At 47.3% G+C, this 57,671-nt stretch carries 49 protein-coding genes, 2 tRNA genes and 3 pseudogenes (1 of these 54 cut by a window edge); 31 read left to right on the top strand and 23 right to left on the bottom strand.

Annotated elements, in window-relative coordinates; genetic code table 11:
* Positions 1–52: 52 nt before the first annotated feature.
* The 3 genes from galU (at position 53) to LGS26_RS07165 (ending at position 4,650) form a co-directional block, all read left to right on the top strand.
* Complete coding sequence (gene galU / locus LGS26_RS07175; protein WP_237888206.1) at positions 53–925, top strand: UTP--glucose-1-phosphate uridylyltransferase GalU; 873 nt, start codon at positions 53–55, stop codon at positions 923–925.
* Positions 925–3,078, top strand: coding sequence for a replication restart helicase PriA (gene priA / locus LGS26_RS07170; protein WP_237888205.1), 2,154 nt, complete (start codon positions 925–927; stop codon positions 3,076–3,078). Before galU ends, priA begins: the two co-directional genes overlap by 1 nt.
* A 516-nt stretch (positions 3,079–3,594) precedes the next feature.
* A complete protein-coding gene (locus LGS26_RS07165) occupies positions 3,595–4,650 on the top strand; it encodes a (4Fe-4S)-binding protein (protein WP_237888204.1) in 1,056 nt (351 codons plus the stop codon).
* Positions 4,651–4,679: 29 nt separating this feature from the next.
* On the opposite strand, the gene LGS26_RS07160 is transcribed toward LGS26_RS07165, so the two are convergent.
* Both LGS26_RS07160 and LGS26_RS07155 read right to left on the bottom strand, forming a co-directional pair.
* Positions 4,680–5,645 carry an RluA family pseudouridine synthase gene (locus LGS26_RS07160; RefSeq protein ID WP_237888203.1) on the bottom strand — a complete coding sequence of 322 codons (966 nt, stop codon included), beginning with the start codon at positions 5,643–5,645 and terminating at the stop codon, positions 4,680–4,682.
* The gene (locus LGS26_RS07155) at positions 5,635–6,147 is read right to left on the bottom strand and encodes a CarD family transcriptional regulator (RefSeq protein WP_237888202.1); all 513 of its coding nucleotides are present in this window, start codon (positions 6,145–6,147) and stop codon (positions 5,635–5,637) included. The genes LGS26_RS07160 and LGS26_RS07155 overlap by 11 nt, the downstream gene beginning before the upstream one ends.
* 228 nt (positions 6,148–6,375) lie before the next feature.
* On the opposite strand from LGS26_RS07155, the gene LGS26_RS07150 reads away from it, so the two are divergent.
* The 3 genes from LGS26_RS07150 (at position 6,376) to LGS26_RS07140 (ending at position 13,976) form a co-directional block, all read left to right on the top strand.
* Positions 6,376–10,956 carry a glutamate synthase-related protein gene (locus LGS26_RS07150; protein WP_237888201.1) on the top strand — a complete coding sequence of 1,527 codons (4,581 nt, stop codon included), beginning with the start codon at positions 6,376–6,378 and terminating at the stop codon, positions 10,954–10,956.
* Between the two features lie 264 nt (positions 10,957–11,220).
* A complete protein-coding gene (locus tag LGS26_RS07145) occupies positions 11,221–12,297 on the top strand; it encodes a D-alanyl-D-alanine carboxypeptidase family protein (RefSeq protein WP_237888200.1) in 1,077 nt (358 codons plus the stop codon).
* A gap of 35 nt (positions 12,298–12,332) precedes the next feature.
* Positions 12,333–13,976 carry a hypothetical protein gene (locus LGS26_RS07140; protein WP_237888199.1) on the top strand — a complete coding sequence of 548 codons (1,644 nt, stop codon included), beginning with the start codon at positions 12,333–12,335 and terminating at the stop codon, positions 13,974–13,976.
* A 7-nt stretch (positions 13,977–13,983) separates the two neighbouring features.
* On the opposite strand, the gene acpS is transcribed toward LGS26_RS07140, so the two are convergent.
* The 6 genes from acpS to LGS26_RS07110 all read right to left on the bottom strand — a co-directional run bounded on the left by acpS (position 13,984) and on the right by LGS26_RS07110 (position 19,047).
* Positions 13,984–14,391 (bottom strand): holo-ACP synthase, encoded by a 408-nt coding sequence (acpS, locus tag LGS26_RS07135; RefSeq protein ID WP_237888198.1) that lies wholly within the window; start codon positions 14,389–14,391, stop codon positions 13,984–13,986.
* On the bottom strand, positions 14,366–15,541 hold the full coding sequence (locus LGS26_RS07130; RefSeq protein ID WP_237888197.1) for a pyridoxine 5'-phosphate synthase: 1,176 nt from the start codon (positions 15,539–15,541) through the stop codon (positions 14,366–14,368). Before LGS26_RS07130 ends, acpS begins: the two co-directional genes overlap by 26 nt.
* 19 nt (positions 15,542–15,560) lie before the next feature.
* Positions 15,561–16,502: a PhoH family protein gene (locus LGS26_RS07125; RefSeq protein WP_237889902.1), complete on the bottom strand. Its 942-nt coding sequence runs from the start codon at positions 16,500–16,502 to the stop codon at positions 15,561–15,563.
* A gap of 295 nt (positions 16,503–16,797) precedes the next feature.
* Positions 16,798–18,561, bottom strand: a complete 1,764-nt coding sequence (locus tag LGS26_RS07120; protein ID WP_237888196.1) for an ARMT1-like domain-containing protein — start codon at positions 18,559–18,561, stop codon at positions 16,798–16,800.
* Between the two features lie 11 nt (positions 18,562–18,572).
* A complete protein-coding gene (locus LGS26_RS07115) occupies positions 18,573–18,764 on the bottom strand; it encodes a hypothetical protein (protein ID WP_237888195.1) in 192 nt (63 codons plus the stop codon).
* A 16-nt stretch (positions 18,765–18,780) separates the two neighbouring features.
* Positions 18,781–19,047: an FtsB family cell division protein gene (locus LGS26_RS07110; RefSeq protein WP_237888194.1), complete on the bottom strand. Its 267-nt coding sequence runs from the start codon at positions 19,045–19,047 to the stop codon at positions 18,781–18,783.
* 267 nt (positions 19,048–19,314) lie between these two features.
* Here LGS26_RS07110 and LGS26_RS07105 point away from each other — a divergent pair, with 267 nt between their 5' ends.
* From LGS26_RS07105 to LGS26_RS07095, 3 genes are read left to right on the top strand one after another with little or no spacing between them, the layout of a single operon-like run.
* Positions 19,315–22,419, top strand: coding sequence for a ChaN family lipoprotein (locus LGS26_RS07105; protein WP_237888193.1), 3,105 nt, complete (start codon positions 19,315–19,317; stop codon positions 22,417–22,419).
* Positions 22,416–23,351 (top strand): cation diffusion facilitator family transporter, encoded by a 936-nt coding sequence (locus tag LGS26_RS07100; protein ID WP_237888192.1) that lies wholly within the window; start codon positions 22,416–22,418, stop codon positions 23,349–23,351. Before LGS26_RS07105 ends, LGS26_RS07100 begins: the two co-directional genes overlap by 4 nt.
* 49 nt (positions 23,352–23,400) lie before the next feature.
* Entirely contained in the window at positions 23,401–23,586 is a 186-nt protein-coding gene (locus tag LGS26_RS07095; RefSeq protein ID WP_237888191.1) for a hypothetical protein, read from the top strand.
* A 20-nt stretch (positions 23,587–23,606) separates the two neighbouring features.
* Here LGS26_RS07095 and LGS26_RS07090 read toward each other — a convergent pair whose 3' ends face one another.
* On the bottom strand, positions 23,607–24,245 hold the full coding sequence (locus LGS26_RS07090) for a YchE family NAAT transporter (protein WP_237888190.1): 639 nt from the start codon (positions 24,243–24,245) through the stop codon (positions 23,607–23,609).
* Positions 24,223–25,233 (bottom strand): glycoside hydrolase family 3 N-terminal domain-containing protein, encoded by a 1,011-nt coding sequence (locus LGS26_RS07085; protein WP_237888189.1) that lies wholly within the window; start codon positions 25,231–25,233, stop codon positions 24,223–24,225. The genes LGS26_RS07090 and LGS26_RS07085 overlap by 23 nt, the downstream gene beginning before the upstream one ends.
* An 88-nt stretch (positions 25,234–25,321) precedes the next feature.
* On the opposite strand from LGS26_RS07085, the gene LGS26_RS07080 reads away from it, so the two are divergent.
* The 5 genes and pseudogenes from LGS26_RS07080 to LGS26_RS07060 all read left to right on the top strand — a co-directional run bounded on the left by LGS26_RS07080 (position 25,322) and on the right by LGS26_RS07060 (position 30,904).
* Entirely contained in the window at positions 25,322–25,795 is a 474-nt protein-coding gene (locus LGS26_RS07080; protein WP_237888188.1) for a TolC family protein, read from the top strand.
* Between the two features lie 12 nt (positions 25,796–25,807).
* The gene (locus tag LGS26_RS07075; protein ID WP_237888187.1) at positions 25,808–25,990 is read left to right on the top strand and encodes a hypothetical protein; all 183 of its coding nucleotides are present in this window, start codon (positions 25,808–25,810) and stop codon (positions 25,988–25,990) included.
* Between the two features lie 69 nt (positions 25,991–26,059).
* Positions 26,060–26,767 (top strand): TolC family protein, encoded by a 708-nt coding sequence (locus LGS26_RS07070; RefSeq protein WP_237888186.1) that lies wholly within the window; start codon positions 26,060–26,062, stop codon positions 26,765–26,767.
* Complete coding sequence (locus LGS26_RS07065) at positions 26,764–27,831, top strand: efflux RND transporter periplasmic adaptor subunit (protein ID WP_237888185.1); 1,068 nt, start codon at positions 26,764–26,766, stop codon at positions 27,829–27,831. The genes LGS26_RS07070 and LGS26_RS07065 overlap by 4 nt, the downstream gene beginning before the upstream one ends.
* Positions 27,824–30,904: pseudogene (locus LGS26_RS07060) on the top strand (efflux RND transporter permease subunit). The gene LGS26_RS07065 and the pseudogene LGS26_RS07060 overlap by 8 nt, the downstream one beginning before the upstream one ends.
* A gap of 43 nt (positions 30,905–30,947) precedes the next feature.
* Here the strand turns inward: LGS26_RS07060 and LGS26_RS07055 are convergent.
* A complete protein-coding gene (locus LGS26_RS07055; RefSeq protein WP_237888184.1) occupies positions 30,948–31,292 on the bottom strand; it encodes a PepSY domain-containing protein in 345 nt (114 codons plus the stop codon).
* 399 nt (positions 31,293–31,691) lie between these two features.
* Between LGS26_RS07055 and LGS26_RS07050 the strand changes: the two genes are divergently transcribed.
* A complete protein-coding gene (locus LGS26_RS07050; protein ID WP_237888183.1) occupies positions 31,692–32,264 on the top strand; it encodes a dual specificity protein phosphatase family protein in 573 nt (190 codons plus the stop codon).
* 41 nt (positions 32,265–32,305) lie between these two features.
* Here LGS26_RS07050 and selB read toward each other — a convergent pair whose 3' ends face one another.
* The 5 genes and pseudogenes from selB to rtcA form a co-directional block, all read right to left on the bottom strand.
* On the bottom strand, positions 32,306–34,288 hold the full coding sequence (gene selB, locus LGS26_RS07045; protein WP_237888182.1) for a selenocysteine-specific translation elongation factor: 1,983 nt from the start codon (positions 34,286–34,288) through the stop codon (positions 32,306–32,308).
* 23 nt (positions 34,289–34,311) lie between these two features.
* Positions 34,312–34,401, bottom strand: a tRNA-Cys gene (locus LGS26_RS07040).
* 80 nt (positions 34,402–34,481) lie between these two features.
* Positions 34,482–35,108: pseudogene (locus LGS26_RS07035) on the bottom strand (acyl-CoA dehydratase activase); the annotation flags it as partial.
* Positions 35,109–35,223: 115 nt separating this feature from the next.
* A complete protein-coding gene (locus tag LGS26_RS07030; protein ID WP_237888181.1) occupies positions 35,224–36,495 on the bottom strand; it encodes a double-cubane-cluster-containing anaerobic reductase in 1,272 nt (423 codons plus the stop codon).
* 272 nt (positions 36,496–36,767) lie between these two features.
* Positions 36,768–37,784, bottom strand: coding sequence for an RNA 3'-terminal phosphate cyclase (gene rtcA / locus LGS26_RS07025; RefSeq protein WP_237888180.1), 1,017 nt, complete (start codon positions 37,782–37,784; stop codon positions 36,768–36,770).
* Between the two features lie 110 nt (positions 37,785–37,894).
* Here rtcA and LGS26_RS07020 point away from each other — a divergent pair, with 110 nt between their 5' ends.
* A complete protein-coding gene (locus LGS26_RS07020; protein ID WP_237888179.1) occupies positions 37,895–38,629 on the top strand; it encodes a DUF72 domain-containing protein in 735 nt (244 codons plus the stop codon).
* A gap of 63 nt (positions 38,630–38,692) precedes the next feature.
* On the opposite strand, the gene LGS26_RS07015 is transcribed toward LGS26_RS07020, so the two are convergent.
* Positions 38,693–40,072 carry a M48 family metallopeptidase gene (locus LGS26_RS07015; RefSeq protein WP_237888178.1) on the bottom strand — a complete coding sequence of 460 codons (1,380 nt, stop codon included), beginning with the start codon at positions 40,070–40,072 and terminating at the stop codon, positions 38,693–38,695.
* A gap of 175 nt (positions 40,073–40,247) precedes the next feature.
* On the opposite strand from LGS26_RS07015, the gene LGS26_RS07010 reads away from it, so the two are divergent.
* The 10 genes and pseudogenes from LGS26_RS07010 to LGS26_RS06970 all read left to right on the top strand — a co-directional run.
* Positions 40,248–40,562, top strand: a complete 315-nt coding sequence (locus tag LGS26_RS07010; RefSeq protein WP_237888177.1) for a hypothetical protein — start codon at positions 40,248–40,250, stop codon at positions 40,560–40,562.
* 20 nt (positions 40,563–40,582) lie between these two features.
* Positions 40,583–41,263 (top strand): endonuclease III domain-containing protein, encoded by a 681-nt coding sequence (locus LGS26_RS07005; RefSeq protein ID WP_237888176.1) that lies wholly within the window; start codon positions 40,583–40,585, stop codon positions 41,261–41,263.
* A gap of 60 nt (positions 41,264–41,323) precedes the next feature.
* Positions 41,324–42,283 (top strand): hypothetical protein, encoded by a 960-nt coding sequence (locus tag LGS26_RS07000; RefSeq protein ID WP_237888175.1) that lies wholly within the window; start codon positions 41,324–41,326, stop codon positions 42,281–42,283.
* Positions 42,284–42,319: 36 nt separating this feature from the next.
* Positions 42,320–42,910 carry a Spy/CpxP family protein refolding chaperone gene (locus tag LGS26_RS06995; protein WP_237888174.1) on the top strand — a complete coding sequence of 197 codons (591 nt, stop codon included), beginning with the start codon at positions 42,320–42,322 and terminating at the stop codon, positions 42,908–42,910.
* A gap of 235 nt (positions 42,911–43,145) precedes the next feature.
* Positions 43,146–43,218, top strand: a tRNA-Thr gene (locus LGS26_RS06990).
* 864 nt (positions 43,219–44,082) lie between these two features.
* Entirely contained in the window at positions 44,083–44,412 is a 330-nt protein-coding gene (locus LGS26_RS06985; RefSeq protein ID WP_237888173.1) for a hypothetical protein, read from the top strand.
* Positions 44,413–44,745: 333 nt separating this feature from the next.
* Positions 44,746–45,543, top strand: a complete 798-nt coding sequence (locus tag LGS26_RS06980) for a hypothetical protein (protein ID WP_237888172.1) — start codon at positions 44,746–44,748, stop codon at positions 45,541–45,543.
* Positions 45,530–45,658 carry a hypothetical protein gene (locus LGS26_RS09685; RefSeq protein ID WP_269137049.1) on the top strand — a complete coding sequence of 43 codons (129 nt, stop codon included), beginning with the start codon at positions 45,530–45,532 and terminating at the stop codon, positions 45,656–45,658. Before LGS26_RS06980 ends, LGS26_RS09685 begins: the two co-directional genes overlap by 14 nt.
* Before the next feature lie 99 nt (positions 45,659–45,757).
* Complete coding sequence (locus LGS26_RS06975; RefSeq protein WP_237888171.1) at positions 45,758–46,279, top strand: phage virion morphogenesis protein; 522 nt, start codon at positions 45,758–45,760, stop codon at positions 46,277–46,279.
* A gap of 324 nt (positions 46,280–46,603) precedes the next feature.
* Positions 46,604–46,795: pseudogene (locus tag LGS26_RS06970) on the top strand (IS3 family transposase); the annotation flags it as partial.
* 396 nt (positions 46,796–47,191) lie between these two features.
* On the opposite strand, the gene LGS26_RS06965 reads toward LGS26_RS06970, so the two are convergent.
* The 5 genes from LGS26_RS06965 to lysS form a co-directional block, all read right to left on the bottom strand.
* A complete protein-coding gene (locus tag LGS26_RS06965) occupies positions 47,192–48,076 on the bottom strand; it encodes a HEAT repeat domain-containing protein (protein WP_237888170.1) in 885 nt (294 codons plus the stop codon).
* A 64-nt stretch (positions 48,077–48,140) separates the two neighbouring features.
* Positions 48,141–48,281 carry a FeoB-associated Cys-rich membrane protein gene (locus LGS26_RS09800; protein WP_407932052.1) on the bottom strand — a complete coding sequence of 47 codons (141 nt, stop codon included), beginning with the start codon at positions 48,279–48,281 and terminating at the stop codon, positions 48,141–48,143.
* A 171-nt stretch (positions 48,282–48,452) separates the two neighbouring features.
* Positions 48,453–49,061, bottom strand: coding sequence for a phosphoesterase (locus tag LGS26_RS06960; protein ID WP_237888169.1), 609 nt, complete (start codon positions 49,059–49,061; stop codon positions 48,453–48,455).
* A 91-nt stretch (positions 49,062–49,152) separates the two neighbouring features.
* On the bottom strand, positions 49,153–50,442 hold the full coding sequence (locus LGS26_RS06955; RefSeq protein ID WP_330873276.1) for a lipoprotein-releasing ABC transporter permease subunit: 1,290 nt from the start codon (positions 50,440–50,442) through the stop codon (positions 49,153–49,155).
* Positions 50,435–51,928: a lysine--tRNA ligase gene (lysS, locus tag LGS26_RS06950; protein ID WP_237888168.1), complete on the bottom strand. Its 1,494-nt coding sequence runs from the start codon at positions 51,926–51,928 to the stop codon at positions 50,435–50,437. Before lysS ends, LGS26_RS06955 begins: the two co-directional genes overlap by 8 nt.
* 355 nt (positions 51,929–52,283) lie before the next feature.
* Between lysS and LGS26_RS06945 the strand changes: the two genes are divergently transcribed.
* Genes LGS26_RS06945 through LGS26_RS06930 form a run of 4 tightly spaced genes read left to right on the top strand, consistent with a single transcriptional unit; the run spans position 52,284 to position 56,667 of the window.
* Positions 52,284–53,567 carry a TolC family protein gene (locus LGS26_RS06945; protein ID WP_237888167.1) on the top strand — a complete coding sequence of 428 codons (1,284 nt, stop codon included), beginning with the start codon at positions 52,284–52,286 and terminating at the stop codon, positions 53,565–53,567.
* A 1-nt stretch (position 53,568) separates the two neighbouring features.
* The gene (locus LGS26_RS06940) at positions 53,569–54,744 is read left to right on the top strand and encodes an efflux RND transporter periplasmic adaptor subunit (protein WP_237888166.1); all 1,176 of its coding nucleotides are present in this window, start codon (positions 53,569–53,571) and stop codon (positions 54,742–54,744) included.
* Between the two features lie 10 nt (positions 54,745–54,754).
* Positions 54,755–55,444, top strand: a complete 690-nt coding sequence (locus LGS26_RS06935; RefSeq protein ID WP_237888165.1) for an ABC transporter ATP-binding protein — start codon at positions 54,755–54,757, stop codon at positions 55,442–55,444.
* Complete coding sequence (locus LGS26_RS06930) at positions 55,441–56,667, top strand: ABC transporter permease (protein WP_237888164.1); 1,227 nt, start codon at positions 55,441–55,443, stop codon at positions 56,665–56,667. Before LGS26_RS06935 ends, LGS26_RS06930 begins: the two co-directional genes overlap by 4 nt.
* A gap of 12 nt (positions 56,668–56,679) precedes the next feature.
* On the opposite strand, the gene LGS26_RS06925 is transcribed toward LGS26_RS06930, so the two are convergent.
* Positions 56,680–56,952: a hypothetical protein gene (locus tag LGS26_RS06925; protein ID WP_237888163.1), complete on the bottom strand. Its 273-nt coding sequence runs from the start codon at positions 56,950–56,952 to the stop codon at positions 56,680–56,682.
* A 94-nt stretch (positions 56,953–57,046) separates the two neighbouring features.
* On the opposite strand from LGS26_RS06925, the gene LGS26_RS06920 reads away from it, so the two are divergent.
* Positions 57,047–57,671, top strand: the 5' portion of a protein-coding gene (locus LGS26_RS06920; RefSeq protein ID WP_237888162.1) for a uracil-DNA glycosylase. The gene runs 191 nt beyond the window's last position; 625 of the gene's 816 nt are visible here — the first part of the coding sequence; it begins with the start codon at positions 57,047–57,049; the stop codon falls past the right edge of the window.

The following is a 57,671-nucleotide window of genomic DNA, read 5'->3' as shown; positions in this document are numbered from 1 at the left end:
TCGGGGGCATAATTTAAATTAGGAATAAGATCGGGTTAGGAGTTTTAATAATATGAAGGTCAGAAAGGCAGTTGTGCCTGTTGCGGGTCTTGGAACCAGATTTTTGCCGGCTACAAAGGCCATACCCAAAGAGATGCTTACAGTGGTTGACCGGCCTACAATCCAATATATCGTCGAAGAAGTGGTGGCCTCTGGCATAAAGGAGGTTGTACTTATCACATCTGCCGGGAAGGCCGCCATCGAGAACCACTTTGATTATTCATTCGAACTTGAGACGTACCTTGCCCAGAAGGGCAAATTCGATCTCCTTCGCGAGGTCCGCAATATTTCAAGACTTATAAACGTCGTCTCGGTCCGCCAGAAAGAACCCCTGGGGCTCGGCCACGCAGTCATGGTCTCGGAAAGCGTTATCGGCGGCGAACCGTTTGTTGTGGTGTTGGGCGATGACCTTGTCGATGCCGAGGTACCGTGCGTCTATCAGATGCTCAAGATATTTGAGCGGCTTGAAGAATCCATAGTGGCCGTACAGAAGGTATCATTAAAGGAGGTCCATAGATACGGCATTGTGGAAGGCGAGGAGATAGAGCCTGGCGTATACCGGGTGGATAGGCTTATTGAAAAACCAACTGTAGGCGCCACAAAATCGAATCTGGCCGTCATAGGTCGTTATTGTCTGCGCCCTGAGATATATGACTGCCTCCACAGGACGCTCCCAGGTATAGGGGGGGAGATACAGCTTACCGACGCGCTTGACATGATGCGCAAGGAACGGGCGCTCTATGCCTATGAATTTAAGGGTAGGCGTTTTGATGCCGGAGACAAATTGGGTTATCTTGAAGCCACTGTAACCTTTGCCCTTGAACATCAGGACATCGGCGGGCCATTTAAGGAGTTTTTGAAAGGGCTCGTAAAGAATCTGGATTGATGGGTGACGAAATCGGGCGCCTTATAGACGTCGTTTTGCCGCTCCCGGTCGAACATGCGTTTACATATGCCTTAAGGCCTGGCGACCAGTTGCCGCCTATGGGCAGCCGAGTGCTTGTGCCGGTAGGGCGGAGACGGGCAATCGGCATCGTTTGGGGCGTGGCTGACAGACACCCGCCAGGCGGCGCTAGGGAGATATTGGAAATATTTGATTATGTTCCGTTTCTGCCAAGATCTATTCTAAGATTTCTTGAGTGGGTCTCGTCCTATTATTTCTATCCTATAGGCAAGGTTATTGAAGAGGCGCTTCCTCCGGGCTTTTTCTCGTCGAGGTCAAGGCGATTTGTTGATACAACAAAAACAAGGAGACGCCCTGTTTCCAAAAGACCCGAGTTTCCTTCCTGGCGAGACGAGGTCGATATAACGCTCACCTCCGAACAGAGTGCAGCGCTTAAATACATCGAGCCCGCGCTCCAGTCCGGGTCGTACATGCCTATACTCCTTCATGGAGTGACGGGAAGCGGGAAGACGGAGATCTACCTGAGGGCAGCGCAAAGCTGTCTGGATCGACAGAGAGGCGTCATCTTTATGGTGCCGGAAATCGCCATGACTACCCAAGCGGTTGGTAGGTTCATCGCAAGATTTGGGGATGAAATTGCCGTACTTCACAGCGCCCTTACCGAACGTCAGCGCCGAGATGAATGGTTGCGGATCCAGCGGAGGGAAAGCCGCCTGGTGATAGGCACACGCTCGGCCATATTCGCCCCTATTGAGGATGTCGGTCTCCTGATCGTAGATGAGGAGCATGATGCGTCTTATAAGCAGGAAGATAGGCTGAAATACAATGCCCGGGATATGGCGGTGATGAGGGCCAAGATGGATGGAGCTGTTGTAATCTTGGGGTCGGCCACCCCCTCAATCTCAAGTTACACAAATGCCGTTTCGGGGCGTTATCATCTTATAACCCTTGAGAGACGGGTAGAAGACAGGCCGTTGCCTAGGGTGACAGTTGTGGACAGACGGCGGAGAAAAAAGAAAGCAGCACCTGATGGAACAACCCAAAGGCGCCCGATCTGGCTTACGGATGTGCTTGAAATTGCCATAGGCGAGACCCTTGAGCGGCATGAGCAGACCCTTCTTTTTTTGAACCGCCGGGGTTTTGCAACCTATGTATTTTGTCCTGAATGCGGCCATGTATTCAGGTGTCCTCACTGTGAGGTGAGCCTTACTTGGCATAAAGATAGTATGCAGCAGGTTGTGTGGCCTGACAAACCTCTTGGGTATGTCGATTCGGGTGACGGGCTGGGTCGCCAGGGAGATGGGGTGCTCGTCTGCCACTACTGCGGGATGTCTAGGCCGGCCGTACCCATATGCCCAAAGTGCGGCGGTCTTGCGGCAAGGGGTGCTGGATATGGCACTGAAAGGCTTGTAAGCGACCTTGTCAAGATGTTTCCTGCGGCCAAGATTGCAAGGCTTGACAGAGATGCGGCCAAGGGGCGTGTTGAGATGGAAGGTGTTTTGAAAGACTTTCACGAAGGGCGTCTTGATATCTTGGTGGGTACACAAATGGTGACCAAGGGTCATGACTTTCCAGGACTTACGCTGGTAGGGATCATATGGGCTGACATGCCGCTCAATTTTCCCGAATATTCGGCTGCTGAACAGACATTTCAGCTCCTGACCCAGGTGGCGGGCAGGGCAGGGCGCAGCTCAAAACCGGGCCACGTGGTAATCCAGACCTTCATGCCAGATCACTATGCTTTGGAGTGTGCAGCAAGATATGATTATCTATCTTTTTATAAAAAAGAGACGGCACTTAGAAAAAAGATGTGCTATCCACCGTTTGGCAGATTGATCAATTTGAAATTTTCAGGTAACGACAATGAGATATTAAAAAAAACCGCCTTTAAGATGTTCGAAGCGGCAAAACAGGCTATTTCAAGTAATCCTGACGGTTTACGAGTCGAGATATTCGGTCCTTCACCTGCCCCAAAGGCAAGGGTGAAGGACCGATTCCGTTGGCATATACTGCTCAAATCGGAATCCATGTCCGATCTGCGGACCGCTTGTGCCAGGATGCTCTCGATACGAAATGAAGCCATTCCTGCAAGCGTGATGTTTGATGTGGATGTAGACCCTGTGAGCCTTTTATAGGGATCGCTGACGTGGACATGCCATTCTGACGATGTGCCGGCCTGCCGCTGCCACCTTTTCTTATTGACCACATCCAACCCAATCATTATTATTTTTATTTGTTCCTATTTTCTCTTTTTTGTCGGGCCGCCTGACTTCAGGATTCGATGGAGTGATTGAGAACGCCTTGACATAATAAATTAAGAGTTCAGGAGGTTTTGGATATTTTTGCCGATAAAGCGCATATTGAAAATTGTTTTCGATATTGATCCTGATGACAGGCTTGATCTTTTTAAGGCCTTTCCCGTCTTGAAGACAATTTTCAAAGAGAGAAGGCTTCATGCATCAATCAGGACATTTGGTGATATAATTTTTACATTTATAATACTTTCTGGATTATTTGGCCCCCAAGATCCCAAAAAAAATTGCGCAATATTTCTCTCATGGGGCGTCTGGTGGCCGTTTTTGGTGCTGAGCTGGTTTTTTCTAGGGCGAATGTGGTGCGGGTTTTGTCCGTTCCCAGGTCTGGGACGTATTGTGCAAAGACTTGGGTTTACGTTTTGCAGGCCTGTTCCGAAATCATTTGAAAAATATGGAATATATTGGGCCATAGGACTCTTTGCGGTTATTATATGGCTAGAAGAGAGTACTGGAATCAAGGATTCCCCAAGGGCAACTGCATTTTTGATACTCTTTATCCTCATGGGGGCTACTATCAGCTCTGTCTTTTTCCCGCTCCAGGCCTGGTGTAGATATCTTTGTCCGATGGGGAGAATGACAGGGGCAGCGGCCACCTTCTCCCTTATTGAATTCAGACCTGATCATGAAAAATGCAAGGGGTGCGGCACATTTGCATGCAAGCGCGGGCGGGATGGGATGCGCGGTTGTCCTGTCTATCTAGGGGCGTTTGCCGTAAGAAACAACTTAGATTGCCTGGTATGCGGCCATTGTGTTGCCATGTGCGATAGAGATTCCCCTAGACTCAATCTAAGGAGCCCGTTTTCAGAATTGATTCTAAATAAGGGGAGGTTTATAACCTGTTCATTTATTATCCCTTTTTTAATGGGCTCTCAGCTTGCACGTTTTATATTTCATGGATTTGATGTGGAGATATGGTGTCAAAAGACAGCTATTTGTAATATGGGCATTTTTTCATCCCTGTTGATCGTCGGTTTTTTGTATGCCATGGCCTTTGTCAGGATAGGGGCACATACATTCGGTGTCACAGAAGATGAAGTATTTGGCAGGTTTTCACCCATGATTCCCATATTTGTACCTATGGCCTTTGCCGGAGAGCTTATTTACAGACTCAACTATTCACTTTCCAACGCCCCAGACTTTTTCCCTACACTTGGCAGACAATTTGGCATCGGCCCGCTACTTTTATTGACGTTCTATATCCCTGAATGGTTTTTTCGGTTTATTGATTCATTTATTATGGCTTCCAGTGCCGTCGCCGCCCTTTATGTACTCTACAGATTCGCAAATGACGACTTTCATGGTATGGTAGGCAGATCTGGATATGCTGTCACTCAAGCCCTTATAATCATCATGGCGGCAAGCTATTTTTGCGTACTTCCGATCTGGAGATAGAAAATACTGGACGACCCGTCTTGGCCTTGTTAACAGGCCATTCCATTGAGGGCCTCGATGACACGGATCATATCCTCTGGGATGCCGCTGGTCCATTCCATCTCTTTTTTTGTGGCTGGATGTATGAGCCCGAGTCTCGATGAATGGAGCATCTGTCTTGGGATCGTGATAGACCTGCCGGCTGCCTTAAGTGTAAGCCGACCTCCATAAAGGCAGTCGCCAAGCAATGGGTGACCTATATGCGCCATATGCACCCTGATCTGATGTGTCCTTCCGGTGCGGATATCCACTGACAAAAGACTTGCGCCTGGGAGTGATTTCTCTAACGTCCATATTGTAACCGCGCGCCTACCGTTTTTTGTAAATACAGACATCTTTTTTCTTTCTCTGGGATGACGTCCTATGGGGAGATCTATAGTGCCGGTCTCCTCACGTATCTTTCCGTGCACAATTGCCATATAGGTCTTTTTTATGAGCCCTGCCTTGAATTGTTCTATGAGCGCCCAATGACTTTGATCGTTTTTAGCGGCGACCATGAGCCCTGAAGTATCCTTGTCAAGTCTGTGTACTATACCGGGCCTTATCTTTCCTCCAATACCTGACAAGTCGCGGCAATGGTGCATAAGTGCGTGTACAAGTGTCTCTTTTTCCTTGCCAGCCCCTGGGTGCACCACTATGCCAGCCGGTTTGTTGATGACTATTATGGAGTTATCCTCATAGAGGATTTCAATTGGGATCGGCAATGGCTCAATCAGGATGTCTTCAGATGGCGGGATGGATATGTCTATTATAAAACCAGCTTTGAGCCTCATGCTTGGGCTGGCGTTGTCTGTACCGCGTATTTTTATTCGGCCGGTTTCTATGAGCCTTTGGATCCTTGTCCTTGAAAGCCCAATATCTTTTGATGCAAGATATTTATCGAGCCTCTCGCCCTCTGACCCTTTTTCAACTTTGATTTCAAAGTCGGTATCTGTAGCCGGGTTGTTATGATCCAAGCCCTACTGTCTGTGCGGTCTCTGGCACAAAAATAGATTCTATGCTTTGAGCGATCTCTTCTTCGGTCTTGCCTTTGGCTACAGAGAGTTCCTTTATCAGAAGGCCCTTGGCTGTATCCATCATCTTTTTTTCTCCAAAGGATAGTGGTTTGTCCGATTGTAGGAGATATAGGTCTCTCAGCACAGCGGCAAGCTCGAATATAGATCCAGTCTTTATCTTTTCCATATATTCCCTATAGCGCCTGTTCCATGTCTGCGGGGTGAACTCTATATCCTTGTTTTGTAATATCGTATAGACTTGGTCAGCGTCATCGCCTGATATAATACATCTCAGTCCGACTTGACACGCATTTTTCTTTGGTATCATAATCTTCATATCGTTTTCAAGGATCCGCATAATATAAAAGGTATTTTCCATGCCAGCTATGAATTTTTGCTCAATTGCCTCTATTACTCCTACCCCATGGGCAGGATATACTGCAAGGTCGCCTATATTGAACATTGAAATCCCCCCTAGAGTAATTAATTAATTTTTTTATTTTAACATAAAAATAGCAAAAAGGAAACTTTATATTATTAGAAATTTCCCCTTGGCACATCCTTGACAAGAGTATAAGTTAATCCTCCAATTGAAGCAGCTTGGGTTTCATGACATTTTATTAAATAATATAATTAGTTCTGATCAAATAAAAAATCATCAAGGCTATAAAAGAAAAGGATCCGACAAGACATGAGCGTTGAGACAAAGACCATGGAAGAAAAAGATGCCTGTGCAATCATCGCCTATGTAAATAAACGAGGCAACAGTACCCACGCTAATATCGTAAAGACTATTGATGCCCTCAAGAAGATGGGCCACCGCTCCGGGGATATAAACGGGGAGGGCGACGGCTGTGGCATCATGATAGATATCCCAAGAGAGCTTTGGGCAAAACGGCTTGAAGAACACGGACTCAGCATGCACCTTGCCTGGAGCAGCGCCTTTTGTGTAGGTCATATCTTGATACCTGTGAGGTCAAAGGGCCAAGCTGACGATCTCAAGTCAAAGGCGAGAGAGATAATGGAATCAAAAGGCCTCAAGCTTATCGCTGAGATTGAAGGTAATACAAGAGACCATGAACTTGGCCCAAGGGCGAGGCTTGAATCACCGATCTTCTGGCAGGTGGCTGGACTCATGTCCAACGACAATAAAGGCGATACCGCAAGGGGTCTCTTCAGCCTTCAGATGGAAATTGGCACGCAGCTCCCTGAGCTCTACGTAGCATCTTTGAGTCGACACAGCGTGGTCTATGTCCTGAGGGGGCTACCCGAGCTCCTTCCCAAGGTATTCCCGGATTTAATGGATGAGAAGACACGTTCAATCATATGTCTTGGTCACAGCCGTTATTCCACAAATACCCTATCGATTGTTGAGCGCGTCCAGCCCTTTTCAATCCTCGGGCACAACGGTGAGATAAACACCATAGAAAAACTGAGAAGTACCGGAAAATTGCTTGGTATACCTCCTGTTCCTGGCGGTAGCGATTCGCAGGATCTCAATCGGATCATAGAGGGGCTCATAAGTCTATACGACTTTGATCTTGCAGAGGCGCTTGAGATGGTATTTCCGCCGGTCCATACCGAGACGGCGCATTATTCGGATGATCTAAGGCGTCTCTATGATTTTTACCGATGGTTCTTTCCGTGTTCAGCGCAAGGGCCAGCGGCTGTAGTTGCACGTTACGGTGATATATGTTTGGGTAGCGTCGATGCCCTTGGTCTCAGACCTCTCTGGTTTGGAGAAAGCGATTATGACTATTTCCTGTCCTCGGAAAAAGGGGTTGTTGATCTTGCAAACACCATGGATGACCCGAGGCCGCTTGCACCAGGTGAAAAGATAGCGATCATCTCTGGCAGGGGAAAGAGGGCTGAGGTGCTGAACTATGGAATGCTGCAAAAAAGGCTCTTTAAACTTCTAGATTGTAGGAAAAAGGTATTTTCCGTCACAGATTATCTATATGCATCACTCCCTGATTCAAAAGCCTATGTCGGACATAAGCCGGGCAGTTGGTGGGTAGCAGGTGGGAGCTACTGTAATGCAAAGCTCGAAGATCTCTCATCCGTCAGGTACCTTGCTGCACTTGGGTGGAACAGATATGACATGGATACCTGCGTCAAAATGGCTGCCGAGGGCAAGGACGTCATAGGCTCAATGGGTCATCAGGGGCCGCTTGCAGCTTTGATGCCCGAGGATGCACTGCCCAACATCTCTGAGTTTTTCAAGGAAAACGTGGCGGTTGTGACCAACCCTGCCATAGACAGAGAGCGCGAGGCCGAACACTTCAGCACCCAGGTAATACTGGGAGACCGTCCTGATGCATATGGCGGAGGCTATCCTACACCTATAGGCCTCAAGCTAGGCAGCCCGCTTCTCTTGAGCCGCCATGGCCTTAAAGACCTAATCGGCGAAGACGATCTTGATATGCTGTGCAAGTCCCTGGATATTACAGCCATGGAGGATGTATTGAATTTCTTTACAGGTCAAAACCTTGATAGGGCCAGGGTGGCGGTGCTTGACTCGACCTTTATTCCAGGGCAAGATGGTTTAAGGTTAAGGCTTGCCAATCTGTGCAGAGATGCGTGCGAAGCCGTAAGGGCAGGTGCCGTGGTGCTTGTCTTGGATGATTCCATGAATTTTACAAATGGGCATGTATTTATAGATCCTGCCTTGACTGTAGCCCGCATAGCCAAGGTTCTGGCGGATCAAGGCCTAAGAAGGAGATGTAGTATTATAGTTAATTCCGCCGCGATCAGAAACCTCCACGATATCATGTTTCTTTTGGGTCTCGGCGCTGACGCCTTAAATCCGTATTTGTTGTGGCGCATGGCTTGCAAGGGTTCCGACGGCAGACATACCGCTACAAAACTCCTTTCAAATCTCATAGGCGTACTTCAAAAAGGGATAGAAAAGGTCATGTCTACCATGGGCATACATGAGCTGTGCGGCTACGGTAGGATATTTGCTTCGATCGGACTTAACGCTGAACTTTCGGAGCTTTTTGGGACGCCGAGCTTCTGTTCTTCTGAAGATATTGGCCTTAGTTATGAAAGACTTGAAGATATGGCCAGACGTCGCTATGCCAGGGCGACAGCCCCTGAAGAAGGGGTCCTGTATCAGGATCAAGCCAAGAATCCGAAGGTGGGCAGGATATTGAGGGAGGTAGCCGTTGGCAAGGCCGGTTATCTTGAGATGTCCGAGGGAGTCGGCAGGATATTCAACGAAAGTCCTGTTGCCATAAGGCATGTTATCTCTATCAAGGAGACCGCGCCTGACCATAGACTTACCATGGAAGAGGTCGACATAACAATCGGCAGGCATTCCATGCCTATATTGATCTCTGCTATGTCTTTTGGTTCCCAAGGAGAGAATTCCTTCAGGGCATATGCTGAAGCGGCAAAGAGAACTAATATTATTTGTCTTAATGGTGAAGGTGGTGAGATACCAGATATGCTGGGCCGTTATCGTGAAAACAGGGGTCAACAGATAGCATCCGGCAGATTTGGCGTTTATATGGGTTTTTTAAACTCGGCAGCCTATCTTGAGATAAAGATCGGTCAAGGGGCAAAGCCTGGCGAGGGTGGACACCTTCCCGGCGCAAAGGTGTCTGAGATAGTGGCAAAGGCCAGACATTGCAACCCTGGCATCGCCCTCATTTCTCCATCCAACCACCATGACATCTATTCAATCGAGGACCTGGCCCAGATAATTACTGAATTGAAGACCGCCAATCCAGATGCGCAGGTCTCGGTGAAGATCCCTGTGACAAGCGGCGTTGGAACTATAGCGGTTGGTATAGCCAAGGCCGGGGCCGATGTTATAAATTTGAGCGGTTTTGAAGGGGGGACAGGGGCTGCCAGGGAACACGCCAAGAGATATGCAGGTCTGCCTGTTGAGATAGGTGTGAGCGAGGCCAACCGCGCTCTTGTGGAATCCGGGCTAAGAGATCATGTAGAGATATGGTGTGACGGCGGCATAAGGTGTGGTATGGATGTTGTAAAGATGATCCTTCTCGGTGCAAACCGCGTGGGCATGGGAACGGTGGCCCTTATGGGTGTCGGTTGCATAAGCTGTCAGCGCTGCCATCTTGACAGATGCCCGCGCGGTATCTCTACCCAACTTCGAACCAAGGAAGATGCTGAGGCAAAGGGGGTGAAGGGTTTCACCCCACGCCAGGTAGATGAAGAGGCCGAGAATCTTTCGAGGCTCTTAAACGCCATTGGGGATGAAATCCGCATGCTTGTGGCCAAGATGGGCGAAAGGCGGCTTCAAGACCTTGTAGGCCGCACAGACCTCTTGAGGCAAGATCGTTTTAACGATGTGATAGATGTAAAGAGTCTCCTGGTAAAGCCTGTATATTCCGGACCCGATGACAAATCTCATGGATTGATGCGGATAAGAAGGCCGCTAAATCACCTTACAAAACTCATAAGTGACCTTGCAATGGAGCAATTCGAGAAGGGCAAGAAAGAGGTCGATTTTATGGACGAGCATGTTCGAAGTACAGATAGGGCCATAGGGACTTATCTTGCGGGGGCCATAGTTAGACGCTTTGGAGATCATAGTGATTACAAGGCGGTCCTCCATCTTGACTCCTCCGTGCCTGGAAACGGCCTTTCCGCATTCAACATCGCAAATATCGACACGATAGTTGAAGGCGGATCGCAAGACGGTGCGGCCAAGGGCAGCATCGGCGGCCTTCTTGCCGTTCTTAAGGGTCTCAATTGCCTGGGCAAAAGGATCGACGGTTCAACAGGAAAGAGTTTGGCTTACGGTGCAATAAAAGGCCTGTTTATCATCCAGAATTATGCCGATTCAAGGGCGTGCGTTCGTATGTCCGGGGCCGATGCGGTCTTTGGCGCGCGCATAGTAGAGAGAGTGCGCGATGAAGAGGGCAATATAGCCACTAGGTCGCATCTTAAGGGATTCGCCTTTGAATACATGACAGGCGGGAGGGTGGTTGTACTGGGGGATCCAGGCCCATGGATATGCGCAGGCATGACAGGCGGCGTGGTTTATCAATGCCTCTATCCGGAATTCGGCTTTACAGTTGATTCCTTGAAGCGAAGGCTCGCCAGAGGTGCTGATGTTATATTGAAGGCGATTGATTCCAAAGGGCTGGCCGATGTTGACGAGCTCTTGGGTCATTATATAATGAAGCTTAAAGAGACCTTGCAGGAAGAGGAGGCGTTAGCGGTGGCCGGTCTCCTTAAAGAAGCCGAGGAGAGGTTTGTCATGATTCTCCCGAAGACCGTCAAGATGATGGCCCAGTAAGATTTTATTTGAAATACTTGGTAGTATTTAAATTGATCTCATGTTGTTTAAACGATTAAACAACTACAAAATATAAATTTGTTCATCTTGAATCTTTCTGAAGAGGAGGCGCGGATGCAAGAGAATCCAAGATGTTCCAACAGAGGGGTCGGAGGGTTTTTCCATGTTTTTTGGTGGGGTATCGTTACTGCCTGCTGTTGTTTAGTAGGTCATGGCCTGGCCTTTGCATATGAACCTTATGTAAGCGCAAAGGCCGCTGTTGTCATGGATGCAGAAAGCGGCGAGATCTTGTATGCCAAGAATCCATATCTCAAACTCCCGCCGGCCAGCACGACAAAAATTGTAACAACCTTGGTTGCCCTTGATCATCTAAAGCTGAACGACACAGCAGTTGCCGACTATATAGCCGCTGGAGTTGAACCGTCAAAACTGGGGCTCCATCCCGGCGACAGGATGACGGTGAAAGATCTCCTTTACAGTGTCATGCTTAAATCGGCCAATGATGCAAGCGTGGTGGTGGCTGAAAGGGTTGCCGGTTCAGTCAAGAGGTTTGCGGAGATGATGAACGAAAAGGCCGGCGAGCTCGGTGCGGTTGATACCCATTTCAGCAATCCGAACGGTCTTCCTGCACCAAATCACTACACTACAGCATATGATCTTGCCGTGATGTTCGACAAGGCCGAAGAAAATCCAATATTCGCTAAAATAACAAAAACAAAATTTACTTCGGTAAAGATAGTTCGTCCATCAGGACGAAGCAAGAAGTTATATATTCAAAACCATAATAAACTACTCTGGTCATTTGAAGGCACAGAAGGCGGCAAGACAGGATATACCAGAGAGGCGATGCATTGTTTTGCAGGTATGGTAAAATATGGCGATAGAAAGCTTGTAGTGAGCATGCTTGGCTCAAAAGATAATTGGGAAGATGTTAGAAGATTGTTAAATTATGGTTTTGCCTCTTTACAACATGATCAAAAATCCATCGATGTAGCTTTTGAACGCAATAAACCAATTAAACATGCAATAAGAATTAAACATGCAATACATAAAAAACGCATATTGATAGCAAAAAACAAATTAAAAAAGCAAAGCAAAAAAAGAAATATAACAAAGAAAGAGTTTAAGACATATACTATTCAAGTTGCAGCCTTTAAAAAGGCGGTCAATGCCAAAAAATTAAAAAAATATCTTGCAAAAGATGGATTTAATACAACTTTAAAAAATAGAGATAATCTATATAGAGTAGTTATAAAGGAACAAGGGACACCAAGAAAAATAAAACACATACTAACAATAGTTGAAAATAAATATGATGTAAAACCGATGTTGTTGAATTAAGGTTATTATCAAAAGGATATTTGTGAATAGGATAGATGGATATTGATTTACCTTATACATGTGTAAAACCAGATGGTTCTTTCTTGTGTCTTTTACATTCTCCGTCTTTTACTGTAAAAAATTTGAGAAAGAACAAGATATTGATGCGGATAGGTAGTCTTGCTGAAGGTGGCGTTGAGGTCGATAATTCGGTTAATTTCCCGTCCGACGATCTCGAGATAATCGGGGCTGAGGAGGTCTATGAGGTCCCAAATCCATTTCCGTTTTGGGGCGCTACCTATATCCTGAAGCCGCAGGCCGATAACAGAACATTAACTATGGAGAGCTTTAGATTCAGGCATGGGGTAGGGCAAAAAGAAGACCGGTCGCGTATTTTGGCTGACCTGCTGAAAGGACGGCTCAAAGACAAAAACGGCAGACCTTATAGGCTCTCTGATCTCCCGAGGACAATTCTGCTCGCCCTCGCACAGACAAGCAAAGATGCAGATGTTCTGAAGGCGATAGCAGAAATCTCTTGCGATATGGAATTTGATTCCAACAAGGAGCCATGTGGGCTTTGCTATTTAGAAGATGCAAACGGGAATCAGCGTCCGCTCATCAAAGACTATGAACTCTTCGACGTGGTGGCGAATAACGAGGCGCTTCCTAATGATTATAAAAAGGCCATGGTGCTGAATCCAGGCGTTCAGGGTCCAAATCCCATAGTAGGCGAATATGGCCCTGAAGGCGAGACGCACGTATGGGAATACATGAGGGCCAATAGCTATATTCCATGGGGGCATTATGCATCAAATATGGCCCACGACAGTATCAGATACAGCATAGAAAGACTCAAGCATGAAGACATCATCGGCCTCAGGGCGCTCTATTACCAGCGTATATACGTCCAGCTTGCCGTCTCGCTCGGCATCCCGCTGTCTGGTTATAAAGATCTGTCTTTTGAAACCCTGGAGGGGCTGAGATCAATGCTCTATTCTGCTGTTAAGAAAATGATGATGACAGGTAAAGATATCCCCTTCAATGCTACGCTTTGGGGCTGGAACTACGGTTTCGATTTTTCACCGTCAGGATACAGGCTTCATGCCTCGCATCAGCAGATACACCAGCAATTCGCCCTGATACCAAAGGACGCCGTTGCAACATGCGGTGAAGGCAGATTCCCAACTTATACCATCGGTGACCAGGCGGCAAGGTTTGCAGCCCATTACCGCAGATATTATAATATTTCTTTTTTTGATGCCTATATCAATGCGATATATTCAAACAAGAGGCTCGACTTTCGGGATGATCTTCCGAAAAGTCTTGTCATATATGAAGATGAACATGTCATCGTGCATACGCCCAAGGCCCAGCGTTCACAGGGCGAGGTGCAGATAATGACAAAGGTGAGGGCTGGAAATATCCTTGAGGCCGATGCAGGGACTAGGAAATCCCTTGACGCCGCTATCTATCTGGTCATGAAAGGTCTTCATCGCCTTGGGGCGGAGATGATTACATGTTATGAGGTCTCAAAGAGGTTTGACAATCCAGACCCCGACCAGCGGCTTTTTTATTGTTTCCTGCCGCGGCACCCCCAATCGCCAGGGGCGTTCAGCGAACGTCAAGGACGCTGGGTGACCGGTCACTATCCTGAGGATTTTGCCGAGGTATTCAGGCAGACGGTGAAGGATCTCGCCTGACCGCTTCTTAAGTCTCTGCCACGACCATCGCTACACCATAAGCTGCTTCATGACTTAAACTTACATGCCACAGACTTGCACCCAACTCTTGCGATATTTTGAAGGCCGAACCGGTTAGGTTTAACATGGGTTTGCCAGACGCCAAATGTGTTATAGATACATCGCGCCACCCCATAGTCTTGCCGATACCCACACCGAGCGCCTTTGAACATGCCTCCTTGGCTGCAAAACAAAGGGCGAGACCCTGATAGGGATCCTTGCGCCCGAGATAATATTCAAGCTCATCTTCAGTGAAGATGCGAGAGGTGAAACGCCCTCCCCAGCGAAGCACAGCCCTTTTTATTCTTGGTATGTGGACGATATCAACGCCTATACCGATGATCATGGCATCAGGCCAAATGGCCGCGTTTGACAATTGAGAGCATCTCTTTTACGGCCTTTTCGAGGCCAACGAGTACAGCCCGTGCTATGATCGAGTGACCGATGCTGAATTCAGCTATTTCACTCAATTGGCATAATCTGGCCGTGTTTCTGTAGTTAAGGCCGTGGCCGGCATGGACCCTTAATCCAACATCATAAGCAAACCTAGCTGCATTCGCGATACGTTCAAATTCTCGTTCTTCGGTCTCATGATCAGGTGCGTCAGCATATCTCCCTGTATGGATTTCAACGCATTCCGCCCTTGTCCTCTGTGCAGCCTCAATCTGTCTTTTTTCAGGTTCGATAAACAGACTTACCGGTATATTTGCATCATGTAACCTGGATACAGCCCTTTCCAAATCGTCTTCAAGCCTGACGACATCCAGGCCACCCTCTGTAGTGAGCTCTTGTCTCTTTTCGGGAACGAGCGTTACAATATCGGGCTTAATCTCAGAGGCAATCCCTATCATCTCATCCGTCGCCGCCATTTCAAGCGTAAGCCGCGTCTTTATGACCTCGCGCAATATCCGTACATCCCTGTCTTTTATGTGCCTTCTGTCCTCACGAAGGTGCACAACGACTCCATCCGCGCCTGCAAGTTCAACAATGCCAGCTGCCATTATCGGATCAGGTTCGGTTATGCCCCTTGCCTCCCTTATTGTAGCGATATGATCAATATTTATACAAAGATCAGCCATCCTTTTCTCCTTGATCAAAATATCTCTGAGCTCACGCTCTTTATTTCTCATGCGTTCCGCATGGGCCTCGCCTAATTCATGATCTTCCCCTAATATGTGCGCAAGTCCATGGATCAAGAGATCAATAAGCCTCTCGTCAAGGCTGACGCCCATCTCTACAGCCTCCCTGGCTGCAGCATCTATAGATACCACTATATCTCCCATAAGCCCAACCTGATGCTGGGCCGCAGCGCCGTCAGCCTGGCCGAACGAGATCACATTCGTCGGCCATGACCTATCGAACCATTCCTTGTTAATGGCGATTATACCTTTGTCTCCGGTTAATAGGATGCTCAGTTCGGCATCTTTTTTGCCGATGCCCCTCATGAGGATGGAGAGCGACCGTTTTATAAGGACTAGGTTGAAGCCATTTGCATTGTCATGTTCTATCCGTATCAATACCGCCATTTATTTTATTCCCTTCAACTTAAACACAGTTTTCTCCGCGGTATTGGGCGTGGCAGCGCCTTTCTTTTCTTTCGTATGCCTCGATGATTTGACTTACCAGCCTGTGCCTCACCACGTCGTTTTTAGTGAATTGGATGAATGCGATGCCATCTATCCCACTTAATATCTCTTGTGTTTCTATCAGCCCTGACAACTGTTTTTCTGGCAGGTCTATCTGGGTTATGTCGCCGGTGACCACGGCCTTTGAATGAAAACCAAGTCTTGTAAGAAACATCTTCATCTGCTCAGAGGTGGTGTTTTGGGCCTCGTCTAATATTACAAAGGCATCGTTTAATGTCCTGCCTCGCATAAAGGCAAGCGGGGCGACCTCAATCACCTGTCGCTCTATCAAATTCAATACCTTTTCAAAAGATAACATGTCATATAGGGCATCATATAAGGGTCTAAGATATGGATTGACCTTTTCTGCAAGATCACCTGGGAGGAAACCTAGTTTTTCGCCGGCTTCAACAGCCGGTCTGGTCAATATGATCCTTTTGACCTTATCTCTCAGCAAAAATGATACGGCCATAGCCATTGCAAGATATGTCTTTCCTGTCCCAGCAGGACCTATGCCGAAGACTATATCATGCGTACGTATGGCCTCTGTGTATAGACTTTGATTGAGGCTCTTTGGCGTGATGACACGTTTGCCCGAACTGATGAAAAGCTTGTCCTGGAATATCGTCTTCAGGCCAGCATCAGGGTTTTCCGTCAAGATGCGTAAGGCGAATTCAACATCCTTGGGATATAGGGAATAGCCTGACTTCACCAGATCATATAGCTCCATACATGCCCTGTCAGCAAGTTCGATGTCCATCTGTTCACCCGTGAGCGTAACCTGATTACCCCTTACACTTATAGCTACATGGAGTGTATTTTCTATAACCTTTAAGTTTTTCCCGTGCTCTCCATACAACATTAGGGCAAGTTCGTTGTCATCGAATGTCCTTTGTATGTTTCGCGTCGGCGCCTTCAGTCCTATCTGTTTTGACAATTTTTTAACGTTCTCCCTTTAATATTATTTCTTGATTTATGTGATGATCTCGTAAAAAGTCATTTTATATGAGATGGCTAAGCAAAAATCGTGAATGCAAGCGTGCAGATCCTGAGGAATGAGGCTACCTCCTGTACGCCGCAGTGACAAAGAATACAGCGCAACACGGCAGTCGGCGGCTTTTTGCGATGCCATCAAATTTCGATCGGATACGATCAATCTAATACGCAAAATCATCCCCCAGCACCCTGTCATAAAGTTTTCCGACGCCATATTCCTTTCTCCTTAAAAATTTGTCCCAGCTCGGTCCTATAATTTGCATCTCGGGGTGACTTTTTTGGACATCCAGTGCAATTTGCATCTCCTTTGTGCAGCCAGTGCTGTAGGTGGCATCTTTGCCGACCCATTCAGGCGGGACCTTTCTTTTCATCAACTCGAAGGCCTTTTCAATGTCTTCCACTGTTTGAAAGCGCCAAATATCGATCAAACCACTGCGCTGTACGATCTCCCACATATACATGAGGTCATCTGCATCCATTCCTGGTTCAAAATGTTCGGCAGGGTTTATGACCAGCACATTTTCCTGCTTTTTTCTCAAATAGTTTACAAATACCCTCAGTATTTCCTTGGCAGTTTCCATCTGATGCGGGATGCTTCCTACTATGGCGCTGTAGAACACAATGGTCTTGCCACGCTGCTTTTGGGTACGCATGTGATAAATAAGGGTGTCGGCCTTGGTCCTGAGATCTGTTTCTGAAAAACGCACGGCTAATTTGTGCCTGGGTTTTTCTATTAACGTGACAGCCCCATCGCCGTCTGCATAAATGGCCAAGATATCCCTTGTAAATTGAAACGGGCCTTGCAATATGCAGTGGGCGTCGGTTTTACTCCTTAAAACTATTGCATCCACCTCTTTGAACACCCTTGAAAATGTTATTGACACCAAGAGCGGATTAAAACGTTCCTGAGTACCGTCATGAATTATAAAAAGCATTGTGTCGCTTTGGAGCTTGCCAAGGAGGTCCTTTTTTGAAATAGCGGGACTGGTTATGATCTCGGCCTTGCCTATAGCCTCTTGGATAAACGGGTCTTCAAGCATGTCAGCTATAGTGACCGCATTATAATAAAACGCCTTTTTGACGGCTATAATGACCTTTATGCCCAGACTTATAAGGATACGGATCATGGCGAGGTCCAGTATAAGTTCGCCGGAATGAACACCCATCCATAAGACATAACGCCGTTGACCAGATGACAGCCAGCCTTTAATGGTATCTACAAGCCATTGCCAACCCGTCCCTGCCGGTTTATACCTCATCATAGAAAGGAGTCCATCTTTTTTCAGAGCCGATGGCGCGCCATTTGCCCAGAGTTCGGAATGGCTCGAAAGTGAAATAAGGCGTTTTAGCTGCAACAAACGGATATCTACAGCCAATTTGTCAAGCGAGGCAAGGCTCGATGCCTCTATACCCGCAGGATCATTGAGCGCTTCATGGAAGGCTTCTGATCTCAAGATAGCCGCCATGCGGCTGTTTTGGGCCTCTTTCATCTTGGAAAGCGGACGGTCTATCTCGCTTACCCTTGTAAATATCTGAAGCAGTCTCTTTTCCAATCTTGAAGGTAAAAGGACATATGAAGCAGTCTCGTGTCTGAATTTTATCTTTAGAAGGCTCAAGAGGAAGTCTCTTCTATATGGAGATTCTATGACAGATGTCACGAGTGGCTCAAGGCGTTCCCAGACCTTCAAATATTCAAGGGCCAATGTCTCAGCCCCTTTTTTATCTACTATCTTTTCGAAGAGCTCCTGGGTACATGGATAATAATAAGGCTGCTTGTCAAGGAATACGACAAATTTAAGTTGCTCAGGGGATGCGACCTTGTGGGGAAATGCCTCATAGGCCAGGTGATTTTCGGTAAAAAAATTTGCGATCCATGCGTCTCTCTCGGGATTTTCTCCATCTGCCAGATATCTAAATCTTTCCATTTGAGATTATTCTATGCCTTGATAATTCCCCCCATTTGTTTATATAGCCTTTTGGTCAATATGCTGTCAGCAGCCTCGCAAAGGTCAAAAATAGTTTCTATCAGGTCAAGCATCTCGGCCTGACCGTCTGGGGTCCGGCATTCAAAATCCTCTTCCCACTGCCCGCTTGTAAGATATTGCATAAACTCTGTTATTGTCTTCACATTTAGCATAGTCGATCTAGTTTTTATCCCTTTTTTTATCTATAAACTCATATACTATCTCACCGTTTTTGACGAATCCGAGCCTTTTCCTTATAACTTGTTCCTGATAATTAGGATCTATCTTGAGGCGCTTGATATCTTCTTCCATCTCTGCATTGAGCTTCGCCTTGTTTATATTTTCTGCCGCAAGCTGCGAACGCCTATTTTTTATTTTTTCGAGCCTCCATACTCCAAATGGCCCAAATACTGACCAGATAATAAGAAAAAATAAGGAGGGTAGCATTATAACCCAAAAAAACCACGCCGAATCGCGTTTTCTGTTTTTGCCATTGCTGTTTCGTATCGGTTTCAAGGCATAACCTTATGCTGCATATTTAATCGTGTTTAATTTGTCTAAAAAACCGGTTATCTTAGTTTGAGTACATGGTCGTCAATGGTTTATCTATAATAAAAACGACATGTGCGTCAATGGGTTATTGCAAATATTTTTTCGTCCTGCCGGACGGGGGGTTATACACTTATCTGAGGATATAAGTTAGAAGTGGGAGTTATGAGATACAATCTGTTTCTGTCGTCTATCTTTTTTGCGGTATTTCTTTTTTGTGCCGGGAGGGTAGAGGTTGTTTTTGCGAAGGCCATGGTCATAACGGATGAATCAAGATCTATGGACATAACGGTGAGGTTTGATCCGGCAAGACACAAAATCTTTGGAGAGGCTATAACGAGGCTGAAACCCTTGACGGAGGCTGTATTCCGCAAGAAAGGGTTTGATCTCAAGGAGATCAAGATCAATGGGAAGGTGGTGACCCCTAAACCTGAATCTGATAGTTGGTTTTTTAAGATATCCGCCCCCCAAAAAGGGGCCGATGTTGTCATCCGTTTTGAAAGGAACATCCAACCGGATCCAACAGATCGTACTGATGTGACTGATGTGATGAAACGATCTGACTTTGTGGCACTGCTGGATAACTGGTGCCCTATCTTTGAAGGGCTTGCCTATTATAGATTGAGTGCCACGATACCAAAAGGGCTTGTTGCCGTCTCCGAGGCGGACGATATAGAAGAAAAAGGGACGACGGATAATAGGGGTGATAAGAAATATGTGACCTATGTTTTTGATTTTCCTCATCCCAGAGACGATGTATCCCTTGTCATAGGCCAGTATCAGATAAGTAAGTTGGACTGCGGCAGTATAGGGCTGTACGCCTATCTTTTTCCAGAAGACAGTGGACTTGCCAGTACCTACCTGAAAAAGGCGAGAGACTATATTAAGTTCTATGAGGGGTTGATAGGGCCGTATCCATTCAAACGTTTTGCAGTTGTGGAAAACATGGCCCCGACTGGGCTTGGTTTTGCCACCTATACCCTTCTCGGCCAGCAGGTCATCAGGCTGCCGTTTATAGTCGACACCTCTTTTGGACACGAGATACTCCACTCATGGTTTGGAAACTCCATTTATGTGGACTATGGACAGGGCAACTGGTGCGAGGGACTTACCACCTATCTTGCCGATTACCTTTACAAGGAAAGGAAAGGGGAGGGAAAGGCCGCAAGGCATGACATGTTGATCAATTACCAGAGCTATGTACATAAAGATAATACCCTGCCCATTCATGACTTCGCCTCGCAGTTTGACAAGGCCGCAAAGGCCGTAGGCTATGACAAGTGCGCCTTTGTCTTCCATATGCTTAGGCATGAGATAGGAAATGAGGCATTTTATAAAGCCATAAAAAAGCTGGTTTCTGACTATAGTTTCAAGGTGGTGTCATGGAATGACCTTGAACATATCTTCAGCCAGGTATCGGGGAAGGACCTTTCATATTTTTTTAGCGAGTGGCTTGGTAGATCCGATGTGCCTATACTTTCCATTACAATGGACCCATCTGCGACAGGAATCATCATAGAGCAACATACTGAAATTCCATATGTGCTGGACGTTCCGATGCTTGTCGAGACGGCCTCAGGGGCGAAGACCTTGTGGAAAAAGATCGACGCCAAAAAAAATATCATCAATTTGGGGCCGTTGGATCAGGTGTTAAGTGTAACTCTTGATCCAAATTACGATATTTTCAGGCAACTTTCTTCAGAAGAATTCCCTACAGTGCTTTCCCGGCTCTTCGGTGCCGAAAAGAGGTATTTTGTAATGCCTCAAAGTGAGGTTGAAAGACGCCTATATGCCGGGTTTGTAAGATTTTTAAGACACATTGGTTTTTCAGAACTGGAAATGGGTTCAACAGTAAGCCATGACGGGCTTAAAGATGGTTCTTTTATAGCACTGGGGGATCAGGCCGCCGCGGACTGCGGCGTCAAGCCACTTCAGGGAGATATAAAAAACGGGGTGTCCGTGGATGTCAGATCAAACCCGTTTAATTCGAAAGAGGTTGCGGTTGTTATAAATGCCTCGTCGGAAAAAGAGCTGGTCGCCGTCCAGATGAAGCTCCTTCATTGCGGCAGATACAGTTTTTTGAGATTTGAAAACGGAACGGTAGTAGATAAGGGTCAAAAGACCACAAGGGACGGGATAGGACTGGAGGTTATGCCTGAGGTGTCTGGGATCGCATCAAAAGACATCTCAAGCCTCGATGATATACTCGACAAGGTGGCATCAAAGCGGGTGATCTTTTTCGGGGAACGCCACGACAACTTTGGCCATCATCTTGCCGAACTTCAGGTGATCAAAGGCCTTTGCAGACGAGGCAGAAAGATAGCAGTAGGTATGGAGATGTTTCAGCGCCCGTTCCAGGTATTTATAGACCGGTATCTTAAAGGTGAGATAGATGAGAGGCAGTTTTTGACAAAGACTGAATATTACAAACGATGGGGTTACGATTACCATCTCTACAGGCCGATAATAGAATTTTGTAAGGCCCATAGCATCCCCATTGTGGCGCTGAATCTCAGGTCCGAGATATCACGCAAGGTGGCAAGAGACGGCCTCTCCTCACTGACCACAGATGAAAAAAAGGAGATCCCTAAAGACATTGATCTCTCCAATGCCGCATACAGGAACTTGTTAAGAAATGTCTTTGACAATCACCCTGAAGGCGTTGCAGAAGATTTCGAAAGGTTCTTTGAGGCCCAGGTCCTTTGGGACGAGGCCATGGCCAAAGGCATCTATGAATATCTTGATAACAATCCAAAACGGCAGATGGTGGTGCTTGCCGGTGCCGGTCATGTGGCCTTTGGCTATGGTATTCCATCGCGTCTTTCCAGACGAGGTGATGACAGTCAGGCCATAATCATAGCAGGCGGACGCGAAAATATCGAAAGGGGCATGGCAGACTATTTTCTCTTTCCATCCGATGTCCCCGCCCCCTTTTCCGCCAAGCTGGGTGTATTGCTTGATGATAAAGGCGGAAGGCTGATAATAAAAGAGGTGATGCCAGGCAGCGTGGCGCAATCCAGCGGGCTTCGCGCTGGTGACGTGATCCTGGCCTTTGATGGCAGACCGCTGAAGACTGTCGAAGATCTCAAGCTGGATCTCCTTTTTAAGGATGAGGGTTCTAAGGCGTCGATACGCATACTTAGGAAAGGAAAGACATTGAAGGATGAGATTATAGAAGTTGGGCCGTTTGAATCCCAAAATCCAGCTATGCAAGATATTCATCGCCGTATTTCCACTGGAAAAGACAGGCGTGGGGCAATGGGGCGATGAGATCGGTAAAGGTCGCTATAACTGCAAATTTTTTGGTCACCTGTCTCAAATTCATAGTGGCCTTTTCAAGTGGGAGCGCCTCAATGTTAGCCGAGGCTGTCCATTCCCTCGCCGATACGCTCAACCAGGGATTCATATGGGTCGGGATCATAAGGAGCAAGATCGGACCATCTAAGGAATTTCCATTTGGGAGGGGGCAAGAGCGTTATGTATGGGGGCTTATCTCCGCGTGCGGAATATTTTTCGTTGGTGCCGGCGTTACGATATATCACGGCATAGTGGCCCTGGTATATCCCCGTGAACCACTGATAACCAACTGGACGCTTGCAGTGCTGGCGGTCTCCTTCATCGCTGAAGGAAGTTCGCTCGTGGTTGCAATTATTGATAAAAAAGATTGTGATACCGCAAATCTGGCGGTCCTTCTCGAGGACAGCGCCGCTGTATTCGGCCTATTTCTGGCAGCGGTCGCTGTATTGTTGACCAGGTTTACAGGACATATCTATTGGGACGCCGTCGGTTCCATTATAGTTGGTGTCGTGCTGGCGGCTATTGCTGTGATCCTGATCTTTACAAACCTTGAGTATCTAATAGAAAAGGCCTCGCCGGAGGAACTCCATAATGAAGTGCGTGAATACTTAAAAGATATGCCCCTTGTAGAAGATATCAAGGATATAAGGATGATAGTTTTAACCCCTGACACCCACAGGATCAGGGCCGAGGTGGAACTCAATGGATATCTCCTCATAAAAGAAATGAGTGAGAGCCTCAAGGAGGATTATGAACAGATCGAGAATTTTACTGATTTTCTTCAATTTTGTGCGGCATTTGCAAATCGCATAACCAGAACAGTCGGAGCCAAGATCGACGAGATGGAGGATGCCCTTAAGAAAAAGGCCCCCTATCTAAAGAATGTTGATATAAAACCGTCTTGATCTTTTTGGTAGGATTTCTGATCGCAAGACAAAAAAGGAGGTGTACGAAATGGGCTCAGACACCATCCAGCCCCATGGAGAAAAGATGCGCAAGGCCGTTAAATGGATGTCAGAGATGATCAATGAACACCCTGATAAGGACAGGCGGGAGATCATCCTGGAGGCTGAGTTGCGGTTTGATCTTTCTCCAAGCGAGTGTGAGTTTCTGAACAAAAAATTTATATGCGCAGAGTAGGTTAGGTAAAAGGTGAGATCCTAACCGAGCCCTGGCAGCAGCTGTTTCAGGCCGTTTGCGATAAACTCTACACCTATTGCTGCCATGACAAGGCCCATTATTCGTGTAAATATGTTGATGCCGGTCTTGCCTAGGAGGCCGGCCACCATGGAGGCGGAGCGTAGGCACAGCCATGTAATGCCTGCAACTATGAAAATAATTGTCAAAAGTATCAAATAGTGGAGAGCAGAGCTATTACGATTGGCGTAAAGTATGACAGTGCTTATGGCGCCGGGTCCGGCAAGGAGCGGTATCCCCAAAGGAACTATGGCGACCGAGTCTTTGTCGGCCACATCCCTTGCTTCCTCTTCGGTATGCCTTATAGGACTTATATGCGCGTGCATCATATCTATCGCCATAAGAAGAATCAGTATCCCACCTCCAACTCTGAAGGACGAGATCGAGATGCCGAAGAAATGCAATATAGCCTCGCCTGCAATCAATGAAACAGACAAGACCAGAACTATGGTAAGGGAGGCCATTACGGCGGTCCTGTGTCGGTCATCTGATGCCTGGCTGTTTGTGAGATTGATAAATATCGGAACTGCGCCTATCGGATTGACGATTGAGAGCAGTCCCACAAAAAACTTCATATATTCAAACCATCTGTCTATCGACATGCGGCACCGTTGCGATCTTATTTCTCAATGTATCCAAACGCTCAAGGCTCTCATCCAGCCGTTCCGCACTTATAATGCCTCTAGACAGTGCCTTATCAAGAAAGGCTACGGCCATTTTCACCTTTTCTGCCTCATGACATATGAGAAGAAGGTCATGACCGGCAAGGAATGCCTTGAGAGCTGCGCTCCCGATAGACAAATGTCCGGTTGCACCCTTCATCTCGAGGTCGTCCGTGATTAGCGTTCCATTAAATCTGAACTCACCTCTTAGAAGTCTATCGGCTACATATGTAGAATATGTTGCCGGCTCATCCGGGTCAAGGGCGGTGAATGTCACATGGGATGTCATGATCGCTGCTACTCCTGCATCTATCGCCATCCTGAATGGGAGCAGTTCCCGAAATAAGACATCTTCTGTGGCAGAGATCACCGGTCTTTCAATGTGTGGATCTTCCGTAACCCTGCCGATCCCTGGGAAGTGTTTGGCGCAGGCGCATATACCAAGGGCCTGAATCGTGTTGATATACAATACGCCGAGCCTTCCTGTCTCTTCCGGATCCGGGCCGTAGGACCTTTCTGCGAGGACGCCTTTTGTGCCTGGCTGCGCAAGGTCAAGGACAGGAGCGAGATTTATGCCGATTCCAGCGTCTTTAAGCGTTATGGCTACAAGTTTCGCCTGACGTATAACCCCATCAGTTGGGTTGTCTGACCAGGCTACGCTGCTGTTCGACGGCACAACCGGCCAATTCGGCGGTCCAAGCCTCTGGATAGGCCCTCCTTCCTGATCGACGGCTATTATCGGTTGAGGGAGTCCTGCCTCGAGACAGGTCTTCACAAGACTGTCGCAGAGCCCTTTTACCTGGACCTGGTCCTTTATGTTTCTTTTAAATAGGATGAAGTTTCCAATGCCGGTTTCCATGATAAGATTACGGACTGAGGGATCGAGCTCAAGGCCATGGATGCCCATCATTATGAACTGTCCCATCATATGCGGTCTCTGTTTGCAAGGCGGCATTATCTTGTTTTAATTTCCAGGTAATTCTTTTTTAATAGTGTTATATTAAAGGGTATTTTTGATGAGCGAAAGAGATGGATTGAGGATATCTGGCGTTGCCATTATTTTTGTCGCGATAGCTGTTACTGTGTCCGGGTGTGCGGCATTTCATCCAAGGTCCATCTCCCCATCGCAGACACTCCTTGCCTTTGAGTCCCGCACACTGGACAACCAAGGTCTAAGGGAATTTATGGAAAAGGACCTTGGGCGCAAGATAACGCCATGGCCGCCTACCTCATGGAATATCGAAACACTTACCCTTGCCGCCCTCTACTACCACCCAGAAATGAATGTGGCCAGTGCCAGATGGGAGACCGCCAGGGCAAGGGTGATCAGTGCCGGCGCAAGACCGAATCCGGTAGCCGGATTCACACCGGAATATAATACCAAGACTGCCGGAGGGTTATCTCCATGGACCCTCGGATTTAATCTTGATCTACCAATAGAAACAGCGGGCAGACGCAATTATCGCATAGCTATGGCAAAAGACCTATAAGAAGCCGCGCGTATGAATATTGCAACAACGGCGTGGCAGGTCAGGAGCTGTCTGCGAAGGGCGCTTCTCAATTTTTATAAAACAGAGCGGGCTGAAATTGTCTTACAAAGACAATTTGCTGTCCAGAGGGATATCGTCAGGCTGCTTGAACAGCGACTGTCCCTTGGAGAGATATCCCTGACTGATGTGACATAGGCACGAATCTTTCTTACCAAGGTCAGTCTATCCCTAAGTGAAGCGCAAAGGCAGGCCGCTGAGGCACGCGTGCAGCTTGCCGATGCCATAGGTTTACCTGTATCCGCCCTAAATAATGTCCATATATCTTTCGGCTTTATGAAAGAGTTCCCTTCTGCCCGCGACATCCATTTGCAGACCATCCGTCGTCAGGCCTTGCTCAGTCGGCCCGATATCCTGGGCGCACTTTCTGAATACGCCGCCAGCGAGTCGGCTCTGCAGCTTGAAATTGCTAAACAGTACCCCGATATCCACCTCGGCCCAGGCTATACTTTTGACCAGGGAGATAACAAGTGGGCAATTGGGCTTTCCATAACCCTGCCGATTTTAAACAGCAACAAAGGACCGATTGCAGAGGCGAAGGCCAGATATAAAGAGATGTCAGCCAAGTTTATTGCCCTCCAGGCCAAGATTATAGGAGAGATCGACCGGGCGTTTGCAGGATATAAATCTGCCCTCCGAGAGTTGGAGACGGCTGATTCCATGTTATCGGCCAAAAAAGAACAACTTCAATCCATTCAGATGATGTTTGAGGCAGGCGAAACGGACAAGCTTTCCATTTTAAGTATCCAATTAGAATGTTATTCCACGACGCTCTTACGATTAAATGCCTTGGTAAACGTCCAGCAATCCCTTGGTATGCTGGAGGATGCACTCGAACACCCCCTCCAAGCCGATAAGACATCTTTCAATTTCTCTCAAACGGATTTCGGTAAGAGCAGGTTTAAGAAAAGATGAACCCAAACAGAAAATTATTATCGTTTGTCATTGTTGTCCTGATGGGGATTAGTGCCTTTTTGATCTGGATATATCCAACGGCATACAAGCCTCTGGCAAAGAGACGGCAGCATGAGCGACCTGTCAATGCCCCTTCCTGTATATCGATTGAGAACGGAAAGGTCACTGTTGCCGTTGACGCGGCCTCCCGAATAAAAAGCGGGATAGTCGTTGCGCCATTAAAAGTGGATTCGCGTCATGAAGAACTTAAGGCATATGGAAGGGTTATAGAGGTCTCAGGACTTGCCAATCTCTATAATTCTTATGTAGCTCAAAAGGCTATGATGAAAAAGACAGAAGCACACTTCAATGCCTCTTACAGGGAATATGAACGGTTAAGGGCCCTCCATAAAAACGGGAATATCTCTGACAAGGCCCTCGAATCCGCTGAGACGGCATGGCTCTCAAACAAGGCCGATGTGGAGGCTGCAAATGGCACTTTGCATATTATAGAAACAATCATAGCCCAGCAATGGGGACCCGTGATAGCTAAATGGATAGTTGAGGATTCCCCATCTTTCAATCATTTGTTGCAACAACAAGATCTCCTCGTTCAGATCACGTCCTTTGATAAACATCTTGAACATGCACCAGGGACCGCGCTAATCCAAGCCTCTGACGGCAATCTTTTGCCAGCCAGCCTTGTTTCATCGGCCCCGCATGCAAATCCGCTTACGCAAAGGGCTGGGTTTTTCTACATCATCCCCGCAAGAGCGGGCCTATTTCCGGGAATGAATATAACCGCCTGGCTGCCGATAGGTCCTAAAAGGCAGGGGGTCATCGTACCCGATTCTGCAGTTGTCTGGTGGCAGGGAAGGGCATGGGTCTATGTGCAGAACGATGATACGCATTTCGTCCGGCGCGAGATTGTCGTCGACACACCCGTACCCAACGGCTGGTTTGTTGCTAACGGATGGCATGGTGGCGAACGTGTTGTGGTAAAGGGCGCAGCCCTGCTGTTCTCTGAAGAGTTCCAGCCGAAGCCGCAACCAGGCAATCCGGGCGGCGGTGATGACGATGATTAGAGGTATCGTTTGCTTTGCTATCCGTTTCCGCGGCGTCGTCATCTCCCTGGCCATGCTGCTGGCCAGATACGGCTTGTTCGCTCTCAGTCATGCGCGGCTGGATGTGTTCCCGGAATTCGCACCTCCTCAGGTACAGGTTCAGACCGAGGCACCGAGCTTGTCACCCGAACAGGTAGAAGTACTGGTCACCCAGCCGCTGGAGAGCCGGTTGGCCGGCATAGCAGGGATTAAGATCATGCGCTCGAAATCATTTCAAGGGCTTTCTATGATAACCTTGATCTTCGTGTCAGGCACCGATATCTATCGAGCTAGACAGCTTGTAGCAGAGCAGATTGGCGGTGCCGTCAGCGCGCTTCCTCGGGGTGTGAAGGCACCTATTTTGCTGCCGCTGGCTTCCTCTACCAGTGTAGTGTTGAGCGTCGGTCTGACCTCGAACACGTGTTCCCTGATGAAATTGCGCACCCTTGCTGACTGGATCGTCAAGCCGCAACTGCTTTCCGTGAAAGGGGTAGCTGGTATCTCGGTATTCGGCGGTGAGATTAAGCAGTTGCAGATTCAGGTCGACCCGGACAAGCTGGTGCGTTACGGCCTGTCGATCCAGGACGTGGTAAACGCAGCGAAGCGGGCAACGGCGGTGCGTGGTGCTGGTTTTATCGAAAACAACAATCAGCGCATCGTCTTGGAAACCACTGGGCAGCCGATTTCCGCCGTGGCGCTGGGCACGGTGGTGCTGCGCCATCAGGGCGGCATCACCTTACGCATGGCAGACGTGGCGCAGGTGAAGATTGCGCCGGCACCTGCAGTAGGCGCAGCTTCGATCCAAGGCCAACCTGGGGTGATGCTGGTGATCGAGGAACAGTATGGCGCGAATACCATGGCAGTGACCCAGACACTGGAACAACGCCTCGCGCAGCTTAAACCAGCCCTTGCCGCCGAAGGCGTGACCCTGCATCCCGACCTGTTCCGCCCGGCCAACTTCATCGAAACCGCGATTAGCCATCTGCGCACCGCCCTTCTGATCGGTGCCGCGCTGGTGCTGACGGTGCTGTTTTTGTTCCTGTTCAACATACGCGCCGCGGTTATTTCAGCCACAGCGATTCCGCTGGCGTTGCTGACCGCTGTGATCGTGCTCAATCACTTTGGTATCGGCCTCAATACTATGACGTTGGGCGGACTTGCCATCGCTATCGGTGAGGTGGTTGACGACGCCATTGTCGATATGGAGAACATCTTCCGACGCCTGCGCGAAAACCGAATGCTGCCTATCCCATTGGATGCAGCACAAGTGGTATTGAATGCCTCACTCGAGGTACGCGGTGCAGTGATCTAAGCCACCTTTATCGTGGCCCTAGTGTTTGTGCCGGTATTGACGCTGTCCGGCGTAGCTGGCAGACTGTTCGGTCCGCTGGCAATCGCCTATATCGCGGCTATCATGGCTTCACTTGCAGTGGCACTGACGCTTACCCCGGCGCTTGCCTATTCATTGCTTGCCAGCCGGGCGGCCGAGGCGCAAGAACCGCCTTTGAGCAGATGGCTCAATATGCGCTACACGCGCTTGCTCGCCAATATCGACCGTCATACGGGCGCAGCGATTTTGACCGTGATGTTGTTGTGTGGGGCGGTATTCGTTGCGTTGCCATTCATGCAAGGCACATTCCTACCAGCGCTGCACGAGGGCCATTTCATTGTCCACATGAAACTGGCGCCCGGCACGTCGCTGGCCCAGTCACTCGCGCTGGGGCAGCGTGTCACTGCGGCGCTCAGCCGGATCCCTGGGATACGTTCAGTGGCGCAGCGCGTAGGGCGGGCGACCCAGGTATCAGATCCGGCAGGGGCGTTTTCGAGTGAGTTTGAGGTGGACTTGACCCCGCTTTCGGGCGCCGGACAGCAGCACGTATTAAACGCCATCCGTAAGGCCGTTTCATCCTTTGTTGGGGCGAACTTTTCGGTCAACACCTTTCTCACCGAACGCATCCATGAGACGATTGCGGGTTATACAGCACCGGTTGTGGTGGATGTCTATGGCAACGACCTTGATGTACTCGACCGCAAGGCCAAAGAAATCGCCGCTGCGATCCGCAACGTTCCAGGCGCTGGCACAGTACGAGTAGAGGCGCCGGTAGGTATTCCGCAGATGATCATCCGCCTGCGCAATAGCGTCTTGTCACGGCTCGGTATCGCCCCAGTTGATGCCATGAGCGCGGTCGAAGCCGCCTACGCTGGTACTTCGGTAGGCGAGGTGTATGAAGGCAACCGGGCATTTGACGTGACGGTAGTGCTGGCGCCGCACCTACGGCAAAGTCCGGCACAGGTCGGCGAGTTGCCACTAAAGACGCCGGATGGCCAGATGGTGCTGCTCAAAGACGTGGCGGACATTACCCAGACCAATGGCCGCTACCTGATTCTGCACAACGAAGCACAACGCATACAGGTCGTGACGGCAGAGGTAAGAGGGCGCGCCCTGTCAAGTTTTGTCAAGGCCGCGAAGAAACAGATCGCCGCTCATGTTAGATTGCCACGCGGCTTTTACCTGATATTCGCCGGTGATGCGCCTGAACGAGCTAGGGCCCAGCGCGATCTGCTGTTGCATTCGATGCTGGCAGCGGCAGGGGTGACATTGTTGTTGTATATGGCACTGGGCAACGTGCGCTCGGCCCTCTTGGTATTCATCAACCTACCCTTTGCGCTGGCCGGCGGTGTAGTCGTAGCGCTCGCAACAGGCGGCGTGCTGTCTATCGGGTCAGTAGTGGGCTTTGTTACCCTTTTCGGCATCACACTTCGCAATGCCATCATGTTAATCTCACACTACCGTCATTTGGTCGAAGTGGAAGGCATGGCGTGGGACAAAACGACGGCAATCAAGGGTGCTGCAGAGCGTCTGTCGCCGATCTTGATGACTGCGCTAGTCACCGCCCTGGGACTGCTGCCGTTGGCCTTAACCAGCGGCGCGCCAGGCAACGAGATCGAAGGCCCGATGGCCGCAGTCATCCTGGGCGGGTTGATTACCTCCACAGCGCTCAATCTACTCATTCTGCCAACCCTGGCGCTTAGATATGGGAGATTTAAGACCTAAAGAAGGCCTTTTTGAATCACATGACAGATTGCTTGGTAGAGCCTTAGCGACCTTCCACCGAATTTTCCAACACCTTTCCTGTCACAGCGTCCACACCCACCTCATGGGTGATACCATTCTTGCGGATATCAAAGGAATAGCGCAGACCGCTGCCACCGCCTTCATGTTCCAGTTCCTCAGAGAGTATATCGCCGGCAAAGGCCTTTTGGGCAATACGACGGGCTGCATTAAGGTCGATCTTGGCGCTTCCGGCATACTGCCAACCATTAAAGGTACGGGCAGCGGTCGTTGCCGCACCTTGATTTGCTTCACTTGTATAAACGCCATCAATGGCGATAACAGCAGTTAAGGCAACGCCAATTGTAACAATCGTTATTATCCTCTTCATCTTTTTAGCACCCCCTTAATTATTATTTAACAGTTTCTGCTTCTTCTATTTCCATACAAAAAATACAAAAAGAATATTATAAAAAAATGAACATTAAATTAATTTAGTATTATAATTTTCATAGAATATTGACGAAGTTAATATTAATCAGTTATCTAGATATGCATCCCGCTATATGCTCTTTTAACGAATGATACATCTAATAATTCAAGGTCATTGTATAACCCGTCAATGCTCTGAATGGGTCCGGCACCCCCCTTTTCCGGCGTAGACAGTCCTGTCCGCAAGCAAGACATAGGCTATCACGCCTCATTTTCGAGGTATCGGAGTCAGCCAGACCAGCAAGAGACAACATGGCCGTGAAACCTATTCTTCAAGGTGTCCTATTAGGAGGCACAAATGCGCAGATTTAAGTTCTTCATCCCGATACTTTCGCTTTTTTCATTACTGGCCATTCTGGGTACAGTATATTTACTGTACATGGAGGAACAGGGCAATTTCCATGTAATTACGCCCGGCGAGGCATACAGATCCGCCCAGATGGACAGGGATGAACTCGAATATTACATAAAAAAATACGGCATCAGGAGTATCCTCAACCTGCGCGGAGAAAATACCGGCAAAATGTGGTATGTGGAAGAATTAGAGGTCAGTAGGGAACAACATGTAGCTCATTACGACATCTCTCTGGCGGCATCGAGGGAGCTGAAAGACGATGACGTTCGTAAACTTGTAAAGATATTCAAAAACGCTCCACGCCCTATATTGATACATTGCCAGTCAGGTGCCGATAGATCAGGGCTTGTGGCTGCTATGTGGAAAGTGATCGTAGATAAAGAACCAAAGGCAAAGGCTGCAGACCAACTTTCCATTATCTATGGCCATATGCCGGTAGGCAAGACTACCGCAACGGACCATTTTTTCAAAAAGTGGGACCCGCGCAATGCTATTTTACTATATAATAGCCAATAAAAGGGACCCCCTTAAAAAATCCACCTTTGCAAGCGGTCGATCTAAGAGCCATCCGTGTCGGATGGAACCGAATGTACCTGCCGATTCCTTTCGACAAAGACGGGCCTTGGGTAGAGGACGCGCCCTGCATTGCCTTTATTTAGGGTGAAAGAAATGGAGTCAAGATAATCGAGGATGTTTATGATCCGCCTGCCAAGCGGGAAAAGGCCTTTGGCGTCTTCAAGTGTAAGCCTGCCATTTTTTAATATATGTTGCGCTACTCTTTCCTTGATTATATCCAAGGCGTCAGGTGTCATAAACTCTTCCCTGTTACCACCCCTATTTTTGTAGACCCTAACGAGCATGCCTTGTTTTATCAGATATCTTATTGCGTCTGAAAGCTGCTTTTCATCTATTTTCAATAGATCAAGCATTGAATGAAAAGTGACCGGCATTATAGAGCTCTTCTCTGCGATGGCCATGACCTTCTTCGTCAAGACCTTAATATCAGCGCCCAGCTGTGGCTTAAACCCTGCCAGGCTTAAAAAATTGTCTGTTTTTTTAATGGTACGCCGCAATATCATGTCTGCAATAAGCGTATCTATAAGTTGAACCGGCAGGTCTTTAAATCTTGCCCTCAGCATCTCAATAGGCATTCCATCATTAGCAGGGTATAGCTTGTGATATGCCCTTATTTCATCTGCAGCGGTCTTTTTTAAGATATGAAAACGTTTATATAGATAGAATCCATTCGAAATCTTGATGATTTTATTGTCTTTATATAGAGACAAAATAGCATTGATTACCAATCGGATAGGATAGCCTGACGATATTGCAAATTCATCCAATGTGATGACTGAAAGAGGCCTTGCCTTTAATAAGGCGATTATAATCTCCTCAATGCAACCTCGAGCGAGTGCATCTAAGAGGTCCAGTCCCTCTTGGTGTCTTGTCCTCCACTTCCGGTTTGTCATCTCCAGCACGCGCCCGCCGCCGAGCACCTCTTCAGGGGAGAGTCCTGAAACTATGAAAGGAGAAAAGGGCAGGGCCGCTGCCTGTTCCCTGAGCCTTAATTGGACCAATGCCTTTTCGCCAGGCATAATTGCATCTCGTCTTTCTATTATGACGATTTTGCAGATATATGACTTTGTTCCCAGGAATAATCTTACGGCCGAATTGTTTTTGATAGGCCTTTTGATATCGTCTTGGACATGCAGCTCGGTATTTATGAATCGACCCAGGCATATCTTGCCCGGGGTTCCCAGGAGGTCGCCTGGTTTAATCTGATAATGTCTGATTCCCGATAGATTTATCCCCGCTCTCATACCGGCCGTAACTGCCTTTTTCGTTTCATGCCCGGCCTGGATCAATCTGATCCTGTCCTTGATGCCTGACGGATATATCTCAACCTCATCATCAACCCCAATAATCCCTGAGGTTATCGAGCCAGTCACAACAGTCCCATGTCCGTCTTTATAAAAGACATGGTCGATCGCCATCATAAAAGGCCGATCTGGATCTGGAGACGGAAGGCGATTGAAAACATCTTCGACCGCATTTATAAGCTCATCTTTCCCAAGCCCCGTCCTAGAAGAAAAACGGATCATCCTGGCATTTTTATAAGGAGAGGTAAAAATAAGCCCTCGCGTCTCCTCTTCAGCCATAACAAGGAGTTCATCGTCCACCCTGTCCGTCTTTGTAAGGGCAACTATCACCTTGGGGATCCCAAGGAGCCTGACAATGGAGAGGTGTTCACGTGTTTGGGGCATAACCCCCTCATCGGCCGCGACAACAAGTATCGCTGCATCAATACCCCAGAGTCCGCGGATTGCATTGTGGAGGTATTCTTGATGGCCTGGAAGATCTACAAAAAAGATCTCCCGGCCGCAAGATAGACGGAGGACAGCGTGACCGGGATTTATAGTAAGACCACGCCTTTTTTCTTCCGGATGGCGGTTTAATTCGGCCCCTGTCAATGTCCTTACAAGGCTAGTCTTGCCATGTTTAACGTGTCCCATCACTGCAATGATGATGGAATTTCTCATGTAATCAGCAAATTGTAATGATAAGGGGGCGAGGGGAATTGAACCTCCTCCCTGTTTTTTAGACAGGGCCGACGGGTTTGCAGCCCGCGGGATGCGCCAGCACCTTCGCCCCCGTTTGTTGTATATTTTGTAATGCCAAGATCGCGGCCCCAATAGCTCCAGTAAAATCAGGCTCATCAGGTGTGACGACCAGCGTTCCAAGGCACTTGGCAAGCCCTGCCGCAACTGCCTTGTTTCGGGCTACACCGCCGCAAAAGGCAACAGTGGGTGAAAGACCGATTCGCTTGATCATGCCCGCCGCTCTCTGCACCACCGAATCAACTATAGCGCTGGCTACATCTTCTGGATTTGCACCCCTGGCCTTTAGGGAGATTGCCTCTGTCTCGGCAAAAACCGTGCATAGGCTGTTGATAGCCACATTTCCTCGGCCCTTCATGGCCAGGTCGGCCAGTTCAGAGACTTTGCAACCCACTGCTTGGGACATCACCTCTAAAAAGCGTCCCGTACCTGCTGCACAGCGGTCGTTCATCTCGAACCGTATCACCTTACCGCTTGAATCAAGGGAGATAACCTTGGTGTCCTGACCACCGATGTCCAGTATGGTGCGAACCCCTGGAATGAGCTGACGTACCCCGGCTGCATGGGCCTTGATCTCAGTTATACGGCCGATTTTCATGGCCTCGCCCACCAGGTGGCGGCCATAGCCGGTAACCAGTATGGCCTCGTATCCCTTGCCTTTCAACATCCTTTTAGTTTGGTCCATATAATCAAAGGAGGTCTCCTCCTTTTCCATGTGAACTATTCCAGCGCCGTCTTGCATCAAGACCAATTTTATAGTGCGAGAACCTATGTCCAATCCTGCTGTCGTAATCATTTTATGGGACCAAAGTACTAAACACAGCTTGTCTACATCTACATGGATTGCATATGACTGATCATAATGTCTCTAAAAATGCCTCTATGCGTGTCTTTAAGGCCTCCAAGTCCTGTAGAGAATAGTCGGTCTCGATCCTGAGGTATTGAATACCTTCCAACCGTAAACGTTCTTCAACCCGTTTGGCCTCTATGGTATAGGGCTGGCAGAATTGGATGGCATAGTGAATTACGCCCTGCGCCTCTGTCTTGCGAACCAATTCTATTATGTGATCCATGCGTTCTTCATTGGGGGTGAAGGTGGCACAGTCGATCTGCATATAGCGTCGGGCTATGGCATGAAGTATATCGTTCAGATCAGTTAGGTCTTCTTTTACGGTATTTTTCGTATGCCTTTCGCCAACACAACTTTCTTCGCCTACTATCACGGCACCAGCCTGTTCCACTATCATTGGAATCTTCCAGTTGGGTATGGCCATAGGGCAACCCGACACCAATATGCGCTTCGCACCGACTGGTTTGACACCCTGGTTGGCCTTGATTCGGTCTTCAATCTCGTCGCATAGGCGTTCTATGGCCTCTGTCACTCGAACAGGATCATCATAAAAAGCCACTTGATTTACGAGCAGGGCATCCAGGCCGCTGACAGGGGCAGGGGATGCAAAACGCAATCGATTCAACCTCTGAAGGCCGCGGCGCCTGCGGTTGACAAGCCGAATAGCCTGATTCAAGGCTTTCACCGTGATCTTTTTGCCAGATACGGCCTCCAGGTGATCTTTGAGCCGAACGACCTCTGATTCATAGAGTCTGTGAGCCGCCTCGCTTTTGGTCTGCGGGACCTCCATTACATAAACAGGCTGAAATCCACCAAATATCTCATACGCCTTTTTTTTGCCGTCACAGGTGGTTTCTCCAATCACCAAGTCGCAGGAGTTGGTGAAGGGACAGAGGCCGGCCAGCTTGAACCCAAAAAATGACTTGATGAGGCTGCAGGTGTTTCTTGGAAGATATTGTTCGGCCTGGTAGATGCCGACCTCAGCACCTGCACAAAGCCCGATACATACCCCATCTACAGCCAGGATCAATTCTTCAGGGACGAATACGCAAAAAGTGCCGATAACCCTTCTGCCATTTGCCTTGGCCTCCTGTAACTCCTGGATACGCAGGCCGTGCACCTCGCTCATGACGAAATCGAAGTACTCCATGGCCTTTGGTCTGTCTTTCTGGCTGAGATAAATATCGCTATAGAAAACACCCAGGGTCTTCAAGAGCTCATGGTGGGCCTCAAGGTTAAGACCTAGTCTTTGCCACATCCCATTGTATATTTCTGACATGTCCCTGCCCATCCGTTAAAGAGGTTTATGGTCCGACTAGATATCTAGTCTGCGTTGGCATCCTAATTTCTGGAAACAGACCGAGAGACCATTTACACCCTTTTTGTTTAAACGTCGGGCCAGGTCGGACCAATGGTATACGCCTTCTTAATGTTTCACATAAAATTACAGATAGGCTGTATAAATGGCAAATTGGAATAACTAATCGATCAAGTTGAAACAATAGACTTTTTGAATGACAGCCTTGAAAGTATTTACCTATATCGCTCACACTATCCGATATCCCCATCCACTTGATAACGAATAGGGATAAACTGTTCTATGACCCAGAGATTTGTAAGCATGTGACTGGTAATTTCAGATGTCGTAAAGACAGATCTTTTCTTACAGATGGCTGCATATAAAACTATCTGATCAGTAATATATGGATCCAGGGCGGCATTTGCGGCAAAATATTTCAAAAATGCCCTTGCCGCCTCTCTACCCACATCTTCCGCCTTCTTGCCTGGTGCGCCAAACGCTGTAAAACCTGCTGCAACACCGCCTCTCCTTGAATTCAAAAATAAGAAAGTACCTTTGCCTGGCCCATGTCTGCGTGCGTCTATCAACTCTATCGGTACTATCCCGATCTCATCGACTAAGGCCTCGATCTCCCTCTCCGCTGCCCTTGCCTGCCTTTGCGCTATGCTCACTGGAAGATTGCAGACTCCAGACAGAATAGAGACAGCCTCTAAGCCGGACGATGTCATGAGATCCAGTGGCCTTATATCCTCTGTGCCATGGATCCGACAGGTGATTTTCCCGCAGCCGCGGGGATAAAAGCCATAGGCCTCTATATCCGATTCGATAGCCGCACCCATTGTCTTGAGTAATGGAGCAAAGACCATGGCCAGATAGTGAAAACATGGACTCGATGGTACATGAGTGCCGCCTGCAATAGTTACCGTGCTTATGGCATCCGTATGCAATACTAAGGCAGGTAAGATCGTCTGCAAGACCAGAGAGGTAGAACCTGCTGTCCCTACATCGAAGAAAAAATGACCTGACCCGATACTGTCTGGACGAAATTTAAGTTCAACGGAACCAATATCGGCGCCCTCGACCCATGCGTTTGCCACGGCCTGTGCCGCCTTGACAGAGGCTAGATGTTGGGGCATGAGCCCTGGTCTCCTGCGATTTTTTCTGATGTTTACCATATGGAATGGTTTTGCGAAAAGGCATGAAAGGCCCAGGGATGTCCTCAATATCTGGCCGCCGCCTTCCCCGCGGCTTCCGTCTATCTCCACCATTGCGCCCATGTTCTTAAAATGGGTTGCATAATAAGGGATGTCAATGAGGCCATATTGCGTCCGTCGCAGACATCTGTTTCCTTATAATTTAAAAATTGAGGTCAGCGGCCATGGCTTTCTTGAGAGTCGGATGTAGCGGTTTTAATTATCGGGATTGGAGGTGCAGATTCTATCCTAAAGATACCCCACAAAAGGAATGGCTTGATTACTACTCTAGCATTTTCAACACCGTCGAATTGAACGTCACTTTCTACAGATTGCCTCTTTTAACGACCTTTGAGCATTGGCATTCCAGCACCCCTGATGATTTTGGCTTTTCTGTGAAAGGAAGCAGATTTATTACCCATATCAAGAGACTTAACGATGTCGAAGCGCCGTTGGAACTATTTTTTTCCAGGGTCCTTTTGTTGAAAGAAAAGCTTCTTGTCGTGCTTTGGCAATTTCCCCCTAGATTTAAACTGGATATTGAACGATTCAGCAGCTTTTTGGATCTACTGAAGGATTATCCAGCAAGAAATACCTTTGAATTCCGTCATGAAAGTTGGATATGCGAAGAGATATTAGATCTATGCAGGCGATATAACGTCTCTCTTACCATGGCCGATTGGCCCCTTTTTTTGGACAGATTGCCCGTTACCTCCGATTTTGTCTATATGAGACGTCATGGCGAAAACGGTACCTATGCCACCTCTTATTCGAAAAGCAAACTTGAAACAGATGCCGCAAGGATTAGAAGTTACCTGAATCAACAAATAAAGGTATTTATATATTTTAACAATGATTATAACGCCTACGCACCACAAAATGCCATTGACCTCATGGAAATCTTAAAAAATGTATCATAATTTTGCTTAAATCCGTTTATTTATCTAGATCTAATTAATAAAGGCCGAATCAATTCAAAGGCTTTAAAAACCTGCATTATGAATAACCAACTGTGCAATGGCCTTGCTTATATCGGGTGCTGCGGCCAAAAATAAGGCAACAAGTAAAAACAGGGCCTTTTTTTGTCTGAGTTGTTTCAAAAATACCGTCTTTAATTTAGGGTTTTGTGCTGCAGCCTGGAGAAAATCCACGCGCTGAGCGATGCCGTAATGATGCCAGTTCGGTTGCTCCTTATTTATGCCCGAGATGGATGCCACCTTTTCAAGTGCATTTATCAGATATTGTGGATGTCCTTGCACATCAAATACTGCGAGATCCGCCTCGCGTTCAAAATTCCTCATGAAATATCCTATAAAAAATCTGAAATAAAGGACCAGCATAAGGCCTAACGGAAGACTCGAGAGAAGAGGAAAGATATCTGGGGCGGCATCGTCTAGATAAAGAAGAGGCATTAGAAAATATCGCTGTGAAACGAGCCACATCCAAAGGGTATTAAATATATTATATATTATCAGACCGAAGGTGCCAATAAAAATAAAATACCACAAGATGTGTTTCTTTTTGACATGGGCCGTTTCATGGGCAAGTACAGCCTTTATTTCATTAGGCGTAAGATTTTGGATCAGACATGGTGTCAGAAGTATGTAGCGGAATCTCGGTGCCACGCCCAAAACTGCTGCTGTACACAGACCTTGCCCTCCGAGTGACCACAAGAGTATTTCGCGATATCTGGTCCCTGAATCGGCTAGAAAATCCTCTATCAGGTCCCTGACATATCCTTTTGAAAGGGGGGTGCACCTCCATATAGATTTTATCATCAAGGGAACAAAAACGATTATGGCAATGAAAGCGACCCCAATGGAAGTGGTCTCACCGACAGGGCTATTTATGAAATCGCTGAATCCAGGCCACTGGACTCTGCCGATAATGTCGCCGGCCAAGGTGACAGCAAGATAGGGAATTATAGCGGGAAGCACCAATCTCAATCTAAGATCTATTTCGTCTTGGATGGAGATGGTTGCAAGCCCGCGCTTTTTAAGGCCCAACCAACAGGCGGCCCAAGCCATAATGAGATATATTAGATAAAAGCCCAGAGAACATATATTGACCAGGCCAGGAGTCGGCCAGGCGATGAGATGAGCTATAAAAATTTTTAAATCAAATACATAAAAGTCTATTGCAAGTGCAAAAAGCGATAGCCACTGCAGTTTTTCCTGCAACATACCGATCGATCCAATCTTTTTGTTTCCAGCGAGTCGAAAAACCAGCAACGCAAAGGCTGTGGCCTTCAATAACCAGAAGGCAGCGACAGACCAGGCGGACATGAACGGATTTATATCTACAGGCGCGTCCACCACAATGAGCAATGCGAGCATCAAAGCGATGATTTGGCTATAGGGCATTGTTAAATACCACCCGTCATCTTGCAATAAAAGTCTTGTAGAGGTGCTATATAATTGACACCTACAATAAATGTGTTTATTAAAGATCTTGGGTTGTTAAAATCGAACATTCAAATTAACATCTTAACATCATTAACAAAATGAACAAAATTAGACAATAAATAAAAGGATGGCCATGAACTGGCAACTCATTCTAGAGAATCTGCGGACTGAGGCCATATTTTCTCGTCTGGCCGGTACCGACCCCTTAAGCCTTGCGCACAATCCACATATAGCCATTCCGTTTCTGGTCGTCCTTGCCGTACTTGCTCTTTTAAAAATGGTGCGCACCCTGGTTACAGTTGTGAGTGCGGCGGCATTATGGTTCGCTGTAGTGTATACTCTCCCAAAAGGCGAGGGGTTCTCGCTGAAAGATCTTGGGGTATTTATAAGTATATGCATCATGATACTCGCCTTTCTGATCTATGTCTATTTGATAAGATCCGATTAGGATTATGAGGCGGCATTAGGATGAAAAGCGATGTCTCGAGCAGTAGAAATCACTATGGCCCTGTGGTAGATAGGCTTCTTTCGATATATGAGCGGCTCTTTGCTGAATTCGGCGCCCAGCACTGGTGGCCAGGGGAGACGCCTTTTGAAGTCTCTGTGGGGGCGATTCTTACGCAAAATACAAGTTGGGACAACGTCAGCAAGGCCATTTCAAATATGAAGGCCAAGGGCATACTTGACCCGATCGTTCTTTACACCCTCCCTTATGAGATGATCGCAGATGCTATACGTCCGGCAGGCTATTTCAATATAAAGACCAAGAGGCTTAAGGCCTTTGTCTCCTTTCTTGTCGAACGTTTCAACGCCGACCTGGATGATATGTTTTCCATTGGCCTCGACAAATTGAGGCCGCTGCTCCTGGACATAAAGGGCATAGGGCCTGAAACTGCCGATAGCATCCTTCTATATGCTGGCGGGCTTCCCACTTTTGTGGTAGATGCCTATACCTGCAGGGCGCTCCTGCGGCACGGCCTGGTTGATGAAGATGCCGTTTACGACGATATCAGGGCGCTCTTTATGGACCATCTTCCTGCGGATGTATCGTTTTTCAACGAATACCATGCGCTGTGGGTTGCCCTCGGAAAACAGTATTGTAAAAAAAATGCGCCTCGATGCGAAGCGTGCCCGCTCAAAGATATTTAAATCCGGCTGGTTAAATCCCAAAGGGAGTTTTTTAATTAAAAATTAAAAGAGGATTAAAACATGAAACAATTGTATCACATTCTTTTTATTGTCATTTTTACGTTGACATCGGCGACACAGATCAATGCCGCCCCAATGGGGCCAGGGACAAATCCAGGTAATCCAGGTATTGGCACGGGTGGCATGCCGATATTTCATATGCCTGACAGGCCGTGGATGAAAGGACCCAATACCTTTGATATGGCAGGCCCGATGTCAGAGATGAACACAATCATGGCGAATACAGCTACGTTTTCCGGCATAACCCAGAGACCTGATGGCACCATCTTTCTTTATTCAAAACAACCAGGGCATGTATTCGCCTATATGGTGCCTGAAACAGGTTTCAACGCCTCTCAGACCGCAGGCACTCAAGGTCCATCCATCCATTTTGGACCTGACGGTTCACTCATAATGGTCACATCCCATGGCACCTTTACCGCTATGCCCTATTTTCATAATGTCGATGATTTTGAAGCATTGGTCGACAGTGCATTTGGCATGCAGATGACCATGACATATCAGGCCGATGGTTCATTTATAATAAACTATCCTGGTCTCCCGTATGGCTTTTCTCTTCGTCCGGACCCTGAAGCTGTTTTTGGAGATGGTACGGATACTGCAGGGCTCAAATTGCCCCCAGGGTTGACTGATTTTTCTCCATTCAGTCTCCGCTATACCGACGGGTTCTCGCAAAATTTCCGTCCCGCCTTCGCCCATGCCGATGAAGTAATGGCAGGTCTGGGGAAGTTGCCTGGGATGTCAAATATTCAAATGAACGCCGACGGTTCGATCAGCGTCACCTGGACCGATGGGCAGGTCTCGTATAGACTTACTCTTATGTCATCGATGGTGGTTTCCAATGCCGACACAACAAATATAACCCCTGGTTTCAGCCAGAGTCAGGATGGTTCATGGTGGTACACCTATGCAAACGGCTTGATGCAGCGCTTTCGAATAGAGGCGACGCTGGGCCAATAACCCCTAAATTTCTATCAAACACAGGAGGAATTATCTATGAAGAGGTCTTATCTGGCAGGAATCGGCATTATCACACTGCTCATTGTTACCCCGGCATTCGCCCAGATGGACATGACTAGGCAGCCTGGGCAGACGGATGTCCAGGGACAGCAGCAGGCTCAAGATCAAGGCATGGGCCAAGGTATGGGAATGATGGGGCAGGGGATGATGAAGATGAGGCCGTCCATGATGAAGGGCCATTGTATGATGATGGACCAGCATCATGACATGATGGGGATGATGGGTTGTCCCAACATGGCGATAATGCAGTATGTAAAGGAAGTTGACGGTTATCTTGCTAACAGTGCCCAGTTAGGACTGACACAGGATCAGAAGGATCACATCCAGAAGATCAAGGAGGAGCTTGAGATAGCACTTATTCAGAAATGCGCCACTCTCCGAATAGCAATCCTGAAACTGCAAACGCTGATGAATAAGGCCAATCCTGACAAGCAGGCTGTTAACAGACAGATAGACGAAATATCCGGTCTGTCAAGAGATATGCAAAAAATGGTCGTAAATACAGTTATAGACGCAAGGAATATCTTAAATCCTGAACAGCGAAAAAAGGTGTTACAAAATCAGTAAGTGAGCCGAGCCGAGACAGGGCGGATTGCCCCAAATAGTAATGTATCCGCCCTGTCTATCTACCCTGGCTACCCAGGCATTTCTCGTTCAGCTTCTTTTTTTAATCAAAAGACCGATTATCACCATGCAGGCTGGCTTTAAGACCGGCTTAACAAAAGCCGTTTGATGGCCTATCTTGATTTTTAAGATACTTTATGCTAATACCGCACAAACATTGATAATTCATAGAAATGAAGCCGACGTAGCTCAGTTGGTAGAGCAGCTGATTCGTAATCAGCAGGTCAGGGGTTCGAATCCCCTTGTCGGCTTTAATAAAATCAAGTAGTTAGATGCAGTTTTGATGCCCTTCTTTTTTCTTGTGTCTGTCGTGGGTACCGTATGGGTACCATTTGCCCTTGAAAAGGCCCTGGTAGTCTACCAGAAAGCAAGCTACTTCTAGCCTTTCATTTGCTGATAGTCATAAGCGAAGATAAGCGATTGTGAAATTTCTATGAAGTGAAACGAATGGCTTATCATTGAATGACTGTGCTGGCAGGAAGCCGTCTCCTGGGAAAATTGCTACCGCAATGTGGCGGGTATCACCTTTTCCCCCCGGGAATCATATTTACATGCTACACTTCTCAAGGAAACGATCAGGATAATATTATATATTATTATTGTATGGGTATGGGATGATACAGGGATGTATGGAAATACTAAACAAAAAGTTTACTATTATTGTTCTTTTTCCTTGTTTTACCCTGCTGGATAGCCTTACCTTGCCAGGACGACCGCACCAGCGCCTCACCATGACCTCTGAAAGGAAAAAGGCATAGGCTTATATGTCTTGCAAGGTGCACCTCACTATGACCCTTTTCCATGCGATGCAGTAGCAGTCGTTTCACTTCTAGTCACCTTTGCCCCAATTACTGCATGCTCAATAGAGGCATACCTTCCAATGGTAAACCAGTCGTTACACTTAATGGTAAACCAGTCGTTACACTTAATGGTAGCCCGTCTCATATCCCTTCCTTTCCTGCCGGGCCTTTACTCTTATGGTATCTTAGTGTATATTCTAAATCTATCAAGTTCTTTTAAAATTACGAGGATGAGAAATGACTTCAGTAAGGAAGTTTGTTCTATTTGTGCCGCTGATTGCATTATTGATTTGTGCCTCGGGATGTTCTGTGTTTATGGCAGCAAAACAGCCTGATGTCAAAAACATTGATCTTTTCAGGGTTGGTGTACCAAGAAACATGCTCTTAGCTGAGTTTGGTTTACCTATCGTAAGTGAAATAAGGAATGGCAAGAGACATGAGATATTCCAATTCGTACAAGGCTACAGCGTTGGGGCAAAAGCGGGCAGAGCCGTATTCCATGGCGCTGCTGACGTATTGACCTGTGGCATATGGGAAGTCATCGGCACGCCTACCGAGGGCATTTTCAACGGAGATGAGATGGCATTTGATGTCACCTATGACCAGAACGATAGGATCGATCAGGTTATAGCATTGAAAAAATAGTAAACCAGTCGCTTCACTTAATAGTAAACCTCAGGGTAGCCCGCCTCATAGTTCCTAGCCGTTTCACTTCCTATCCCTTCCTTTCCTGCCGTGCCCCTGCTCTTTGGGTAACCAAGCCTTTTCGGCAAAGAAAAGACACTACAGCCCTGTATAGTGCCTTTTCCTTGGTCAGACTCTTTTGAACATGTATCTATATGGCCCTCTTAAGTTTTATCCCTGTAGGTCATCGCAGGGCCTTCTGTAGAAGATAAAACGGCCTGTTTCCTGCTAGGCCTCATCCCTCCGTTCTGGAAGACCTGGTATCCGCCGAACGGCTATAACTGCCGTTGCTCCGTGCGGGCCCTGTCCAATGCCGAGATGGAGGCCAGAGGCCTTCATGTTGAGACGGAAGACCCGACGGGCGACCTGATAGAACCGATTGATCCTGTAACAGGCAACCGGCTTCCGGCCCGCCCGCTCATCCCCGACCCAGGCTTTGCGTCCAACCCAGGCGAGGTGGCATGGAAACCTGATTTCACCGGCGTCAGGGCGGATTTAAGGGAGGCCGTCCTGCAGGGGCTGATAGATGATATATGTGGGACACGGTTCAGTGAGTTTGCGGACGGGGAACTGATATGCCCGCAGCTTAAAAACAGGCTGAGGCAGGAGGATTTAGAAGCGCTTCAGTCCCTGGTCGAGGCGGATCGGCTGCAATCCAGCACGACATTCGATGGCTGGGTAAAACAGGTCATGGACGACAGGGGAACACCCAAGGGCGAGGTGTGGCCGATAGGGGTTATACCCACGGCGGTGCTGGACAGGCTTGAGAAGCAACCTGTAATATCGTTGGTAATGCTGACGGATACAGGCGTCACGCACATTCTGGATGACGCCAAGAACACCAGGGGCGCGGGGATAACCTTCAAGGAACTGCTTGACCTTCCTGAAAAATGGAAAGAGGCTCAGTGGTACATAGATAAAGAGGACCCGGCGGCGCTGGTGACGTTTGCACGGGTGGGAAGCAATAAGATTATCAAGTTTGTAATTAAATTTGACAAGAAGATCGGAAAAGGAAGGGCAAATATGATTATAACAGCGGGGGTGGTCCAAGGATCAAACCTGAATGACCCCAACAGATATGAACCAATCTAAAATGCAGGTGCATGGATGGTCGCTCAACTCCATCATGGGGCTGGCCGAAGAATCGGCAAGTCCAACCGGCCTGAGCGGTTTTCCGGTTGTCATGCACCTGTTAATCATAGCTTAAACACTGTTTGAAAAGGAGTCAATAATATGTGTATCCCAATACCGGCTAGAGTATGCCACCAGATGAATATTTTATTTTTTATCTTCCATGGCTCAACTTATGCCTAACGTAACCATCACTATAGACGACAGGGAGGTAATGGATGCCCTGAAGGGTCTCCAGGCCAGGCTTGGAGACCTTACGCCCGTCATGCGGACAGTGGCCAGGATGATGGAATCGGCGGTTCAGAGGAACTTCGCCGAGGGCGGAAGGCCGGATAAATGGAAGCCCAGCAAGCGCGCTCTAAGACAGAACGGCCAGACCCTCATGGATACAGGCAGGCTCAAAAACTCCCTCACATCACGTTCCGACGCCACCAGCGCCGAGGTGGGGACAAATGTCGAGTATGCGGCCATACATCAGTTCGGCGGCAGGACCAAGCCCACTATCATCAGGCCCAAGAACAAGAAGGCCCTCTCATGGCCAGGGGCGAGGCATCCGGTGATGATGGTGAAACACCCCATTGAAATGGCGCTCAAAGGAAAGGCATTGATCCCAAAGACGCTGACATGGCTGATATTACGGCCTACATCAAGTCATTGGGAGGAAAAATCCATCATGCCGAACAACCGACGCCCGTAAAAAAAGAAAGATCGTAGCTGCTGAATTGTGTGCCGGTGTAAAAGGAAATACCGAACTAACTGTATTGGAAAATTTTATCTCTCTATCTCGCGTTGTTCCAATAACCGGCGAGATTGCCAAAATAGGCGGGCTCTTCAAGCGCGATTTCGGCAAATCGCATGGGGTTGGACTTGCGAATGCCGTTTTAGCTGCAACAGCTTATGCGGAAAAAGCCGAACTAAAAATCTTGAATGTAAAGCATTGTCCTATGTTTAACGGATTGGAACCGCCTTATAGGCAATAGTGCACCAAGATCTATGATGGTTTTAGTTGACACCAAAGTAAGGATCGATGAGTGAAAAGGGCGATTGTTATGATAACGTCCCTATGAAGAGTTTCTGGGGTACCCTTAAAAACGAGCTTGTCCATCATTGTCAATTTGCAACTAGGAGGGAGGCTATGAATGAGATCACCGAATATATAATCAATAAGACGGCAGGTAAGGCTGGCTACCTATCTCCTGCTGTATATGAATGATATGAATGGCGGTTCCTTGAGAAAATGGCAGCATGATGAGGGGTTTTTGTGCCCACTATTGCATCAATCTCGCCTTTTTTATTATCTTAGAAATAAAAACGAAAGAACATAGATCGTCAGCAGCCAGAAGGCGGTTCCCATTATCATTGCAAACGGCATTCCCAAAAACATCCCTTGACCCAATCAACAACCTGGTCCCCACATCCTGTGCCTCCTTAATAGATCGACCTTATCCTGCCGGTTCGTTTATCCACGATCACCGATACTGTCAACTATTTTGTGTGAATTTAAAAATGGACGAATCGGGTCGCACCTTGCCTGCTTCAAGGAATACTGTGCGAAATTTCACACAAAAATCGACGGTACCGAGGCTTTTAAGTCATTATCTTATCGTACTCAATGAATGTTACAGGGCGGCTTTCCGTAAAGTTGAAGTATCTTCGTGGCGGTACGTTTGACCATCATTGACGGATCGCTAAGAAATTGCAATGCGTCTCCGGGCGTAATTTTTTTAAGCGCGCCAAGGCGTTCAAGCGCAATATTTCTTACCTTATCATCAGGATCCAAGAGGAGTGACCTGTAGAGATCGGCATGGTCATTCTGACCATCTATCCTGTCTAGGAGGGCGAGGATCTCGAGCCGCAAATCGGGATCGCCTGATTCAATTTCTTTTTTATAAATGGCAGCCACTTCATCTTGTCTGTCTTTAAAACGCCACAGATTGAATAGAATCGCCCTTTTTTGATCAATAGAACCATTTTTAAGTCTCTCTGCAAGGAGACTTACCACCCTGCTATCTTTGAGATTGCACAGGGCGTTTACTGCGACCTCCTGTATCTCTTGATCTGCATCGTATAGACACTCAATCAAAGGAAGTACTGCTGCCAAGTTTCCCTCCCAACCTATGGCGATTATTGCGCGCACTCTAGAATCGTGCCCACCTGTTTCTATATCATTTATAAGCCTCCTAATAAGGGCCTGTGGATCGTCCAAAAAGGCACCCATAACGCTTAGGTGTATTGCGGCCTGGTCTCTGAATTCGTCAGGCTCCTGTGGGTCCGACATGATTTCATAAAGCGGCCAATATAAATCTTCCTTGGCGAAACTGCCGAGCAGGAGGAGTATGTCGCGTCTCAGGTTGAGGTCTCTCGAGAGCCTCAAGGCCTTAAGAAGCAGGGGCACATATCTCTCCCTTTCCTTAATCACGCGTTCAGGAGATGCCAGACATGTCTTTGCCTGGACAAGTATACGATCGCTTGCATCAAAAGGGACAATCGTCATTATTTAGACATAAAATGTGTTGCAATTGAGATGACGGTTCTATCCTATACGCCAGATTGATCTATCAAATCCTCTTTTCATCTGACGGCTGATCTCCGCAGCCTTCGCAACCGCAGCTGCAGATATGACAACTTGAACTTTTACCTTTTATCTGTCTGAATATAGTGCGCCCTATAAAAAACAGGGCGCCGAACAAAACAATCATTAAAATCAGGTAGTCAAACATCTGATTCGGACCTCGTCTTGAATTTATATTATAATAAATATTTTATGTTTTCAGTAAAGTCAAAAGATAGTGCATTGAAGGTCCTGGCTTTAATAAAGTATTGTTTAAGTACGTCATAAAAAAGGAAAAACAGCCCATTTATTTGGGATTTTAGATGAACTCAACGGCAAAGACTGACCAACTTTCGAACAGGTCTTTATTCGCCTTTATCTCTTCTTTTGTCCACCAACCGACAAAATAGATATCTTCATCGGTCTTTGTCCTAATCTCCTCGGGCCTAATCACATCGCATAAATGCACCGCCCCTAGATGTACCTGGCCTACTGTATTGCTTTCGTCGTTTATCCAGCCCAAAAATACCTCGCGCACAACCTCTGGATTGCTTAACTCCTCCATCCGTTCCCTTATAAGGGCGTCTCGATAAAACGAGAGGGTGTGATCATGAGGCCTACAGGTATCCAATATATTTACATGCCCGCCGATGCCAATGGATAAACGGCCGATAAGGCGGTCTTCGCCTATCTTTTCCCCGCGTCGATATACAAAAAAAACCCTGTCTGAGCGAAAAAGTTGATATGGAATAATTTGTTTATATGAAGGGTCGTGCTCGGCCTTACTTCTTGGCAAAAAAAAGGTCTTGAGGTCCAACACGTCTTCAATCGTAGGGCCTTTTAACGCCCCATTCGGCAGGGGGGAGCCGAACAACGCCTCAAGATCATCCCTTCTAACGCAAAATACCTCTTCTTGTTCCCTGTTCATATTTAATTTAAATAATCCAGACATATTTTTAGACGGGTAACAACCCACAGCCCAGGGTATATCGCGGACATAAGGATATGAGACGAATCAATCATCCATTTCTCAATGCCTCGGACGGATTCACCTTTGCTGCCTGCCGGGCAGGATAGATAGTCGCAATAAAACAGATAATTACGGCGCAGGCCGCTATTGTAATCACGTCGGATGATCTTAAGAGGATCGGCAGTGAGTCGGTGTAATAGACGTCTCTTGGGATCTTTATAAACTTATATCTTGAAAGCAGCTCACAGAGACTTACCCCTCCCATGACGCCGATGGCTGTGCCGATAAGGCCGACTGCAAGGCCGTTGTAGACAAATATTTTCAGTATCTGCCTATCGGTTGTCCCTATGGCCTTTAAAATCGCTATATCCTGATGCTTTTCCATCACCATCATGATCAGCGTGCTGACGATATTGAAGGCTGCGACCAGCACTATCAACGTAAGCACGATGAACATAGCCAGCTTTTCGAGCTTCAAGGCCGAAAAGAGATTTCTGCTCATCTGCTGCCAGTCCATAGCCCAGAAAGGCGGACCTAACCTTTTATCAATGGCCAGCGCAAGCCTGTCCGAGGCATATATGTCAGAGACCTTGAGTTCGATGCTGTGCACCTGGCCTCGGATTTGAAGCAGCCTCTGTGCATCCTCAAGACCTATAAAGGCAAGAGAGGAGTCATAGTCAAACATGCCAGTAGTATCTATACCTACCACCACAAAGCTCCTGATCTTAGGCAGCATTCCAATAGGGGTTATCATCCCGCTAGGGAGTATTATTTGTATGGTCTGGCCGACCGAGACCCCGAGGGTCCTTGCTAATTCCTTGCCGAGGATGATAGGCGGCGGACCGTTTTGCTGTCTATGATTCAATGCGACAAGACCTTTACCTGAAATTATCTTGCCAGTATCCATCACCCTTGTAAGACTACGTGGATCGACTCCCCGGATGATGGCACCACTTACCCCATGACCTGAGCTCAAAAGGGCTTGTATATAGATAAGCGGCGTAGCTGCTACGACTCTGGCCTTATCGTTCACACCAAAGATTCTTTCCAGCAAATTGCCTCTTGAAACCGATACAGAAAGTATCTTTTTTTCAACTTCTTTATAATCAAAAATAGGCCCTTTGTAGCTTCTTACAACTATATGTGAACTTACTCCCAGTATTTTGGTTCTTAGGTGGTCTTCAAAGCCACCCATCACCGATATGACCACTATCAGGGCCATGACCCCTATAGCCACACCTGCGATTGATATAAAGGTAATAAGAGAAATAAACGCCTGTTTGCGTTTAGCCTTCAGATATCTAAACGCCATAAACCACTCAAAGGGCAATTTAGACATCTGGCTGTGCCTCTGGTTTAAGTTGTGGAAAAAGAATAACATCCCTGATGGAAGGGGAGTCGGAAAATAACATGACAAGGCGGTCTATTCCTATGCCTTCGCCTGCCGCCGGCGGCATGCCATATTCAAGTGCTGTTACATAGTCTTCATCCAGCACGGGCGGTATCTCTTCATCGCCCTTTCGCTCCTTGATCTGCTCCTCAAAACGCCTATATTGATCCCTTGGGTCGTTTAACTCGGAAAATGCATTCGCGATCTCCTTCCCGCTTATAAACAACTCAAACCGATCTGTGACTTCTGGGTTTTGTTCATTTTTACGGGCAAGAGGAGAAACATCCACAGGATAATCCGTGATAAAGGTCGGTTGAATAAGCCGTGGCTCTACCAAGATATCAAATAACTTTGTCCAGAGTTTCCCCTGCAGCTCATCCCCCTTTATCGGAGCTCCAAGGGATTTCAATCTCGCTGTCATCATATATCTGTCTGAAAGTTCTCGTTCAGGTATTCCCCCTATTTCTATAAGCGAGTCTTTAAGAGTGAGCCTGCGCCAAGGCCTTGAAAGGTCGATGGATTGACCCTGATAAGAGATCTTGTCTTTTCCATATAGTTCATGCGCTATCCTTACAAAGAGTTCTTCGGTCCTTTTTATGAGGTCTTCATAGGTTGCATAGGCCTCATAAAATTCGACCATGGTGAATTCGGGGTTATGCTGGAGAGAAATGCCTTCATTTCTAAAATTACGGTTCAGCTCAAAGACCCTTTCGAAACCACCTACAAGAAGCCGCTTCAGATAGAGCTCGGGCGCGATCCTCAGATATAGATCAATCCCAAGGGCATTGTGATGGGTTACAAAGGGCCTAGCTGTCGCACCACCCACTATAGGTTGCATCATTGGGGTCTCGACCTCCAAAAAGCCCGACTCATTAAGATAATTCCTGACGATCTGTATTATTTTGGAGCGAAGAATAAATACGCGGCGCACATCTTCATTGATGATTAGGTCTACATAGCGCTGACGATAGCGGATCTCCTTATCTTTTAAACCGTGGAATTTTTCAGGCAATGGGCGCAGGGATTTGGTAACAAGCCTTATAGACCTTGCCGATATGGTAAGCTCTCCTGTCTGGGTACGAAAAAGATATCCACTTACCTCGATGATGTCGCCTATATCAAATTTCTTGAAAATACTGTAGGACTCATCCCCTACCATATCCCTTGAAATATGGACCTGGATACGCCCTGATGAGTCCTGGATATGCAGGAAGGCAGCCTTTCCGAAACGTCTCAGCCCCATAATGCGGCCAACAGGTCTGAATGTCTGAGAAATAGACTTCAAGGCCTCTGCATCATACCCGCCATATGCCCCTATCAAATCGGCGATCTTGTCTGGCGTCTTGATGTCGTTTGGATAGAGTTTCAGATTTATAGCCTCGAGCTCTTCGGCCTTTTTAAGACGTTGTTTTACTATCGGATTGTCTTGATCCAATCTTTTGCTCCTTATCTACTTCATTACAGTACGGCTTTTGAAGCCCGACATAATTTCGTTGAAATTCATACTCTGCTTGAGGGTGTCCGCCATCTACAAAAATACCAGGCGCCTAGCAGATGACTAACTAATTGTGCAATAGCCTCGTTTTGAAAAAATTTCTTATTACTTCCATATTTTTTCCTCTTTTATTTGGTAGATAAATAAGCCACTGTTTCAAGCAGGCTTCTATTCATAATTCACCATGACATAGGAGTCAAGAAAATCAATCATCTCCATAATAAACTTGACTATTGAGTGGCCACTCACTATATTCGACAAACCTCTATTAAAAAGAAGAGGTCGATCAGACACGATGAGTCCTTTTAAACTGCCTATACTGGCCCTTCTTGCTATGTATTTTTTGTTTTTCCCTGCCCTTGTTAATGCCTCAGGGGAGAACGAGCCCAAGACCAAGACATTGACCCTTAAAGATTGCATAGACATCGCACTCAAACATCAGCCGGACATATTGGCCGGATTGGGCGATATAAAGGCAAAGGAGAGCAGGGTGGGACAGGCTAAATCAGGTTATCTACCTGAGATCGACATGACTGCCGGATACAGCAAATATTCGCCCGATAACGGACTTACAAACAGATCATTTAACGACTACTCTGGCGGCTTTCTTTTAAAACAAAATCTCTATGATTTCGGAAAGACGTCTACACAGGTCAAAATAAGCCGCCTCAATCTTCTTTCGTCCAAATCTGATCTTAAAACAACGACAAATCAGGTTATATTCAATGTCAAACAGGCATATTTCGGAGTATTAAGGGCAAAAAGAAACCTTAAGGTCGCACAAGATGCGGTAGCGCAATTCGAACTTCATCTCAAACAGGCCGAAGGCTTTTATAAGGTTGGAATAAGACCTAAATTCGACGTCACCAAGGCAAGAGTTGATCTGAGCAATGCAAAGCTCAACCTTATAAATGCACAGAATTCAGTAAAAATCGCCATGGCGGAATTAAACAACTCAATGGGCGTCCCAGACATAGATGGATATGAGCTCGAAGATATACTTGATTTTTCACCTATCAAAATAGATTTTGAAGAGGCGCTCAAAAAGGCGTATTCCGCAAGACCGGATCTAAGTTCAATTCTGGCACAAAAAAAAGCGGCCAGCGCCTCCATAGAGCTTGCGAAAAAGGGATACTATCCATCTGTTAGCGGCAATGCCTCATATAATGTTGATGGTGCTGGCTTCCCACTTTCAGACGGATGGACAGTAGGAGTAAATATAACATTTCCTATCTTCAGCGGATTTCTTACAAAATATCAAGTTGAAGAGGCCAGGGCAAACCTAGATTCAATCTCGGCAAAAGAGGAATCCCTTAAGAACAGTATATTTCTTGATGTAAAACAGGCATATCTCAATCTTGTCGAGGCTGGGGAAAGAGTGCCTGTGGCTGAGCTCGGGGTAACGCAGGCACAGGAAAATCTTGATCTGGCGATGGGAAGATATAAGGCGGGTATTGGAAACCCAATCGAAGTTACGGATTCAGAAATCGCCCTTGAAAACGCTAAGTTGGCCTATATCCAGGCCCTTTATGACTATAGGGTGGCATTTGCAGCCCTTCAAAAGGCAATGGGTGAGTAATATGAAAAAAATAGCCGTCACTATCACGGTCATTACGATCTTGGGGCTATTTCTGTTTTTCTTTATGAGAAACAGCAAAGATGTGCCGAAATTTAAAACAGAAATTGTAAAATGCGGCGAGATCAAGGCCAGTGTTACGGCAACCGGCACTGTAAATCCGGTGACCACCGTGGATGTGGGTACACAGGTCTCCGGAACTATTAAATATATCTATGTCGATTTTAATTCAGTTGTAAAAAAAGGCGAATTGATAGCCATGATCGACCCGACTCTGTTTGAGGCACAGGTCGAAAAGGCAAAGGCTAATCTTGATGTCGGAAAGGCGAATCTTGAAAAGGCAAAAGCTACCATGATCGATGCCAGACGCACCATGGAAAGATATAGGGAGCTCTTTTCAAAGGATCTGGTTGCAAGAAGTGATCTCGATACAGCAGAGACAAACTATGAAACGGCAAAGGCCCAGGTAGCGGCATATGAGGCTCAGATAGGTCAACTTGAGGCAGATCTCAAATATGCAAAGACAAATCTCAAATATACAAAGATACTCTCACCCGTAAACGGCGTCGTCGTTTCGAGAAAGGTCGATGTCGGGCAGACGGTCGCCGCCAGTTTCCAGACCCCTACGCTCTTTACTATAGCCGAAGACCTAACCAAGATGCAGATAGATACAAATATAGACGAGGCCGACATAGGTAGTATCGCCGTCGGTCAGGACGCCGAATTCACTGTTGATGCCTATCCTGAACTGCCTTTTAAGGGCAAGGTCTCCGAGGTCAGGATTGCTCCGACCACCATACAAAATGTAGTGACTTATGATGTAGTAATAAAAGTGGACAATCCTGAGCTAAAACTTAAGCCAGGCATGACGGCGAATGTCTCAATAATTACGAAGTCCAGAAAAGACGTACTTATGGTCCCAAATACAGCCCTGCGCTTCAAGCCCCCGGGCCTTTCAGGGAAAAAAGCGGGCGGGCAAGCTGTTCCAAAAGGGCCAGGTGTATGGGTGCTCGATGGCAATGGACGACCTGTGCGCATTGCAATAACAACAGGGATAACCGACGGCACTTATACCGAGGTAACTTCAGGGAGGCTTAAGGAAGGGGATATGGTCATTACCGAGGCCATTGACAGATCGGAAGAACAAAAGACGCAATTTGCTACGCATATGCATTTTTAAGATTAACGCCATGGCTCTCATAGAAACCAAGGGATTGGGAAAGGTATACAGATTCGGCGATGTCGAAATATATGCATTAAAGGACGTCTCGCTTTCCATCGATTCAGGTGAGTTTGTAGCAGTCATGGGCGCATCTGGTTCAGGCAAATCAACCTTCATGAACTTAATAGGCTGCCTCGACAAGCCTACGAGTGGAGAGTATCGTCTGGACGGTGTGGATGTAAACAATTTGAGCAGTGATGAACTTTCTGAGATAAGGAACAAAAAGATCGGATTTATATTCCAAGGTTTTAATCTCCTCCAACGGACCAAGGTGATTGAAAATGTCGAGCTCCCTATGCTGTATGCAGGGCTTGCGGCCAAGAAGCGCAGAGAGCTGGCGCTTGAGGCCCTGAGATCTGTAGGCCTCGAGCAGAAGGCGTTCAATTATCCGACTCAACTCTCCGGCGGTCAACAGCAAAGGATAGCCATTGCCAGGGCCCTTGTGAATAACGCCTCGATCATACTTGCAGATGAGCCAACAGGAAACCTCGACACAAAGACGAGTTATGAGATTATGGATCTTTTTACGAAACTGAATAATGGGCTTAGGGTTACACTCATTCTTGTCACCCATGAACCTGATATAGCATCTTTTGCAAGACGCATTATAAAATTCTCAGATGGAGCGGTCGTCAGTGACGAGGAGGTCAAAAAGTGATCGGGGTCGTCCCATCTCTCAAGATAGCTTTCGACGCCTTGATGACAAACAAGATGCGCTCTGTCCTTACTATGCTTGGCATCATCATAGGCGTCGCCGCTGTCATTGTAATGCTCGCCCTGGGAAACGGCGCAAGGATGATGCTCGACGAGCAAATAAAGAGCATAGGCAGCAATCTCCTGATAGTATTGCCAGGTGCAAGCACTGCCAGCGGCGTAAGAATGGGAAGCGGCACCCAGCTGACGCTCACGCTTTCAGATGCTGAGGCCATCAAGAAACAATGTCCGGCTGTCTTGTATGTAGCCCCTGTAGACAGCGGTGTGGCACAGGTAATGTATGGTAATCAGAACTGGTCAACATTGGTTACTGGCACAACGCCCAGCATGTTCGATCTAAGAGATTGGCCCATTGCGTCAGGCAGATATTTTACACAAGATGACGTAAAGGCTGCTGCAAAGGTATGCCTCCTAGGCAAGACCGTAGTAGACAACTTATTTGGTGCTATCAATCCGATCGGGCAGATCATAAGGATTAAAAACGTCCCGTTCACCGTAATCGGCGTGCTTGCCGAAAAAGGTCAGTCGCCGAACGGGCAGGATCAGGACGACGCCATATATGTACCTGTCACAACGGCGCAAAAGAAGCTCTTCGGCGTCCCATTTCCAGGTGTGGTAAAGATCATCCTTGTAAGCGCCAAAGGGGCTAATGAACTAGGCCCTGCCGAAGAACAAATAACAGAGCTTTTGAAGCAGAGACACCACATCGGGCCTAAACAAGAGAATGACTTTACTGTAAAAAACCTCACCCAAATACTCAAGGCCGCTGAAAAGACTGCAAAGATCATGTCCCTCTTGCTTGGCGCAATAGCGTCCATATCATTGGTGGTAGGCGGCATCGGGATAATGAACATCATGCTCGTTTCAGTAACAGAAAGGACAAGAGAGATCGGGATAAGGATGGCGGTTGGTGCTAAGACATGGGATATAAGACTCCAGTTTCTTATTGAGGCCGTCACGCTTTCAGTATCGGGGGGTATTATCGGGATAATTATGGGCATGGGGGTGACCTTGGCCGTGGCAACAACCGGATGGCCAACGCTTATCTCGCCTATCTCTATAGTCCTAGCCTTTGGCTTTTCGGTTGTTACCGGGGTATTCTTCGGTTTTTATCCTGCTTATAAGGCCTCACTCTTAAATCCAATTGAGGCCTTGAGGCATGAATGATCGGAAAGATGTTTAACGGCCATAGTGCTCGGCAAGATAATCAATGATGATCTCGGCCTCGGCATCCGTAAAAACCCTTGCATGTTCCCGCATCCTAATGACCGTCTTTTTCCATTCGTTCCTACTCATCCTCATCGACTTTGGCCTTTCTATCGAGTGGCAGATTCCGCATTTTTTCTCAAAGAGTCTCTTTGCGTCTTTTGGCTCATCGGCACATACCTGTTTCAGGCAACACGACATGGATGCGACATAACAGACTATCAACAAAATCGCTGTTTTTATCACCTTTTATCTTTTATGCCTCTTTCATAATTTTATCGATTCATTTATTTATAGGGGCAGAGGATGATATTTGCGACCATTCATGCAGCGACCATCTATGACCTTCGACAAATTTACTGATTTTATACACGATATCATCAATTGGATCAGATTTCAAAGGGAACTCGGCACAGAGGTCGTGGAGAGGACGCGCCATATCAATGCCTTTCTTGGAGGGTCCGCTGACTGCTTACATAATTTTCAGAACGGCAAATGGGATGCTACAGTGCCGGCGACAAAAATATCTTTGCCCAAAGGGGAAGCAGGGCTCCTTGAGGTGAAGGATCTGCTTGGAGATTGCAAAAGGTGTGGACTCCACAAAACGAGAAAAGGCATAGTCTTTGGAGAGGGCCCTGGTGATGCGCGTCTTCTTATTGTAGGCGAAGCCCCAGGGAGAGAAGAAGATATAGAGGGACGTCCTTTTGTAGGACCTTCAGGAAAACTCTTGGCAAAGATGCTAAAGGCTATAGATATTGAAAGAAGTGATACATATATAACAAGCGTCATAAAGTGCCGACCCCCGGCTAACCGGACGCCGAAACCAGGCGAGATCGCTTCATGTATACCATTTTTGGCCTTACAGATATGCGCAGTTTCCCCGAAGCTCATCTTGGCGCTAGGCCAGATTGCCGCGCAATGGCTCTTGAATGTCAGAAAGCCGTTACATGAACTAAGGGGCGTCC

This window comes from Dissulfurimicrobium hydrothermale, from assembly GCF_022026155.1.
In the GTDB taxonomy this organism is placed as follows: domain Bacteria; phylum Desulfobacterota; class Dissulfuribacteria; order Dissulfuribacterales; family Sh68; genus Dissulfurimicrobium; species Dissulfurimicrobium hydrothermale.
This window is presented reverse-complemented; position numbering and strand designations above follow the sequence as displayed.

Coding starts and splice junctions, on each gene's coding strand:
- galU (WP_237888206.1), top strand. CDS start 53: ATGAAGGTCAGAAAGGCAGTTGTGCCTGTTGCGGGTCTTGGAACCAGA.
- priA (WP_237888205.1), top strand. CDS start 925: ATGGGTGACGAAATCGGGCGCCTTATAGACGTCGTTTTGCCGCTCCCG.
- LGS26_RS07155 (WP_237888202.1), bottom strand. CDS start 6,147: ATGTTCAATATAGGCGACCTTGCAGTATATCCTGCCCATGGGGTAGGA.
- LGS26_RS07150 (WP_237888201.1), top strand. CDS start 6,376: ATGAGCGTTGAGACAAAGACCATGGAAGAAAAAGATGCCTGTGCAATC.
- LGS26_RS07145 (WP_237888200.1), top strand. CDS start 11,221: ATGGATGCAGAAAGCGGCGAGATCTTGTATGCCAAGAATCCATATCTC.
- LGS26_RS07140 (WP_237888199.1), top strand. CDS start 12,333: ATGGATATTGATTTACCTTATACATGTGTAAAACCAGATGGTTCTTTC.
- LGS26_RS07130 (WP_237888197.1), bottom strand. CDS start 15,541: ATGGCGGTATTGATACGGATAGAACATGACAATGCAAATGGCTTCAAC.
- LGS26_RS07125 (WP_237889902.1), bottom strand. CDS start 16,502: ATGTTGTATGGAGAGCACGGGAAAAACTTAAAGGTTATAGAAAATACA.
- LGS26_RS07120 (WP_237888196.1), bottom strand. CDS start 18,561: ATGGAAAGATTTAGATATCTGGCAGATGGAGAAAATCCCGAGAGAGAC.
- LGS26_RS07110 (WP_237888194.1), bottom strand. CDS start 19,047: ATGCTACCCTCCTTATTTTTTCTTATTATCTGGTCAGTATTTGGGCCA.
- LGS26_RS07105 (WP_237888193.1), top strand. CDS start 19,315: ATGAGATACAATCTGTTTCTGTCGTCTATCTTTTTTGCGGTATTTCTT.
- LGS26_RS07100 (WP_237888192.1), top strand. CDS start 22,416: ATGAGATCGGTAAAGGTCGCTATAACTGCAAATTTTTTGGTCACCTGT.
- LGS26_RS07095 (WP_237888191.1), top strand. CDS start 23,401: ATGGGCTCAGACACCATCCAGCCCCATGGAGAAAAGATGCGCAAGGCC.
- LGS26_RS07090 (WP_237888190.1), bottom strand. CDS start 24,245: ATGTCGATAGACAGATGGTTTGAATATATGAAGTTTTTTGTGGGACTG.
- LGS26_RS07085 (WP_237888189.1), bottom strand. CDS start 25,233: ATGATGGGACAGTTCATAATGATGGGCATCCATGGCCTTGAGCTCGAT.
- LGS26_RS07080 (WP_237888188.1), top strand. CDS start 25,322: ATGAGCGAAAGAGATGGATTGAGGATATCTGGCGTTGCCATTATTTTT.
- LGS26_RS07075 (WP_237888187.1), top strand. CDS start 25,808: ATGAATATTGCAACAACGGCGTGGCAGGTCAGGAGCTGTCTGCGAAGG.
- LGS26_RS07065 (WP_237888185.1), top strand. CDS start 26,764: ATGAACCCAAACAGAAAATTATTATCGTTTGTCATTGTTGTCCTGATG.
- LGS26_RS07055 (WP_237888184.1), bottom strand. CDS start 31,292: ATGAAGAGGATAATAACGATTGTTACAATTGGCGTTGCCTTAACTGCT.
- LGS26_RS07050 (WP_237888183.1), top strand. CDS start 31,692: ATGCGCAGATTTAAGTTCTTCATCCCGATACTTTCGCTTTTTTCATTA.
- selB (WP_237888182.1), bottom strand. CDS start 34,288: ATGAGAAATTCCATCATCATTGCAGTGATGGGACACGTTAAACATGGC.
- LGS26_RS07030 (WP_237888181.1), bottom strand. CDS start 36,495: ATGTCAGAAATATACAATGGGATGTGGCAAAGACTAGGTCTTAACCTT.
- rtcA (WP_237888180.1), bottom strand. CDS start 37,784: ATGGTGGAGATAGACGGAAGCCGCGGGGAAGGCGGCGGCCAGATATTG.
- LGS26_RS07020 (WP_237888179.1), top strand. CDS start 37,895: ATGGCTTTCTTGAGAGTCGGATGTAGCGGTTTTAATTATCGGGATTGG.
- LGS26_RS07015 (WP_237888178.1), bottom strand. CDS start 40,072: ATGCCCTATAGCCAAATCATCGCTTTGATGCTCGCATTGCTCATTGTG.
- LGS26_RS07010 (WP_237888177.1), top strand. CDS start 40,248: ATGAACTGGCAACTCATTCTAGAGAATCTGCGGACTGAGGCCATATTT.
- LGS26_RS07005 (WP_237888176.1), top strand. CDS start 40,583: ATGAAAAGCGATGTCTCGAGCAGTAGAAATCACTATGGCCCTGTGGTA.
- LGS26_RS07000 (WP_237888175.1), top strand. CDS start 41,324: ATGAAACAATTGTATCACATTCTTTTTATTGTCATTTTTACGTTGACA.
- LGS26_RS06995 (WP_237888174.1), top strand. CDS start 42,320: ATGAAGAGGTCTTATCTGGCAGGAATCGGCATTATCACACTGCTCATT.
- LGS26_RS06985 (WP_237888173.1), top strand. CDS start 44,083: ATGGCAGCAAAACAGCCTGATGTCAAAAACATTGATCTTTTCAGGGTT.
- LGS26_RS09685 (WP_269137049.1), top strand. CDS start 45,530: ATGAACCAATCTAAAATGCAGGTGCATGGATGGTCGCTCAACTCCATC.
- LGS26_RS06975 (WP_237888171.1), top strand. CDS start 45,758: ATGCCTAACGTAACCATCACTATAGACGACAGGGAGGTAATGGATGCC.
- LGS26_RS06965 (WP_237888170.1), bottom strand. CDS start 48,076: ATGACGATTGTCCCTTTTGATGCAAGCGATCGTATACTTGTCCAGGCA.
- LGS26_RS09800 (WP_407932052.1), bottom strand. CDS start 48,281: ATGATTGTTTTGTTCGGCGCCCTGTTTTTTATAGGGCGCACTATATTC.
- LGS26_RS06960 (WP_237888169.1), bottom strand. CDS start 49,061: ATGAACAGGGAACAAGAAGAGGTATTTTGCGTTAGAAGGGATGATCTT.
- LGS26_RS06955 (WP_330873276.1), bottom strand. CDS start 50,442: ATGTCTAAATTGCCCTTTGAGTGGTTTATGGCGTTTAGATATCTGAAG.
- LGS26_RS06945 (WP_237888167.1), top strand. CDS start 52,284: ATGAGTCCTTTTAAACTGCCTATACTGGCCCTTCTTGCTATGTATTTT.
- LGS26_RS06940 (WP_237888166.1), top strand. CDS start 53,569: ATGAAAAAAATAGCCGTCACTATCACGGTCATTACGATCTTGGGGCTA.
- LGS26_RS06935 (WP_237888165.1), top strand. CDS start 54,755: ATGGCTCTCATAGAAACCAAGGGATTGGGAAAGGTATACAGATTCGGC.